General features: G+C 62.8%; 44 protein-coding genes. 33 read left to right on the forward strand and 11 right to left on the reverse strand.

The window, feature by feature from the left end:
* Positions 1-107, forward strand: a 107-nt coding sequence (locus tag Q1W68_RS10710; protein ID WP_300716640.1) for a MarC family protein, incomplete at its 5' end; no start/stop codon positions are given.
* Here Q1W68_RS10710 and Q1W68_RS10715 read toward each other — a convergent pair.
* The 10 genes from Q1W68_RS10715 to hpaR all read right to left on the reverse strand — a co-directional run bounded on the left by Q1W68_RS10715 (position 96) and on the right by hpaR (position 8,711).
* The gene (locus tag Q1W68_RS10715; protein ID WP_300662644.1) at positions 96-1,100 is read right to left on the reverse strand and encodes a 2-dehydropantoate 2-reductase; all 1,005 of its coding nucleotides are present in this window, start codon (positions 1,098-1,100) and stop codon (positions 96-98) included. The genes Q1W68_RS10710 and Q1W68_RS10715 overlap by 12 nt on opposite strands.
* A gap of 4 nt (positions 1,101-1,104) precedes the next feature.
* The gene (locus tag Q1W68_RS10720; protein ID WP_300654450.1) at positions 1,105-1,899 is read right to left on the reverse strand and encodes a class II aldolase/adducin family protein; all 795 of its coding nucleotides are present in this window, start codon (positions 1,897-1,899) and stop codon (positions 1,105-1,107) included.
* A gap of 12 nt (positions 1,900-1,911) precedes the next feature.
* Positions 1,912-2,739, reverse strand: a complete 828-nt coding sequence (locus Q1W68_RS10725; RefSeq protein WP_300716598.1) for an HpcH/HpaI aldolase/citrate lyase family protein — start codon at positions 2,737-2,739, stop codon at positions 1,912-1,914.
* 7 nt (positions 2,740-2,746) lie between these two features.
* Positions 2,747-3,574: a 2-oxo-hept-4-ene-1,7-dioate hydratase gene (gene hpaH / locus Q1W68_RS10730; protein WP_300716600.1), complete on the reverse strand. Its 828-nt coding sequence runs from the start codon at positions 3,572-3,574 to the stop codon at positions 2,747-2,749.
* 60 nt (positions 3,575-3,634) lie between these two features.
* Positions 3,635-4,081: a 5-carboxymethyl-2-hydroxymuconate isomerase gene (locus Q1W68_RS10735; RefSeq protein WP_300716602.1), complete on the reverse strand. Its 447-nt coding sequence runs from the start codon at positions 4,079-4,081 to the stop codon at positions 3,635-3,637.
* Between the two features lie 5 nt (positions 4,082-4,086).
* Positions 4,087-5,010 (reverse strand): 3,4-dihydroxyphenylacetate 2,3-dioxygenase, encoded by a 924-nt coding sequence (gene hpaD / locus Q1W68_RS10740; RefSeq protein WP_300716604.1) that lies wholly within the window; start codon positions 5,008-5,010, stop codon positions 4,087-4,089.
* Between the two features lie 312 nt (positions 5,011-5,322).
* Positions 5,323-6,792 (reverse strand): 5-carboxymethyl-2-hydroxymuconate semialdehyde dehydrogenase, encoded by a 1,470-nt coding sequence (gene hpaE, locus Q1W68_RS10745; protein WP_300716607.1) that lies wholly within the window; start codon positions 6,790-6,792, stop codon positions 5,323-5,325.
* Positions 6,789-7,580, reverse strand: a complete 792-nt coding sequence (locus Q1W68_RS10750; protein ID WP_300716608.1) for a fumarylacetoacetate hydrolase family protein — start codon at positions 7,578-7,580, stop codon at positions 6,789-6,791. The genes hpaE and Q1W68_RS10750 overlap by 4 nt, the downstream gene beginning before the upstream one ends.
* Positions 7,581-7,590: 10 nt before the next feature.
* Entirely contained in the window at positions 7,591-8,238 is a 648-nt protein-coding gene (locus tag Q1W68_RS10755; protein WP_300716610.1) for a fumarylacetoacetate hydrolase family protein, read from the reverse strand.
* Positions 8,235-8,711 carry a homoprotocatechuate degradation operon regulator HpaR gene (gene hpaR / locus Q1W68_RS10760; protein WP_300716613.1) on the reverse strand — a complete coding sequence of 159 codons (477 nt, stop codon included), beginning with the start codon at positions 8,709-8,711 and terminating at the stop codon, positions 8,235-8,237. Before hpaR ends, Q1W68_RS10755 begins: the two co-directional genes overlap by 4 nt.
* A gap of 78 nt (positions 8,712-8,789) precedes the next feature.
* On the opposite strand from hpaR, the gene Q1W68_RS10765 reads away from it, so the two are divergent.
* On the forward strand, positions 8,790-9,842 hold the full coding sequence (locus tag Q1W68_RS10765) for a nitronate monooxygenase (protein WP_300716615.1): 1,053 nt from the start codon (positions 8,790-8,792) through the stop codon (positions 9,840-9,842).
* On the opposite strand, the gene Q1W68_RS10770 is transcribed toward Q1W68_RS10765, so the two are convergent.
* Positions 9,826-10,923 (reverse strand): hypothetical protein, encoded by a 1,098-nt coding sequence (locus Q1W68_RS10770; protein WP_300716618.1) that lies wholly within the window; start codon positions 10,921-10,923, stop codon positions 9,826-9,828. The two genes, Q1W68_RS10765 and Q1W68_RS10770, sit on opposite strands and share 17 nt — an antisense overlap.
* 294 nt (positions 10,924-11,217) lie before the next feature.
* Here Q1W68_RS10770 and radA point away from each other — a divergent pair, with 294 nt between their 5' ends.
* The 31 genes from radA (at position 11,218) to Q1W68_RS10925 (ending at position 44,527) form a co-directional block, all read left to right on the forward strand.
* Positions 11,218-12,594, forward strand: coding sequence for a DNA repair protein RadA (gene radA / locus Q1W68_RS10775; protein WP_300655676.1), 1,377 nt, complete (start codon positions 11,218-11,220; stop codon positions 12,592-12,594).
* Positions 12,595-12,619: 25 nt separating this feature from the next.
* A complete protein-coding gene (locus Q1W68_RS10780) occupies positions 12,620-13,042 on the forward strand; it encodes a glycerate kinase (protein ID WP_300716620.1) in 423 nt (140 codons plus the stop codon).
* Between the two features lie 66 nt (positions 13,043-13,108).
* Positions 13,109-14,059: a branched-chain amino acid transaminase gene (locus Q1W68_RS10785; protein WP_300716623.1), complete on the forward strand. Its 951-nt coding sequence runs from the start codon at positions 13,109-13,111 to the stop codon at positions 14,057-14,059.
* 5 nt (positions 14,060-14,064) lie between these two features.
* Positions 14,065-14,271: a zinc-finger domain-containing protein gene (locus Q1W68_RS10790; RefSeq protein WP_300651517.1), complete on the forward strand. Its 207-nt coding sequence runs from the start codon at positions 14,065-14,067 to the stop codon at positions 14,269-14,271.
* Between the two features lie 101 nt (positions 14,272-14,372).
* Complete coding sequence (rfbB, locus tag Q1W68_RS10795; RefSeq protein WP_300716625.1) at positions 14,373-15,443, forward strand: dTDP-glucose 4,6-dehydratase; 1,071 nt, start codon at positions 14,373-14,375, stop codon at positions 15,441-15,443.
* Positions 15,440-16,339, forward strand: a complete 900-nt coding sequence (gene rfbD / locus Q1W68_RS10800; RefSeq protein ID WP_300716627.1) for a dTDP-4-dehydrorhamnose reductase — start codon at positions 15,440-15,442, stop codon at positions 16,337-16,339. Before rfbB ends, rfbD begins: the two co-directional genes overlap by 4 nt.
* 10 nt (positions 16,340-16,349) lie before the next feature.
* Entirely contained in the window at positions 16,350-17,237 is an 888-nt protein-coding gene (gene rfbA, locus Q1W68_RS10805; protein ID WP_300648394.1) for a glucose-1-phosphate thymidylyltransferase RfbA, read from the forward strand.
* Positions 17,234-17,800, forward strand: a complete 567-nt coding sequence (gene rfbC / locus Q1W68_RS10810) for a dTDP-4-dehydrorhamnose 3,5-epimerase (protein WP_300648396.1) — start codon at positions 17,234-17,236, stop codon at positions 17,798-17,800. The genes rfbA and rfbC overlap by 4 nt, the downstream gene beginning before the upstream one ends.
* The gene (locus Q1W68_RS10815) at positions 17,797-19,962 is read left to right on the forward strand and encodes a bi-domain-containing oxidoreductase (protein WP_300648398.1); all 2,166 of its coding nucleotides are present in this window, start codon (positions 17,797-17,799) and stop codon (positions 19,960-19,962) included. Before rfbC ends, Q1W68_RS10815 begins: the two co-directional genes overlap by 4 nt.
* Positions 19,946-20,239, forward strand: coding sequence for a hypothetical protein (locus Q1W68_RS10820; RefSeq protein WP_300648400.1), 294 nt, complete (start codon positions 19,946-19,948; stop codon positions 20,237-20,239). Before Q1W68_RS10815 ends, Q1W68_RS10820 begins: the two co-directional genes overlap by 17 nt.
* Positions 20,240-20,331: 92 nt before the next feature.
* Positions 20,332-21,546, forward strand: coding sequence for a hypothetical protein (locus tag Q1W68_RS10825; protein WP_300648402.1), 1,215 nt, complete (start codon positions 20,332-20,334; stop codon positions 21,544-21,546).
* Between the two features lie 4 nt (positions 21,547-21,550).
* On the forward strand, positions 21,551-22,678 hold the full coding sequence (locus tag Q1W68_RS10830) for a DegT/DnrJ/EryC1/StrS family aminotransferase (RefSeq protein WP_300648404.1): 1,128 nt from the start codon (positions 21,551-21,553) through the stop codon (positions 22,676-22,678).
* Between the two features lie 8 nt (positions 22,679-22,686).
* Entirely contained in the window at positions 22,687-23,208 is a 522-nt protein-coding gene (locus tag Q1W68_RS10835; RefSeq protein WP_300648406.1) for an acyltransferase, read from the forward strand.
* Positions 23,198-24,157 carry a Gfo/Idh/MocA family oxidoreductase gene (locus Q1W68_RS10840; protein ID WP_300648408.1) on the forward strand — a complete coding sequence of 320 codons (960 nt, stop codon included), beginning with the start codon at positions 23,198-23,200 and terminating at the stop codon, positions 24,155-24,157. The genes Q1W68_RS10835 and Q1W68_RS10840 overlap by 11 nt, the downstream gene beginning before the upstream one ends.
* A complete protein-coding gene (locus tag Q1W68_RS10845; protein WP_300648409.1) occupies positions 24,154-25,128 on the forward strand; it encodes a GDP-mannose 4,6-dehydratase in 975 nt (324 codons plus the stop codon). Before Q1W68_RS10840 ends, Q1W68_RS10845 begins: the two co-directional genes overlap by 4 nt.
* A gap of 14 nt (positions 25,129-25,142) precedes the next feature.
* On the forward strand, positions 25,143-26,222 hold the full coding sequence (locus Q1W68_RS10850) for a DegT/DnrJ/EryC1/StrS family aminotransferase (protein ID WP_300648411.1): 1,080 nt from the start codon (positions 25,143-25,145) through the stop codon (positions 26,220-26,222).
* 31 nt (positions 26,223-26,253) lie between these two features.
* A complete protein-coding gene (locus Q1W68_RS10855) occupies positions 26,254-26,787 on the forward strand; it encodes an acyltransferase (RefSeq protein WP_300648412.1) in 534 nt (177 codons plus the stop codon).
* Positions 26,784-27,395: an imidazole glycerol phosphate synthase subunit HisH gene (gene hisH / locus Q1W68_RS10860; RefSeq protein WP_300648414.1), complete on the forward strand. Its 612-nt coding sequence runs from the start codon at positions 26,784-26,786 to the stop codon at positions 27,393-27,395. The genes Q1W68_RS10855 and hisH overlap by 4 nt, the downstream gene beginning before the upstream one ends.
* A gap of 1 nt (position 27,396) precedes the next feature.
* The gene (locus tag Q1W68_RS10865) at positions 27,397-28,158 is read left to right on the forward strand and encodes an AglZ/HisF2 family acetamidino modification protein (RefSeq protein WP_300648416.1); all 762 of its coding nucleotides are present in this window, start codon (positions 27,397-27,399) and stop codon (positions 28,156-28,158) included.
* A gap of 7 nt (positions 28,159-28,165) precedes the next feature.
* Complete coding sequence (locus tag Q1W68_RS10870) at positions 28,166-29,302, forward strand: N-acetyl sugar amidotransferase (RefSeq protein WP_300648418.1); 1,137 nt, start codon at positions 28,166-28,168, stop codon at positions 29,300-29,302.
* Between the two features lie 2 nt (positions 29,303-29,304).
* Positions 29,305-30,357 (forward strand): glycosyltransferase, encoded by a 1,053-nt coding sequence (locus Q1W68_RS10875; RefSeq protein WP_300648420.1) that lies wholly within the window; start codon positions 29,305-29,307, stop codon positions 30,355-30,357.
* Positions 30,358-30,365: 8 nt separating this feature from the next.
* The gene (locus Q1W68_RS10880) at positions 30,366-31,724 is read left to right on the forward strand and encodes a hypothetical protein (RefSeq protein WP_300648422.1); all 1,359 of its coding nucleotides are present in this window, start codon (positions 30,366-30,368) and stop codon (positions 31,722-31,724) included.
* A gap of 6 nt (positions 31,725-31,730) precedes the next feature.
* Positions 31,731-33,017: an oligosaccharide flippase family protein gene (locus Q1W68_RS10885; protein WP_300648424.1), complete on the forward strand. Its 1,287-nt coding sequence runs from the start codon at positions 31,731-31,733 to the stop codon at positions 33,015-33,017.
* Positions 32,995-35,211 (forward strand): heparinase II/III family protein, encoded by a 2,217-nt coding sequence (locus Q1W68_RS10890; protein ID WP_300659391.1) that lies wholly within the window; start codon positions 32,995-32,997, stop codon positions 35,209-35,211. Before Q1W68_RS10885 ends, Q1W68_RS10890 begins: the two co-directional genes overlap by 23 nt.
* Before the next feature lie 15 nt (positions 35,212-35,226).
* Entirely contained in the window at positions 35,227-36,534 is a 1,308-nt protein-coding gene (locus Q1W68_RS10895) for a glycosyltransferase (protein WP_300648428.1), read from the forward strand.
* Positions 36,524-37,246, forward strand: coding sequence for a class I SAM-dependent methyltransferase (locus Q1W68_RS10900; RefSeq protein ID WP_300648430.1), 723 nt, complete (start codon positions 36,524-36,526; stop codon positions 37,244-37,246). The genes Q1W68_RS10895 and Q1W68_RS10900 overlap by 11 nt, the downstream gene beginning before the upstream one ends.
* Complete coding sequence (locus Q1W68_RS10905) at positions 37,243-38,292, forward strand: glycosyltransferase (RefSeq protein ID WP_300648432.1); 1,050 nt, start codon at positions 37,243-37,245, stop codon at positions 38,290-38,292. The genes Q1W68_RS10900 and Q1W68_RS10905 overlap by 4 nt, the downstream gene beginning before the upstream one ends.
* Positions 38,293-38,486: 194 nt before the next feature.
* The gene (locus Q1W68_RS10910) at positions 38,487-39,941 is read left to right on the forward strand and encodes a hypothetical protein (protein ID WP_300648434.1); all 1,455 of its coding nucleotides are present in this window, start codon (positions 38,487-38,489) and stop codon (positions 39,939-39,941) included.
* Between the two features lie 10 nt (positions 39,942-39,951).
* Positions 39,952-42,423 (forward strand): hypothetical protein, encoded by a 2,472-nt coding sequence (locus Q1W68_RS10915; RefSeq protein ID WP_300648435.1) that lies wholly within the window; start codon positions 39,952-39,954, stop codon positions 42,421-42,423.
* Positions 42,420-43,676: a glycosyltransferase family 4 protein gene (locus Q1W68_RS10920; protein WP_300648437.1), complete on the forward strand. Its 1,257-nt coding sequence runs from the start codon at positions 42,420-42,422 to the stop codon at positions 43,674-43,676. Before Q1W68_RS10915 ends, Q1W68_RS10920 begins: the two co-directional genes overlap by 4 nt.
* The gene (locus tag Q1W68_RS10925; RefSeq protein WP_300648439.1) at positions 43,673-44,527 is read left to right on the forward strand and encodes an SDR family oxidoreductase; all 855 of its coding nucleotides are present in this window, start codon (positions 43,673-43,675) and stop codon (positions 44,525-44,527) included. Before Q1W68_RS10920 ends, Q1W68_RS10925 begins: the two co-directional genes overlap by 4 nt.
* Positions 44,528-44,549 lie beyond the last annotated feature (22 nt).

Below are 44,549 nucleotides of genomic sequence, written 5' to 3' on the forward strand. Positions count from 1 at the left end.
CCGGCATCAACGTGATGACGCGGTTGATGGGGCTGATCCTCGCGGCCCTGTCGGTGGAGGTGATGGCCACCGGCCTGGTGAAGCTGTTCCCGGCGCTACTGGGCTGAGGGGTACAGCCCCAGCGTCTGCGCCTGCAGGCGCGACAGGCCCAGCAGCGCGTCGGTGAACGGCGTGGGCACACCCGTGAACTGGCCGAGTTCACGCACCACCGTCACCAGTGCGTCGAGCTCCACCGGTTTCTTCGCCTGCACGTCCTGCAGCATCGAGGTTTTGAAAGCGCCGAGTTTGAGCGTGACCGCGTGGCGGTCTTCGGGCTGCTGGTCGATCGGGATACCGATCTTCGCGCCGATGGCTTTCGCTTCGAGCATGACGCTGCTGATGAAGCCGCGCACGAGTTCGTCACCCAGGATGCGGTCGGTGGTGGCGCCCGTGAGGGCACTCACCGGGTTCACCGTCATGTTGCCCCACAGCTTGTACCAGACGTCTTTCTGGATCTGTGGCGACACGCTGGCGTTGAGCCCGGCTCGGCGCAAAAGTTCGGCCAGGGCGGCCACGCGCTCGGTGGCTTCGCCCGAGGGCTCGCCGATGATCAGGCCGCTGCCGAAGTGGTGGCGGATCACCCCCGGCGAATCGACCGAGCAACTGGCGTGGACCACACCGCCGATCACGTTGCGCGCCGGAATGGCGCGCTCGATCGCGCCGGTGGGGTCCACCGATTGCAGCCGGGTGCCGGCCCGCTCGCTGCCGAAGCCGTTGAAGAACCACCAGGGCACGCCGTTCATGGCGGTGAGCACCACCGTGTGGCGACCGATCAGCGGGGCGATGCTGCGCGCCACCTCGGCGAGCGCCGGGGCCTTCACCGCCACGATGACGAGATCCTGAACACCCAGCGCCGCTGCGCTGCTGGAAGCCTCCACCGGCGCGCCGATGAGGCGGCCGTTCTCAAAGAGTTGCAGACCTTCGCGCTGGATGGCTGCGAGCGTGTCGCCCCGGGCCAGGGCACTCACGATGCAGCCGGTGTGCGAGAGCAGCACCCCCAGCCAGCCGCCGATGGCACCGGCGCCGACGATGGCCACGCGTTGAAAATCCGGATGGCTCACACGTTCACTCCAGGTAGCTGCTGTCCAGGCGGTTCACCTGCCTCACCAGCGCATCGAACACGTCACGGCCTGCACCGTGGTCGGGGCTGAACTGTAGCGCGTCGCGCGTGCATTTCGCTGCAATGGCTTCGGGCACCGGGATCGCGGCAGCGGCCCCGCCCATGCTGAAGGTGGCCAGCTGGATTTCGCAGGCGCGCTGCAGCGTCCAGAGGATGGCAAAGGTCTGCGGCACCGTGGCGCCCCAGGCCAGGAGGCCGTGATTGCGCAGGATCACCGCCGGCTGGTCGCCGATGCTCTGAAGCAAGCGCGGCGCCTCTTCAGCGTGGATGGTGATGCCCTCGAAGTCGTGGTAGGCGAGCATGCCGTGCAGCTGCGCGGTGTAGAAGTTGGTCTGCTGCAGACCGTCTTTGAGGCAGGCCACGGCCACGCCGGCGGTGGTGTGGGTGTGCATCACGCAGTGCGCGCCCGGCAAGCCGTCGTGAATGGCAGCGTGCACCGTGAAGCCGGCCGGGTTGACGCGGTGGGCCGAACCGCCGAGCACCTCGCCTTTGAGGTTGATCTTCACGAGGTTGCTCGCGGTGACCTCGCTGTAATGCAGACCAAACGGGTTGATCAAAAACAGCTTCTCGCCACCCGCCACCGAGTCGGGGAGGCGCAAGGTGATGTGGTTGTAGATCATCTCCGTCCACCCGAGCATGGCGAACACGCGGTAGCAGGCGGCCAGTTCCAGCCGCGCGGCCCATTCGTCGGGGTGCATGCCGGCCGGCAGCACGGTGGTGGCCTTGAGCGTGGCGTTCATGGGGGGTCTCCGTCAGTAGGTGTTGGGGCCCGTGGCAGCCGGTCCCTTGAACTGCGCGAGCAGTTGCGAAGCGCCCGACGCCAGCAGCATGGTGTCGGCGCCCACGGCCACGAACAAGGCGCCTGCGGCCAGCCACTGTTGTGCACCCGCTTCGGTGGTGGCCAGGATGCCGGGCGCCTTGCCGGCGGCGCGGATGCGCTTCACACCCTCGGCAATGACCGCCTGCACCTCGGGGTGCCCCGCGTTGCCCGGGTGGCCCATGGACGCGCTCAGATCGGCCGGGCCGATGAACACACCGTCCACCCCCGGTGTGGCGGCGATCGCGTCGAGGTTCTTCATGGCCTCCACGGTTTCGGCCTGCACCAGCACACAGACCTGGTCGTTGGCCTCGTGAACGTAGCGCGCGTGGGCCTGCCAGCGCGAGGCCCGCGCCAGCGCGCTGCCCATGCCGCGGATGCCGGCGGGTGCGTAGCGCGTGGCCTTCACCACCAGTGCGGCCTGCTCGGCGGTGTCGATCATGGGCACCAGCAGGGTCTGCGCGCCGATGTCGAGGTACTGCTTGATGAGCGCCACGCCCACGTCGCCCGTGCCCACCGGAACGCGCACGACCGGATGCGAACGCGCGTCGCCAAACGCCTGCTGTGCACTGGCCACGGCCTGCAGCTGCGACAGCGTGTTGCGCACGTCGTTGGGCGCGTGTTCACCGTCGATCAGCAACCAGTCGTATCCGATGCCGGCAAGCAGCTCGGTGCTGTAAGCGCTGGCGAGTGCGGCCCACAGGCCGATCCGGGGTGTGCCGGCGGCGAGCGCCTGCTTGAAGGTGTTGATGGGGGTGTGCATGGTGGACTCAGACGAACGTGAACTTCAGGCAACCGAGCGGGCCGTAGTCGGCCTCGAACTGGTCACCCGCCTTGGCGGCCACCGGCCGCGTGAACGAACCGGCCAGCACGATCTGGCCCGCGCGCAGCGACTCGCCCCAGGGCGCGAGCTTGTGCGCCAGCCAGGCGATGCCCACCGCCGGGTGACCTTGCACACCGGCGGCCAGACCCGTTTCTTCCACCACTCCGTTCTGTTTCAGCACGGCGCCGCACCAGGGCAGGTCGGTGGTGAGCGGGTCGGCCTGGTAACGCTCGTCGCCCGCGCCGAGCACGATGCCGGCGTTGGCCGCGTTGTCGCTGATGGTGTCGAACACCTGGCGCATGACTTTGGTGTGGCGGTCGAACTGCTCGATGCGTGCGTCGATGATCTCGATGGCGGGCGTCACGTACTCGGTGGCGTTGAGCACATCGGCCACCGTCACGCCGGCTCCCTTGAGCGGGGCCTTGAGCACGAAGGCGAGTTCGACCTCCACGCGCGGCGCGATGAAGCGGCTGGCGGGGATCTCCAGCACCTGATCCGCCTGTGCGGTGAACAACATGCTCTGCAGCAAGGTGCCGAAGTCGGGTTCGTCGATCTGGCTGGCCATCTGCATGGCGCGGCTGGTGAGGCCGATCTTGTGGCCGATGACCTGGTTCCCGCCGGCCACCTGCAACGCCACCCAGGCACGGCCGACGCGGTAACCGTCTTCGATGGTCATGCCGGGGAACCGTTTGGAGAAATGTTCCAACGGCGAGCGGGTTTTCTCGGCGAGGTCGAGCTCGGCGGCGAGTTGCTGGATGAGGGTGTCTTCAAACATACATGTGTGCGAGGGCTTCGACAGGCTCAGCCCGAACGGAATGGTTGATTGGGAGGGCGGTCACGGCCGGGTGAACAGCGGGTGGATGGAACTGTTCTTGGCGTCGAACACCTCGTGGCCTTCGTCCACCTGCACGGTGATGCCGATGGGGCGCGCGGCGAGCTGCGCGGCGAAGTGGGTTTTCACGCAGGCCTGCAATGCATCGCCCACGCGCTGGTGCGTGAGGGCGCTGCGGCCCTTGGCCATGCGCACGTTCATGTAAACAAAGGCGTAGTCGCTGCCCAGCCCCGCGGCCTCGCCCGCCGCACCACCGTCGGCGATGGCGCTGTGGGCGGCGGGGTAGGCCAGCACCCGCGTGCCGCCGGTGGGAAAGACCTGTTGGTCGGCTTCGTCGCGCACGGCGAGCATGGCGTCGCACAGGGCACGGCAGAGGCGGCTCATGTCGATGCCGCCTTGGGCTTCGGGCTGGTCGAGGTTGGAGGTGTAGAGGACAACGAGGTGGGGCATGGTGGTCAGAGTCGGGAGACGGTTTGATAACCCTGCGCGGCCGAGGCCTGCGCTGCGGGAATGGCGGCGCCGGATTGCGGCGTGACGGGGAAGATGGCGTTGATCTGGCCGGTGCCGGAGGCGCCGAAGTAGGGCGTGATGACCTCGGCCTGGCCGTCGTAGTCGCTCCAGCCGAGCGCGCCGAGCATCATGGCGGTGTCGTGCATGAAGCCTTCGCCGTGGCCTTTGGCGGCGTACTCGGGCAGCATCTCGCAGAAGGCTTTCCATTCGCCCTGTTCCCACATCTGCACCACGCGGCGGTCCAGCGTCTCCAGGAAGGGGCTCCAGATCTTGAAGGCGTAGTCGGGCGCCAGGCCGTTCTGCGCGAAGCGGTGGCTGAGGCTGCCGCTGGCGAGAAACGCCACGGTGCCGTCGTAATGGTCTTCCACCGCCTTGCGCATGGCCCAGCCCAGGCGCGCGCTGTCGTTGAGGTAATGCGCCTGGCACAGCGCGGAGACCGAGATGGCCTTGAAGTGCTGGTCGGCGTTCATGTAGCGCATGGGCACCAGCGTCCCGTACTCGGGGCCGAGGGTGGTGGCGTCGTGGGCGAGGGTTTCCACGCCGTGTTCGTTGCAGACCCGGGCCAGGATCTTCCCGAGCGCGGGGTTGCCGGGGATCTCGAACGGCAGGTTGCTGATGAAGTGCGGCAGTTCGTTGCTGGTGTAGCGGCCTTCAAAGTGCGGTGCGCAGTTGAGGTGGTAGCTGGCGTTGACGAGCCAGTGGGTGTCGAAGACGACGATGGTGTCCACGCCGAGCTCTCTGCAGCGGCGACTGATTTCCTGGTGGCCGTCGATGGCGTCCTGTCTTGTGCCCTTGCGCGGTCCGTCGAGTTCGCTGAGGTACATCGAGGGGACGTGGGTGACTTTGGCGACGAGTGCTAACTTGCCCATGGCCGGTCCTGTGGGTGTTTGGTTGATGCTCCGTGGGCCAGGCCTTGGGGGTACCCGCCTCCGCTCATGTCCCCCGCCAAGGGCTTCGCCCTTGGCTCCTCCTTTACTTCGCTGCGGCGGGTACCCCCAAGGCCTGGCCCACTGCGGACCTCGCTGACAAGGGCAAGAGCAGCCCAAGCTTCTTCGGATCGAACGGGCAGGGCGTTCTGCGCAGCGGGGTAAAGGAGGAGACGGCACCAGCCGTCGGGGGACACCCGCGGAGCAGAGCGCCGTGCCCGTTCGATCCCGCCAACCCAGCAGAACGAAGGCATTTCAACCCCCCCAATGCGGAATGTGGTGTGAACCGAGAGACACCGCCACGTTCTTCGGTTCGAGGAACACCTCATAACTCCAGGTGCCACCCTCACGCCCCGTGCCACTCGCCTTGGTGCCGCCAAACGGCTGGCGCAGATCGCGCACGTTCTGCGAATTCACGAAACACATGCCCGCCTCCACCGCCGCCGCCACCCGGTGCGCCCGGCCCAGGTTCTCCGTCCACACATAGCTGGAGAGGCCGTACTGGATGTCGTTCGCCAGTTCGATGGCATGCGCTTCATCGCGAAACGGAATGAGACAAGCGACAGGGCCGAAGATTTCTTCCTGCGCGATGCGCATGCGGTTGTCCACATCGGCGAACACGGTGGGCCACACGTAGTTGCCCCGGGCCACACGCGCCGGCAACTCGGCCGCGTACGACGGCCGGTCCAGACCGCCGCAAAGCAGCGTGGCGCCCTCTTTCGGGCCCAGCTCGATGTAGCTGCGCACCTTCGCCAGATGCGCCCGGCTGATCATCGGACCGACGATGGTTGTATCAATCAGCGGATCACCCACGGTGATGCGCTTGGCCCGCTCGGCGAACTTGGCCGCGAAGTCGGCGTAGATGCTCTGTTGCACCAGGATGCGGCTGCCCGCGGTGCAGCGCTCGCCGTTGTTGCTGAAGATCATGAACACGGCAGCGTCCAGCGCGCGGTCCAGGTCGGCGTCGTCAAAGATCACGAACGGGCTCTTGCCGCCCAGCTCCATGCTGAACTTCTTCAGGCCCGCGCTCTGCACGATGCGGTTGCCGGTGGCGGTGGACCCGGTGAAGGAAATCGCGCGCACGTCGGGGTGTGCGCACAAAGGTTCGCCCGCTTCCTTGCCCATGCCGTGCACCACGTTGAGCACACCCGCCGGAATGCCGGCTTCCAGCGCCAGTTCGCCCAGGCGCGCGGCGGTGAGCGGGCTGAGCTCGCTCATCTTCAACACCGCCGTGTTGCCGAACGCCAGACACGGCGCGACCTTCCAGGTGGCCGTCATGAAGGGCACGTTCCACGGGCTGATGAGCGCGCACACGCCCACCGGGTGGAACAGCGTGTAGTTCAGGTGGGTGGGCGTGGGGTAGGTGTGCCCGTCCACACGGGTGCACATCTCGGCGAAGTAGGAGAAGTTGTCGGCAGCGCGCGGGATGAGTTGTTTGCCGGTCTGCGCGATCACCTGGCCGCTGTCGTTGGTCTCCAGCTGTGCGATCTCGGGCACGTGCGCTGCGATCAACTCACCCAGCTTGCGCATGAGCTTCGCGCGCTCGGTGGCGGGCAGGCCGGCCCACTTCGGGAACGCGTCTTTGGCCGCCTGAACCGCCGCGTTGATCTCGTCCACACCACCCGCGCTGACCTCGGCCAGCACTTCCTGCGTGGCGGGGTTGATGGTCTCGAAAGTGGTGGCGCTGGCCACGGACTGGCCGTTGATGAGGTGCGGGAGGGTCATGCGGGTTCGGATGAAGTGATGGTGTTGACCAGGTCGCCGATGCCTTCGATGGACGTGACGATCACGTCGCCGGGCTGGCAGTCGACCACGCCGTCGGGCGTGCCGGTGAGGATGAGGTCGCCGGGTTGCAGCGTCATGAAGGCGCTGAAGTATTCGATGAGTGTGGGCACGTCGAAGATCATGTCGCGCGTGCTGCCCTGCTGCGTGACCTGGCCGTTCACCGTGGTCTGCAAAGCGAGGTTCATCGGCCCGCCGTGACCTTCATGCACATCCACCGCGTCCACCAGCCAGGGGCCGATGGGTGTGCAGGTGTCGCGGTTCTTCACGCGCAGGTTGGGGCGGTACCAGTTCTCCAGGTAGTCGCGGATCGCGTAGTCGTTGGCCACGGTGTAGCCGGCCACGAAGTCGAGTGCATCGGACTTTTTCACGCGCCTGGCCGTGCGACCGATCACCACCGCGAGTTCGCATTCGTAGTGCATGTGCTGCACGCCGGCCGGGCGCAGCGTGAAGCCCCGGTGACCGGTGAGGCTGGCTTCGCCTTTGAGGAAAGCGAGCGGTTCGTCGGGCGCCTTGAAGGCCAGCTCTTTGGCATGGTCGGCGTAGTTCAGGCCCAGCGCGAGGATGGTGCGCGGGCGGGTGGGCGGGTTGGGTGCGAGCGGCGGCAACCACACCACCTCGTCAAAGCCCACACGCCGGCCTTGGAGCCCGGGGGTGAGCAGTTCGAGCTGGCCGCCGGCTTCCACGGCGTCGTGGACCGCGCCGGCCCAGGCGATGCGGGCGTGTTTCATGGCATGTCCTTCATGGCTTGTGCTCGGCGTTGAAGCTGTGCACGGCCGGCTTGAAGCCGGTGGCGCTGATCTCCACCGTGTCGCCCGCGTGCACCAGCGGGCGCGTGCCGTCGGGCAGGCAGTCGCTGCCCAGCATCAGCACATCACCGGGACGCAGCGTCATGAATGCGTTCACGTCGGCCAGCAGGGTGCCGGCGTCGCGCACCAGCTCGGCCAGCGCCGTGGTCTGGCGGTGCACGCCGTTGATGCGCAGCTCCAGCACCAAGCCCGACAGACCGTCGAGTCCGCCCAGGCGCTGCAGCGGCACACACTCGGGACCGACGCCGAGGAAACCGTCCACACACTGGAACTTCACCGGCGGGCGGTAATAACTCTCGTGCACGATGGCCACGTCGTTGAACAGCACGGCGCCGGTCACACCACGGGCGCCCATCACCAGGCCGAGCGTGGCGGCGACCGACACCGGCTGGCCCGCGGGCAAGGCAATGCTGTGACCCGCAGCGGTGAAGGTGTTGGCGGTCTTGATGTAGAGCACCGGTGCGGTTGGCGGCGCCTTGTACGGCGCTTCGTTCATGCGCGGCGCCCACAGCGCGTGTTCGCGCTGGAAGTTGAGCAGCGTGCCGTAAACCGTGCCTTCGGGCATCCAGTGGGTGTTCATTCGGCGTCCTCCTCGACGACGTCAACCGGCTGCTCCAGCGCGATCACTTCGTCGAGCAGCGCATACAGCTGCGCCAGCCGCGCCTTGCCCAGGCGCTCTTCCATCCACGCGTAGTGCGATTCGATGGTGCTGGACAGGCGCTTGACCAGCTTGAGCCCGGCGGGCGTGGCACGCACCACGGTGCGGCGCGCGTCCTGCGGGCAACGGCCGCGCGCGATCAGCCCGTCGCGCTCCATGCGGGTGAGCACGCCGGTGAGGCTGGGGCCCAGCAGGAACGCCTCGCGCGCCACGCGCCCGGTTTCCACGCCGCCGGGCAGGCGGGCGTGCTCGCCGAGCACGCGCAGCACGCGCCACTGCTGGTCGCTCAGGCCGTGCTCGCGCAGGCTGGGCCGGGTGTGCAGCATCACGGCCTCGCGCGCTTCGAGCAGCAGGCGCGGCAGGTTGCGGTGGATGAAGGGGGTGGTGTCGTTCATTTAGTTAACATGTTAAATGAATGCGCTGTTACACGTTTGAGGGTTTACCCGTCCGGGGCCCGCGCGGAGAATGCGCGCATGAACGCACTCACCTCCTTGATCGGTACCGACTTCCCGTTGATCCAGGCGCCCATGGCAGGCGTGCAGGGCGCCGCGCTCGCGGTGGCCGTGAGCAACGCGGGCGCGCTCGGGTCGCTGCCCTGCGCCATGCTCGCGCCCGACGCACTGGAGCGCGAGCTGACCGCGTTGGCCGCCGGCACCACACGCCCCTACAACGTCAACTTCTTCTGCCACACCCCACCGGTGCCCGACGAGGCGCGCGAAGCCGCCTGGCGCGCCTGGCTGGCCACCTACTACCGCGAAGCTGGGCTGGACATCGACGCGGTGCCCGCCGGCCCGGGCCGTGTGCCATTCAACAGCGCAGCGGCCGACCTGCTGGAGCGGTTCAAACCCAAGGTGGTGAGCTTTCACTTCGGCCTGCCCGACCTGGACCTGCTGGACCGCGTGAAAAGCTGGGGCAGTGTGGTGCTGGCGTCGGCCACCACGGTGGAAGAGGCGCACTGGCTGGAGGCGTTTGGCGCCGACGTGATCATTGCGCAAGGCGTGGAAGCCGGCGGCCACCGCGGCATGTTCCTCACCGACGACCTCACCACGCAGGTGGGCACCTTTGCTCTGCTGCCGCAGATCGTGGCGGCCGTGAGCCTGCCGGTGATCGCGGCGGGCGGCATTGCCGACGCGGCGGGTGTGGCCGCGGCCATGGCGCTGGGTGCGTCGGGCGTGCAGGTGGGCACGGCCTACCTGTGCAGCACCGAGGCGACCACCAGTGCCCTGCACCGCGCCGCGCTGCAAAGCGAGGCCGCGCACCACACGGCACTGACCCACCTGTTCACCGGCCGTCCGGCGCGCGGCATCGTCAACCGCGTGATGCGCGAACTCGGCTCCATGAACCCGGTGGCGCCCGCCTTCCCGCTGGCCGGTGCGGCCATGGCGCCGCTGCGCGCGCACTGGGAGGCCAAGGGCAGCGGGGATTTTTCGCCGCTGTGGTCGGGACAGAACGCCAGTGGTTGCCGCGACCTGCCGGCGGCCGAGATCACCCGCTTGCTGATCGAAGGCTTCAGCGCCCGCGCATGACGGCGTCGCGCTGCGCGTTGAGCCAGCGCTTGACCCGCACGCCGTTGCTCACCTGTTCCAGGTCGTGTTCGATGCCGGCGATCGCGGCTTCCAGCTCCCGCGCCTGGTCGATCCGGTTCTGCAGCAGCGTGTTGGCGTTGGGTGACAGGCCTTCGGGCAGATCGAACTCGTCGGCCAGCGCGTTCTGGCGCCCGGCGCGCTCGCGCTCCAGCTCGGCCACCTGGGCCTTGAGCAGCAGGGTCAGCGAAGCCAGACGCTCGTCCGACAGCTTGTGCACGGCCTCGGGGTCGGCCAGTTCGGCGCGGCTCTGGATCTGCAGCAGCGTGACGAGGTCTCGCTTTTCATAGGCCGCGTTGGCCTCGCTCATCAGCGCGGTCTTCCGCAGGCGCGCCTGGGGATCGGTTTCACGGTCGGGGTGCAGGGCGCTGGCGAGCTGGCGAAAGAGGCGGCGCAACAGCGTGTCGGCGTCCATCTGCTCGGTCTGGCGCAACGCAGCGCCGGGCTTCTTGCGCTCGCGTTTGGCCTGCGCGGCTTCGCGTTTCTTGTCCTGTTCTTCGGCCTGCGCCCGGCGCAGGCGCGCCATGCCCGCGCGCAGGAGTTGCTCGGCACTCAGCTCCTGACCCTCGTCGTCCAGCGGTTCGCCCAGCACCGACTCCAGCCGAGCGCGCAGCGCATCGGCCGCGTCCTGCTTCAACTGCGCGAGCGTGCGGGCGCTGTGGCGGTCGTGCAATTCGCGCATGGCCTCGCTGCCCGGGCCGCCGGCTTCAACCAGCTGGCGTGCGATCTGGCAAAGCACGGCTCGGGCCGTGTCGCACTGGCCCCGGCTGAGTTCTTTGCCCTGCAGGAAACCGTCCAGCGCCAGCGCCAGTTCGCGCTGGCCTTGCGCCAGCTGGCGGCGCAGCGGGTCGATGGCGCCATGCAGCTCCTGGCGGTGCAGCTGGCCCAGGGAGTCGAGCTCGGCGAGCTGGCTCTTGAGCTTGTCGATGCGGGTGAGCTGCAGGTTGTAGGCGCGGGCCGCGGCGGACAGGGGTTGTGCGCTGGGCGGCAGCACGAGCAGGGAGGCGGCGGGAGTCTTGGTCATGGGGTTAGGGCCTGTTCACACCATTTTTCCAAGTGCGAACGGGGTGAAAACAGCGCCAATCAAGGCGCGCGACAACGGCCAGACCGGGTGTCTGGCCTAGGAGCGCAACGCCGAGTGGCGCTGTTTTCACCCCGTTCCCTTCGGCTTGTGGCCAAAAAGGCCATGCGCCGCGTTGCGAAGCCTCGCCGGGCCACCGGCCCGTCTGCGTTTCGCGCCTTGCGCATGGCCTTTTTGATCCACAACGCATCTTGGAAAAATGGTGTGAGCAGGCCCTGAACTATATTGCCCAGCACCATGGCCAAAGACAAAACCCAATACACCTGCAACGAGTGCGGCGGCTCCAGCCCCAAGTGGCTGGGCAAATGCCCGCACTGCAACGCCTGGAACACGCTGGTGGAATCGGTGGCCGAATCCGCCGCGCCGTCGAAGAACCGCTTTGCCTCGCTGGCCAAGACCGCCGAGGTCACCACGCTGGCCGAGATCGACGCCACCGACGTGCAGCGCACGCCCACCGGCCACGACGAACTCGACCGCGTGCTGGGCGGCGGCATCGTGGAGGGCGGCGTGGTGCTGATCGGCGGCGACCCGGGCATCGGCAAGTCGACCCTGCTGCTGCAGGCGCTGGATTCGTTGCAGCGCGCAGGCGTGAAAACGCTCTATGTCACTGGCGAAGAAAGTGGCGCCCAGGTGGCGCTGCGCTCGCGCCGGCTCGGACTGGACGGCTCGCAGGTCAGCGTGCTGGCCGAAATCCAGCTGGAAAAAATCCTGGCCACGCTGGACCATGTGAAGCCCGGCATCGCGGTGATCGACTCGATCCAGACCGTGTATTCGGAACAGCTCACGTCGGCGCCGGGCTCGGTGGCGCAGGTGCGCGAATGCGCGGCCCACCTGACCCGCGCGGCCAAGGCCAGCGGCACGGCGATCGTGCTGGTGGGCCACGTGACCAAGGAAGGCGCGCTGGCCGGCCCGCGCGTGCTGGAGCACATGGTGGACACGGTGCTGTATTTCGAGGGCGACACGCACAGCAGCTTCCGTCTGATCCGCGCGATCAAGAACCGCTTCGGCGCGGTCAACGAGATCGGCGTGTTCGCCATGACGGAAAAAGGCCTGAAGGGCGTGAGCAACCCGAGCGCGATCTTCTTGAGCCAGCACAGCGAGCCGGTGCCCGGCAGCTGCGTGATGGTGACGCTGGAGGGCACGCGGCCCATGCTGGTGGAGATCCAGGCGCTGGTGGACAGCGGCGGCCCTTCGCCCCGGCGACTCTCCGTGGGCCTGGACCGCGACCGCCTGGCCATGCTGCTGGCGGTGCTGCACCGCCACGCCGGCGTGGCCTGCATGGACCAGGACGTGTTCGTCAACGCCGTGGGCGGCGTGCGCATCAGCGAGCCGGCGGCTGATCTGGCGGTGATGTTGGCGATCACTTCCAGCCTGCGCGGGCGGCCGCTGCCCAAGGGATTCATCGCCTTTGGCGAAGTGGGCCTGGCCGGCGAGGTGCGCCCCGCGCCGCGCGGCCAGGAGCGGTTGAAGGAAGCCGCCAAACTGGGTTTCAGCGTGGCGGTGGTGCCCAAAGCCAACCTGCCGAAAAAGAACGACAAGAGCTTTGAAGGCCTCACGGTGCACGGCGTGGACCGCATCGAAGAGGCCATGGAGCTGGCGCGCAGCCTGGCCTGATTCGCATCCACGGACAATCCCATCCATGCAACTCAAGAAATTCCTCATTCCCCTGGGCTGCGCCGCCTTGCTGGTGGTGGCGCACAGGGCTTCCGGCTGGCCCGGCGTGGCCGCCGTCGGTGGCGGCCTGTTGTTCTGGCTGCTGCTGCACTTCACCCGCCTCATGACCGTGCTCAAGCGCGCCGCCCACCGGCCCATCGGCCACGTGGACAGCGCGGTGATGCTCAACGCCAAGCTCAAACCGGGTGTGACGCTCATGCACGTGATCGCCATGACGCGCGCGCTGGGCCAGCGCGTCTCGGCCGAGGGGGTCGAGCCCGAGGTGTACCGCTGGAGCGACAACGGCCTGTCCACGGTGGAAGCCGAGTTCGCCGGCGGCAAGCTGGTGCGCTGGCAACTGGCGCGGCCGGAGCCGCAGGCGTCAGTCCCGGACAGTCCGGCGCCGTAAAATCGCCGGTTTGGCGGCCAGTCCTGTCGGTTGGGCGCCCCTCACGAAACAACCCAAAGGACCCCCATGAGCCCCATCGTTCCCTCGATGTCCGACCGCGACGGCAAGATCTGGATGGACGGCCAGATGGTGGACTGGCGCGACGCCAAGATCCACGTGCTGACCCACACGCTGCACTACGGCTGCGGCGCTTTCGAGGGGGTGCGGGCCTACAACGCGGTCGGCGGCACGGCGATCTTTCGCCTGGAAGAGCACACCGAGCGCCTGTTCAACAGCGCCAAGATCCTGCGCATGAAGCTGCCCTTCACCATGGAAGAAGCCATGGAAGCGCAAAAAGCCGTGGTGCGCGAGAACAAGCTGGAGAGCTGCTACATCCGCCCGCTGACCTGGATCGGCGACAAAAAGCTGGGCGTGTCACCCAAGGGCAACACCATCCACCTGATGGTGGCGGCCTGGGCCTGGGGTGCGTACCTGGGTGAAGAAGGCCTCAAGCGCGGCATCCGCGTGAAGACCAGCAGCTACACCCGCCACCACGTCAACATCACCATGACGCAGGCCAAGGCGGTGAGCAACTACACCAACAGCATCCTGGCCAACATGGAAGTGACCGACGAGGGTTACGACGAAGCGCTGTTGCTCGATGCCTCGGGCTTTGTGTCCGAAGGCGCTGGCGAAAACATCTTCGTGGTGAAAAACGGTGTGATCTACACGCCCGACCTCTCGGCCGGCGCGCTCAACGGCATCACGCGCAACACCGTGTTCCACATCGCCAAGGACCTGGGTATCGAGATCATCCAGAAGCGCATCACGCGCGACGAGGTCTACATCGCCGACGAGGCCTTCTTCACCGGCACCGCCGCCGAAGTGACCCCCATCCGCGAACTCGACCGCATCGAGATGGGCAAGGGCGACTATGTGGGCACGCGCGGCCCCATCACCGAGAAGATCCAGAGCGCGTTCTTCGACATCGTCAACGGCCGCAATCCCAAGTACGCCCACTGGCTCACGAAGGTCTGAACACCATGACCACCCCAGCCATCGAACTCCAGGCCAGCGACCTCAACGCCCAGGGCGGCGTGTTCTGCCCGAACAAGCTGGCCGACATGAAGCTCTGGAACAGCCACCCCAAGGTGTACCTGGACGTGGGTCACAGCGGTGAGGCCAAATGTCCTTATTGCGGCACGGTTTACCGCCTGAAGGCTGGCGAATCGGTTTCACACGGACACTGATCCGTCGGGTGTGTCCGCTGGCAACAGCGGTTTGGTGAAGATAATGCGTGGTCCATGGCAGCGTGCTGCTGCCCCAAGACAGCCACCTTTAGGGACGTTTCATGATTCTGATCACCGGCGGCGCTGGCTTCATCGGCGGTAACTTCGTGCTCGACTGGCTGGCCCAGTCGGAAGAACCCGTCATCAACCTCGACAAGCTCACCTACGCGGGCAACCTGGAGAATCTCGCCAGCCTGCAGGGCGACGCGCGCCATGTGTTCGTGCAAGGCGACATCGGCGATGGCGCGCTGGTGGCCCGCCTGCTGGCCGAACACCGGCCGCGCGCGGTCATCAACTTCGCCGCCGAGAGCCACGTGGACCGCTCCATTCACGGCGCGGAGGATTTCATCCAGACCAACATCGTCGGCACCTTCCGCCTGCTGGAAGCGGTGCGCGCGCATTGGTCCGGTCTTGCCGCCGACGAGAAGTCTGCGTTCCGCTTCCTGCACGTGAGCACCGACGAGGTCTACGGCAGCCTGGCACCCGACGCGCCCGCGTTCACCGAAACCCACGGCTTCGAGCCCAACAGCCCCTACTCGGCCAGCAAGGCCGCCAGCGACCACCTGGTGCGCGCCTGGCACCACACCCACGGCCTGCCGGTGCTCACCACCAACTGCAGCAACAACTACGGGCCCTTCCACTTTCCCGAGAAGCTGATCCCGTTGATGATCGTCAACGCACTCGCCGGCAAGCCCCTGCCGGTGTACGGCGACGGCATGCAGGTGCGCGACTGGCTGTATGTGAAGGACCACTGCAGCGCCATCCGCCGCGTGCTCGAGGGCGGCCGGCTGGGCGAAACCTACAACGTGGGTGGCTGGAACGAAAAGCCCAACCTGGAGATCGTGCGCACCGTCTGTGCGCTGCTGGATGAGTTGCGCCCACGCAGCGACGGCCAGCCCTACGCCAGCCAGATCAGCTACGTCAAAGACCGCCCCGGCCACGACCGCCGCTACGCCATCGACGCGCGCAAGATCGAACAAGAACTCGGCTGGAAGCCCGCCGAAACCTTCGAGAGCGGCATCCGCAAAACCGTGCAGTGGTACCTGGATCACCCCGCCTGGGTGGCCAACGTGCAGAGCGGCTCGTACCGGCAGTGGGTGCAGGCGCAATACGAAGCGCCGGTGTCTGCATGAAGGTCTTGCTGCTGGGCAGGAACGGCCAGGTCGGCTGGGAACTGCAGCGCAGCCTGGCGCCGCTGGGCGAACTGGTGGCGCTGGACCGGCACAGCAGGCTGGAGGACGGTGGCTGCGGTGACCTGAACGACCTGGACGGCCTGCGCGAAACCGTGAGGCGGCTGCGTCCCGACGTGATCGTGAACGCCGCGGCGCACACCGCCGTGGACAAGGCAGAAAGCGAGCCCGAACTGGCGCATGCGTTGAACGCCACGGCACCTGGCGCGCTGGCCGAGGCCGCCCACGCTGTGGGCGCTCTGCTGGTTCACTATTCCACCGACTACGTGTTCGACGGCAGTGGCACCGCACCGTGGACCGAAGACGCCGCCACCGGCCCGCTGAGCGTGTACGGGCAAACGAAGCTGGAAGGCGAGCAGCTGATCGAAGCGTCCGGCGCGCGCCACCTGATCTTTCGCACCAGCTGGGTGTATGCCGCGCGCGGCGCCAACTTTGCCAAGACCATGCTGCGCCTGGCGATGGAACGCGAGCGGCTCACCGTGATCGACGACCAGTTCGGTGCGCCCACCGGCGCCGAGTTGATTGCCGACGTGACGGCGCACGCCATCCGCCAGACATTGCGCAGCGACGCTGGTGGCGGTGTTCACCACCTGGCTGCCGCGGGTGAAACGACCTGGAACGGCTACGCCCGCTTTGTGCTGGAGACCGCCCGCGCCCTCCAACCCGATCGGTCGCTGAAGGCGCAGGACGTGGCGCCCGTGCCCACCAGCGCATTCCCAACCCCCGCCCAACGGCCTTTGAATTCGCGACTGGACACCGCCCGGCTGCGCAGCACCTTCGGGCTGAACCTGCCGCACTGGCAACGCGGTGTGCGGCGTATGCTCGCCGAAATTCTTTGAGACACCACGCATGACACAACGCAAAGGCATCATCCTGGCCGGCGGCTCCGGCACCCGCCTGCACCCGGCCACCTTGGCCATCAGCAAACAGCTGCTGCCGGTGTACGACAAGCCGATGATCTACTACCCGCTGACCACGCTGATGCTGGCCGGCATCCGCGACGTGCTCATCATCAGCACCCCACAGGACACGCCCCGCTTCCAGCAACTGCTGGGCGACGGCAGTGCCTGGGGCATGAACCTGCAATACGCCGTGCAACCCAGCCCCGACGGCCTGGCGCAGGCCTTCATCATCGGTGCGGACTTCGTGGGCAACAGCCCCAGCGCCCTGGTGCTCGGCGACAACATCTACTACGGCCACGACTTCACCACCCTGCTGGCGGACGCCGACCAACAGGCCAGCGGTGCCACCGTGTTCGCCTACCACGTGAACGACCCCGAGCGCTACGGCGTGGTGGCCTTCGACGCTCAGGGCAAAGCCCGCAGCATCGAGGAAAAACCCGCCCAGCCGCAAAGCAACTACGCCGTGACCGGCCTGTACTTCTACGACCAGCAGGTGGTGGACATCGCCAAAGCCGTGAAGCCCAGCGCGCGCGGCGAACTCGAGATCACCGCCGTGAACCAGGCCTACCTGGACCTGGGCCAGCTCAACGTGCAGATCATGCAGCGCGGCTACGCGTGGCTGGACACCGGCACGCACGACAGCCTGCTGGAGGCCAGCCAGTTCATCGCCACGTTGGAACACCGCCAGGGCCTCAAGATCGCCTGCCCGGAAGAAATTTCATGGCGGCACGGCTGGATCGACAGCGCCAAGCTCGAAGCCCTGGCCCAACCCATGCTCAAGAACGGCTACGGCCAGTACCTCGTGCGCTTGCTCAAGGACCCGGTGATCCGATGAAAGTCACCCCCACCGCCATCCCCGACGTGCTCATCATCGAACCGAAGGTGTTCGGTGACGAGCGCGGTTTCTTTTACGAGAGCTTCAACCAGAAAGCCTTCAATGAGGCGACTGGTCTGGATGTGACCTTCGTGCAGGACAACCACAGCCGCAGTGCGAGGGGGGTGTTGCGGGGGTTGCACTACCAAGTGCAGCAGCCACAGGGGAAGCTGGTGCGGGTGGTGCGCGGGGCTGTGTTTGATGTGGCGGTGGACATTCGCCAAGGGTCAGCGACTTTCGGGAAGTGGGTGGGTTTGGAGCTTTCGGAAGAAAACCACAAACAACTGTGGGTGCCTGCGGGTCTCGCTCACGGCTTTCTGGTGCTGAGCGATTCGGCCGACTTTCTGTACAAGACCACCGACTACTACGCACCACAGCATGAACGTTCCATTGCCTGGAACGACGCTTCGATAGGAGTCGAGTGGCCAGATCTCGGCATTGCTCCAAGCCTGTCCGCGAAGGACCGCGATGGGCCTTTTTTCTCTCCTCACAACGCTTTCTTCGAATTGCCTATTCCCCGATGAAACAAGTGCTTGTCAGCGGCGGCAAGGTGCATCTTGAGAATGTGCCAGCGCCAGGCGTCGAACCGGGCACCGTCCTGATCCATATGGACCATTCGTGCATTTCGATCGGCACGGAAATGTCGGGTGTGAAATCCTCAGGTGTACCGCTATGGAAACGCGCCCTCCGTCAGCCGCAGCATGTCAAGAAAGTTATCGACATGCTGATGACCGATGGCATGTCGATGACCCGCAAACTCGTGCAGGAACGACTTTCGGTCGAACTACCCACCGGTTACTCTGGCGCCGGCGTCGTGCTGGCGGTCGGCGCGGGCGTCGATGAATATGCGCCCGGTGATCGCGTCGCCTGTGCGGGCGCGCAGTGCGCCTTCCATGCAGAGGTTGTGCGCGTACCGAAGAATCTTGTGGTGCCAATGCCCGACAACGTCGGCTTCGACGTGGCGTCATCCGTGGCGCTCGGTGCCATCGCCATGCAAGGCGTTCGCCGCGCCACCCCCACGCTGGGCGAAACCTTCGTCGTGATCGGGCTCGGCGTTCTAGGCCAGCTAACCATGCAAATGCTCCGCGCCAACGGATGCCGAGTGATCGGCGTGGACCTCGATCGCGAACGCCTCGCATTGGCCCAGCGCCACGGCATGAACTGGGGAGTGCATCCGGACGACGCCGACGACGTCGCTCAGGTCGCCCGCATCACCGGCGGCACCGGCGCCGACGGCGTGATCATCACCGCAGCCAGTCCCTCCGATGCGATCGTGTCGGCCGCGTTCCGCATGTGCCGCAAAAAAGCACGCGTGGTGCTGGTGGGCGACGTCGGCCTCGACTTGCAACGCGCCGACTTTTACGTCAAGGAACTGGACTTCCTCATTTCGAGCTCCTACGGCCCCGGTCGCTACGACGCCCAATACGAGGAAGGTGGTCTCGACTACCCATTGGGCTATGTGCGCTGGACCGAAGGCCGCAACATGGCGGAGTACCTGCGGCTGATCGCCGATGGCACACTGGACGTGCAATCCATGATTGCTGCCGTGCACCCCATTGACCAGGTTGCCGAGGCATACCAATCCTTGCAATCGGGTGCCGAAAAGCCTTTGATGGTGTTGCTTTCTTACGCGCGCCGCGAAGACGCACTGGCACGGCGCACGCCGCTGCCGCCATCAAGGACCACCATTGCCCACACCGGTGCGGTGCGCATTGCGCTCATCGGCGCCGGCGGTTTCGCCAAAGGCATGCACCTGCCCAACCTGCAAGAGCTCAAAGACGACTTCGTGTTGCGCGCTGTCGCGAGCCGAACGGGACACAACGCCGCTTCAACAGGCAAACGGTTCGCGGCCAGCTACACCAGCACCGACCACCACGAAGTCCTGAACGACCCCGAAGTGGACGCCGTGATCATCGCGACACGGCACGACACTCACGCCGCACTGGCCCTGGACGCATTGCGTGCCGGCAAGCATGTACTGCTCGAAAAGCCTTTGGCACTGACCGAAGAAGAACTGCTGGGCATCGAGACCTTTTACCAAGATGCTATCGGCCCAACGCCCGTGCTCCTGACCGGCTTCAACCGGCGTTTTTCCCCATATGCGCGGCACATTGCCGCCGCGGTGCAGAACCGCTCCAATCCCATGGTCATCAACTACCGGATGAACGCGGGCTACATTCCGCTGGATCATTGGGTTCATGGGCCAGAGGGTGGGGGGCGTAACCGTGGCGAAGCCTGTCATATCTACGACCTGTTCACGTTCCTGACCGGTTCACCCGTGAAATCGGTCCAGGCCACGGCACTGGCGCCGGCCACAACTTACTACTCGGGCTCGGACAATTTCGTTGCCACCATCGGCTTCGAAGACGGATCGGTGGCCACCCTCACCTACACGGCTTTGGGCAATGCCGAGTTTCCGAAAGAGTCGATGGAAGTCTTCGCCGACGGCGTGGTGTTCTCACTGAACGACTACCGCGCGCTGAGCGTGACAGGAAGCCGCAGCAAGCCGCTGGAAACCCGCACATCCAGCAAAGGCCAGAAAGAAGAGCTGCAGGCATTTGCCGCAGCCATTCGAGGGAAGTCGGACTGGCCCATTCCCCTGTGGCAGCAATTGCAAGCGACGCGTATCGCAAACCAGATTCACAGCCTTTTGGCAGGAGCACGCAGCATTGCCACGTCTCAATAACTTCGATCTGATACGCCTTCTGGCAGCACTCCAGGTGTTTGCAATGCATGTGTTTACGACGCTAGGCCTTTCAATGGTGCCTATCGCCGCCGTGACCGTGATGTATGCCTCGCTGCACATCGGCTGGACAGGCATGCAAGGCCTGACTGTCGTGACAGCCGGCGCAGCGTTGCTGGCTATCGGCTCCTGGTACTTCATTGAGCGCCCTGAACTTGGACTCAAACAAGAAACAAGGTTTTCCGCCAGCGAGGCATGCGCCCTTGGCACCCCCAGATGAATGCGAGCACACCGCCAAGGCCTCAAATCCCCAGTCCAGTACAAACCCGCTGCGAGAACCTGAGTCGATACGCACTTGCCGTTTTGTTCTGCTTGGTGTTCCTGATTTTGTTTTACCGGATGCAGGCTTACCTGACAGTCCCCTTTTCGGCACTTTCGCGGCTTGCGCTGTACGGTGGTCTGTTCGTGCTCGTGATCGTGCTCCGCAAGGGCTACCAGCAACTGCCCCCGCTGCTGTGGGCCTTGCTGGTTTCTGTGGTCCTCACGGCTTTGCACACCGCGTGGATAGCAGGGCCCGACATTGCCTTTCACGCCACGGCGCGCTTCATCAATGTGATGCTGCTCGTCCCATTTGCCGCCCTCATGTTCATGGGTGAGCGCCACATGGAACGCGTGTTCTGGATTTTCTGGGCGGTGTTTTTGTGCGCTTTTGCAAGCCTGCTTGTCCAGTTCTGGGGCTGGCCGCTCGACACCCTGGTCAATGGCTATATCGCCATCCGAGGCGATCTCATCCGCCACATGACCGTGGTGGGGGAGCCGAATGTGGGTGGCATGCTGGCCGTCATCGCTGGCGTCTCCAGCACGATGCTGGTCAAGCGCCATTCAGTGGCGGTCTTGATGGGCGCGTTGGCGGTGGCCTTCGTAACCTTGAGCATTTCGAAGGCCGCCATGTTGGGCTTGGGAGTGGCCATGATCGCTTCGGTCTGCCTGCTGCGCGGCGAAGCTCTCAAGGAAGCCCTGCTGCGGGCGTTGCTGGCCGGCCTGGCCGGCGTCTTGCTGTTGCTGCTGATCGGCGCGGGCGATTACCTTCGGGTCTCGCTGGACTCCTTGATAGGCAACATTCGCGGCGAACCTTCGGCTTACAAGGACTTCCAGTACCGACAATCCAGGTTCGGCACCATGGACGTGTTCGACGGCTCATTGCTGCCGGTACCGCTGAACTACCTGTTCGGGGCTTCGTTCGCCGAGGTCGGCAGCGCGGCGCAGGAAATCCAGGGCTCTGGCTCAGACGTCGTTCTGCCCCACAATTCGTACCTTGAGCTCCTGCTCACAGGGGGCGCCTTCATGCTGTCGGTAGTGGTGTTCCTCATGGGCCGCACCTACCGTACGCTGTGGCACTCATGTGCGCAGGGTGACAACCGTGTGGACCGTTGTGTACTGGTCTGCTTCATCGTGCTGACATGCTGGATGCTGATTTACCCAGTGATCTACGAGCCTGTCACAGGTTGTCTGTTCTGGATCATCGTGGGCTATGGCAACCGGGTTCACAACAGGCCCATGCCGATTGCGTCGGTCGCACAAAACTGAAAAGGTGAAAAAAATTCAAGTTCCATTCATCGATCTGAAGCGCTTCGAACCTGGATTTCAGGACGCGCTGAACGCCAAGTTCGGCGCGATGACAGCCGCCGCCCAGTTCATCGGCGGTGAGGAAGTCGCCCGCCTGGAAACGAGTCTGCGTGACCTGCTGCGCGTGGGCTTTGCCGTGTCGTGCGCGAACGGCACTGATGCGCTCCAGCTGGCCCTGCGTGCTCTGGGCGTGGGCCGTGGCGACACCGTGCTGGTGCCCAACGTGACCTTCTGGGCGACGTTTGAAGCAGTGGTCAACGTAGGTGCGGACCCTGCGACATTGGACGCAGACATCGCAGACGGCGGCATTTCACTTCCGGCGCTGGAAGAAGCTATCGACCGCTTGAAGCCGAAGGCGGCCATCATCGCGCACCTGTACGGGTGGGGCACGGCGCATCTGGCCGAGATCCGAGCGCTGTGCAAGGCACGAGGTGTTCTGTTGCTCGAAGACGGAGCGCAATGCTTTGGCGCGTTCTACAAGGGCGCTCCCATCTATGAAGGTGCTCTCATTTCCACTGCCTCGTTCTATCCAGCGAAGGTACTGGGCGCAGCCGGCGATGGCGGTGCAGTGTTCACCGATGATCCCGATCTGGCGGACAAGGTGCGCCGCCTGAGCAACCATGGTCGCACCACACACTACGGTTATGGGCTACTTGGCTGGAACTCGCGTCTGGACTCTTTGCAGGCTGCATTTCTCAATCTCAGCATTGGCCACCTCGAGCAGCGCATTGCATCGCGTCGAGCCTCCGCAGCTTTCTACCAGGCACACCTGCCTGAGCTGGGCATCGACACCATGCGACCGCCCAAGGAATATGAAGAAAACGGTTACTGCAACGTATGCCTGGTGCGCGACCCCAGCCTCAAGGCTGAACTGGAAACCAGGCTCAAGGCAGAGGGCATTGGCTTCGGCAACATCTACCCCGGCGTGATGTCTCGCCAACCGGGCGCAGATGGCGTCAGCCAAGGACATTTCGGCGGCAAGGAGGGCGAAGTGCTCTGTGCGTCCGTCCTCAATCTGCCGTTGTTCCCGTACATGAAACCCGAAGAACTGGAGCGCGTGCTCGAGGTTGTTCGTTCGGTCACAGCAAAGTAATTCCGCCCATGGAACAACAAACCTACATTCATCCCAGTGCCAACGTGTCCGACAAGGCGCACCTCGGCGCCGGCACCAAGGTCTGGATCAATGTCCAGATTCGAGAGAACGCACACATTGGCCAAGGCTGCATCTTGTCCAAAGACGTTTACATCGACCACGCCGTGCGCATCGGTGATCGCTGCAAGGTGCAAAACAGCGTGTCGGTATATCACGGGGTGACCATCGGCGATGACGTGTTCGTCGGCCCCAATGTGGCGTTCACCAACGACCGTGTGCCGCGCGCGTTCAACCCGGAATGGCGCATCACGGAAACACTGGTGGGCAACGGCGCAAGCATTGGCGCCAATGCCACCATCGTGTGCGGCATCACCATCGGCGAATACGCCATGGTGGCGGCCGGCAGCGTGGTCACCAAGAATGTTGCCCCCTACACCCTGGTGATGGGCAATCCCGCGCGCGCGGTGGGCAAGATCGACAAGATGGGTAACCGCGTTGCAGAGGGAGAGGGAGATGGCCATGAGCAATAAGCCAGTGCGTGTCGGTCTGATCGGTCTGGGCCGGATGGGACAAAACCACCTGCGCGTGCTCTCGCTGCTCAAGAGCGTCGAGTTGGTGTTCATTGCCGATGCGGACGAGGCCACAGCCCAACGCCTCGGCAAGCAGTTCGACGTCAATGGGGTGGCTGATGTAGGCAGCGTGCTGGACACCGCCGATGCGGTGGTGATCTGCACGCCCACCGTGACGCACGCCGAATACATCCGGTTGGTCGCCGGGAAAGTCCGCAACATCTTTGTCGAGAAGCCGCTGGCCGACACGCTGGAAGAGGCTGCGCTGGTGGCCCGGTTTGCGACTGAGCAAGGTTTGAATTTGCAAGTGGGCTTCATCGAGCGCTTCAACCCCGCGGTGCAGAGCCTCAAGCAGGTGCTCGACAAATCCGAACGCGTGATCAGCATCGACTTCACCCGCACCAACAAGCTCAGTGCCCGGATCACCGACGTGGACGTGGTTACCGACTTGATGATTCATGACATCGATCTGGCCTTGTACCTGAACGGACCTGCGCGTTCGGTTGCAGCACACGGCTTTGCCCATGGGGCGATGACCGACTTTGCGTCCGCCCTCATCACCCACGAGAACGGCCGCTTTTCGCGCATCCAGGCCAGCCGGATCACCGAAAAAAAGATGCGTCTGATTGAAGCCACTTGCGTCGACATGTTTGTGGACTGCGAGCTACTGCGCAAAGAAATCATCATCAGCCGCCAGTCCGAAATCCGGCAGGCTGAAGGCCAGCCTTACACCATCTCTGCGGTGCAGGAAGCCATTGAAGTGCGTCCACAGGAGGCGCTTCTCTCAGAACTGCAGGCCTTTGTCGCCAGTTGCCAAGGCCAACTCAGCGAGGATGTGCCGGGTGTTCAGGACGGCCTCGTGGCCATGCAGATTTGCGAAGACATTCAGAAAGCTGTTGCCTCATCATGAACCCACGCGACATCGCCGGAAAAACCGTGCTCGTGACTGGGGGCGCCGGTTTCATTGGAAGCCATCTGGTGGACCGTCTCATTGCCGAGGGCGCGTCCCACGTGGCCGTGATCGACAACATGTTCCTCGGCTCCGAAGATAACCTCGCCGATGCGCAGGCCACAGGCAAGCTCACGCTCTACAAGGACGACGCGGAATTCGCTACCAGCCTGGACTTCATCTTCCAGCGGCATACGATCGACATCGTCTTCAACTGCGCGACCAAGGCCTTGAACTATTCGTTCATGAACCCCGCAAACGCCTTCGGCACCAACGTCACCGTGGCGTTGAATCTGCTGGAGCTGCTGCGCCGGGGCGCCTACAAGACGTTGTGCCATTTCTCCACCTCCGAGGTGTATGGCTCGGCGGTGTACGAACCGATGGACGAGCAGCACCCACGCAACCCGACCACGACCTATGCCGCCGGCAAAGCAGCGGCAGACCTGGCAGTGGAGAGCTATGTGCACATGTTCGGTCTTGACGCGATCATCGTGCGTCCATTCAACAACTACGGTCCACGACAGAACCACAAGGGCCTGCTTGCTGGCGTGATTCCGCTCACGGCGTGGCGCATCTTCAACGGAATCGCCCCGGAAATTCATGGCGACGGTCTGCAAACCCGCGACTACATCCATGTGCGGGACACCGTCGACGCGGTGGCCAAGCTGTTCCGCGTTCTGCCCCCCGGGGAGTCGGTGAACATCTCCACCGACAATCAGATTTCGATCGGTGAACTGGTCACCCGCATCGCTCAGGAGCTCGGCTTCCAGGGCGAAATCGTGCGCAAGCCGGCGCGTGCAGCCGATGTGTTAAGCCACAACGCGAGCAACCAGAAGGTGCACGCACTGATCGACTATTCCTTGACCGACTTCGACACCGGCCTACGCACGACGCTGGACTGGTACGCACAACGCCTGAGGCACGCGCGATGACATCAGTTCGTTTGATGAAGCCCTACATCAGCTTTGACGAAGTTGAAGCCGATTTTCGCGAGGTGTTCGCCTCCGGCATGTTTACACGTGGTGACCATGTTGAGGCATTTCGCAAAGAGTTGGCAGTGTTCACTGGTGCCAAACACGTACACATGGCCACTTCAGCCACCACGGCCCTGTGGGTCTGTCTCAAGATGCTGCAGATTGGCCCCGGCGACGAAGTGATCGTGTCGGACTTTTCTTTCCCCGCCACGGCCAATGTGGTGGAAGACGTGGGAGCCACGCCCATTTTTGCAGACGTGTCGCGTGAAACTTTCAACATGCTTCCCGAAACACTGGAAGCCCTGCTCACCCCGAAAACCAAGGCTGTGATTTTTGTGGACGCTCTGGGCAATCCATCCGGTCTGCACGCGATCAGTGCGCTGTGCCGCAGCAAAGGCATTCCGCTCATTGAAGACGCAGCCTGCGCGATTGGGAGTTCTGAGGCGGGTCGGCATTGCGGCTCCATCGCGGATCTGACATGTCTCAGTTTTCACCCGCGAAAATTGATCAGCACCGGGGAAGGCGGCGCCATCACCACCGACAACGACGACTGGGCGAAGTGGCTGGATACCAAACTCGCGCACGGAGCTCACGGTATGAAGGGAGTCGCGCTCGATTTCGTGGACTTCGGATACAACTTCCGCCTCCCCGAGCTCCAGGCTGTGATGGGACGAAAGCAGTTGGCAAAGATTGAGGCCATCGTGAACGAGCGCAACGAGGTCCGGGATGCGTACAGGACACTGTTGGAACCCATGGGCTTTGTCGTCCAGAAGGTTTCTGCCGATGTGCGTCACAACGTCCAGTCGATGGTATTCACAGTTCCCATGGGTTGCAATCGAAATGACCTGATCGCTGCACTGAAAGTGCGCGGCGTCGAGTCGACCATCGGGACCTACGCCATGAGTGCCACCACATACTACGCGTCTAAGTACAAAGTTAAAAACCCCAATTCACATTGGCTCGAAGCGAACACCATCACCTTGCCTTGTTACGCGGGCGTGGATACGAAACTTGTCAGCGACTCAGTTCGAGACGCGCTTGCCATCCTGTGATGAATGCGCTGGAGAATCACCCTACTGACCTATGCCACCCCTTCTACATGACCTGAAGACTTTCTGGCTCGCCCGCCGGCGCGACCTTCACACCCAGTTCAACCGGACGCTTCCATTTGGCGACTACGTCGTGGATCGATGGGAGAAGGCGAGAGAACTGGGGTTTGGTGAAGGCGCTTCGGTCTACGACAGCAGTGTAATTTTGGGCGACGTGAAGGTAGGGAACCACACATGGATCGGCCCGTTCACGCTTCTAGATGGCTCCGGTGGCTTGGAGATAGGCTCCCATTGCTCAATTTCTGCGGGAGTGCAGATCTATTCGCACGACACGGTTCGCAGATCCATCAGCGGAGGTGTTGAGCCGATCCAACAAGCGCGCACAAGTATTGGTTCGAACTGTTACCTGGGTCCCAATGTCGTGGTAGCCAAAGGCGTCACCATTGGTGACAGTGTCGTAGTTGGCGCTAACAGCCTCGTGCTTACGGACATTCCTTCGGGTTCCAAAGCTTTCGGTACTCCTTGTCGAGTTGTGGGCCCGTCGGACAGAAATGCGAGGAAAACTTGATCACTGTCATCGACTACGGAGCGGGCAATATTGGATCCGTGCTCAACATGATCAAGCATGTGGGTGGCAAGGCGGAGGTTGCACGGGACGCGGAAGGCGTTCTCGCAGCCCAAAAGATTCTTCTGCCCGGAGTGGGCAGTTTCGACAATGCAATGACACGATTGGCTGCCTTGGGCCTCGTAGAGCCACTGAAGCAGCGCGCAAGGGAAGGCTTTCCTTTTCTGGGTATTTGCCTGGGCATGCAACTGCTGGCCAACGGGAGCGAGGAAGGCACGATGGCGGGACTCGGGCTGATTGCAGGCAAGGTTCGACGGTTCCGTTTTGAAGGTCAAACAGCTGCTCTCAAAATTCCACACATGGGCTGGAACCGGGTCACACCGGTGATACCTCACGCGCTGACCCAAGGCCTTGAGCACGATGCACGCTTCTATTTCGTGCACTCCTACTACTTCGACTGTGAGAACCCTGAAGACGTCCTGCTCCAGTCTGAGTACGGACTGTCGTTCACATCCGGCGTCCAGCGAGGCAACGTCATGGGGCTTCAGTTCCATCCGGAAAAGAGCCACCGCTACGGCATGCAGCTGATCAAGAATTTTGTCGGGATCTGAGATGCTGTCCACCCGATTGATGCCCTGCCTGCTCATGAGCAACGGCGCTCTGGTCAAAACCGTCCGCTTCAAGGAGGGTCCGTACGTAGGCGACCCCGTGAATGCGGTCCGCATCTTCAACCAGAAGGAAGTCGACGAACTGATCCTGCTGGACATTCACGCCACCACGCAAAGCCGTGGAATCGACTTCGACACGTTGGAAAAGGTCGTCAGCGAGTGCTTCATGCCCATTTGCTACGGAGGCGGTGTGCGTACCATCGAGGAGATGAGGCGTCTGTACGCACTGGGTATTGAAAAGATCGCGCTGGGGGCTGCCGCGTTCGAGGTGCCCAATCTCGTTCAAGAGGCAGCACGCGAGTTTGGCTCGCAGGCGGTGGTGGTGACGCTCGACGTGAAAAAGGCCTTGCTGGGGAAGCTTACGGTGCGCACGCGCAACGGTACCCGCGACACCAAGGTGTCGCCACTCGATGCGGCCCGTGAATTCGAAGCAAAGGGCGCTGGAGAGATCCTGCTGTATTCAATTGACCGCGACGGAACATGGTCCGGCTTCGATCTCAAAGTGATCGATTCGGTCAGCCGCGGCGTGGGCGTGCCGGTGGTGGCCACGGGTGGTGCGGGTTCTCTGCAGGACATCAAGGCCGCCGTGAAAGAAGCGGGTGCATCAGCCGTTGCGATTGGCAGCATGGCCGTGTTCCAGGGCAAGGACCTGGGTGTCCTGATCAAGTTTCCGGCCCGCAAAGACCAAGACGCATTGTTTGAATAAATACTCCATGGCAAAACACATCTGCTCCCGCTGCATCTACGACGAGAAGGTCCCCAACATCAGCTTTGACGGCGAAGGAGTGTGCAACTACTGCCGGCAGATCGATGGCCTGGAGCAGGAGTACCCGACCGGCGTGGACGGCGCGGCCCGCCTTCAGCAGCTCGTCGACGACATGAAGGCTGCCGGCCGAGGAAAGAAATACGACGCCATCATCGGCGTCAGTGGTGGCTGCGATTCCTCGTACCTGGTGCACCAGATGAAGGAGGTCCACGGGTTGCGCCTGCTCGCCGCCCACTTTGACAACACCTGGAACTCGACGATCGCCACAGAGAATATCCACAACGTGCTGGAAAAATTGGGCGTGGATCTCTTCACCATCGTGGTGGACAACAAGGAGTACGACGATCTTTATCGCTCCTTCTTCAAGGCGGGCGTCAAAGACCTAGAAACCCCAACCGACATCGGACTTGCGACGACCTTGTACAAGGCCGCAGAGAAATTCGGTATCAAGTACATGATCGAGGGACATTCGTTTCGCACAGAGGGTGTGGCGCCACTGGGCTGGATCTACATGGACGGGAAATACATTCAGTCCGTTCATCAACAGTTCGGCAAGGTGCCCATGAAGACATTCCCCAACCTATGGTTGCGGGACCAATTGAAATGGATGCTTTTCGGCGGCATCAAGAAGATCCGCCCTTTGTACTTCATGGACTATGACAAGGAAGCTGCCAAGTCACTGTTGACCGAAAAGTACGGCTGGCAATGGTACGGCGGACACCATCTCGAGAATCGGTTCACCGCCTTCTATCACAGTCATTTTCTACCCACCCGCTGGGACATCGATTTCCGGATCGCTGGATATTCCGCCTACTGCCGCAATGGCTGGATGACACGCGAAGAGGCACTTCGTCTGATGGACGAGCCGCCGCACATCGAGGCCGGACTGGTGGACTTCGTCAAGAAGCGTCTGGGCTTTTCGGACGACGAGTTCCGGCAATTGATGACGATGCCCAAGAAAACGTACCGGGACTACCGCACGTACAAGAAGACGTTCGAGCGGATGCGCCCCTTCTTCTGGCTCATGTACAAAATGGACCTCATCCCGAAAAGCTTCTATATGAAGTACACGGCCAAGAGCTGAGCATGCCACCCGACAACCGCAAGCCCATACTGCAATATGGCAGTCTGGCAGCATGGCCATATTGGCTCGCCGAAGCGCTCAACGTGCTAGGTCATCCGTCTATCAATGTCATCCCCGAGGAAACGGATGTGCATGACCTCGACCGGCGCCTGCCTTTTCACGAGGCTATTTGCATCGCCGCCGCCCCTCGCGCGGTGAAATTCGCACTGCGTGCGGCATTTCTCGCGCGCATCCCGTCCCGGTTTTCCCTGGTGCATTACCACGGGAGCCACCTTCTGCGCGGCAGTCTGCACCACATGCTGGAAGGTCGCTATCTGGCCGCTTGCCGCGTGCCGATGCTGATCAGTTTCGGGGGCGGTGATGCGCGCATCGTGGAGTTGGCCAGGGCCCGCAATCCCTACTTTTACCGGGAGCCTGACCCTGCCAGAGACGACGGAATTCGTGCCTATCTGAAGTCTGTTTCCCGCTACGTGCGATTCGCGGCCACTGACTGTGAAATGGCTGAATATGTAGCGCCTTATTTTGAAAAGGTGTTTGTGTTCCGGCAGCCTGTCGATCTCAAACGCTTCGATTTCAAACCACCGAACACCAGCCGGCCACCTGTTTTCCTTCACGTTCCCACAGAGCCCAAAGTCAAGGGCACGGAGGAAATCGAGGCCGCCTTCGAACAACTCCGGGCAGAAGGCCATCAATTCGAATTCAGAAAACTCCGGCAGCTCAAGCAGTCCGAGTTCTATCGGGAGCTGTCTGCTTGCGATGTGTACGTGGATGAACTGCGTTGTGGATCGCATGGCGTCACCGCGGTAGAGGCTATGGCGGCGGGCAAGCCCACCATCACCTACATTCGCTCAGACCTGGTCGAAAAGTACCCGGCAGAAATGCCCCTGGTGAATGCAAATCCAGACACGATCACTTCCGTCTTGAGAGGGCTCATCGAAAACCCTCAGCGGCGCGCCAGCCTTGCCTACAAGAGCCGGCAGTATGTCGAGAAGTACCACGACTCGCTCGTGGTTGCGCGCGACATGATGGACATCTATCGGCAGATCGGCTCCTGAACGTCGCCATGCCATCCATGCGCCAAACAATTGCAGCAGGTCTGAAAGGGATTCCCCAACTCGAGTCTGCTGCGCGGCATTTGAAGGCCACGGTGCCCTACCGGTACAGGCTCGGGCGCCACTTCTTCGAGTGGTACCAGCGTTTCAAAGAGGCCGAAACATGGTCGCCGGAACAGACGGATGCGTATCAGCAGCAGCAGCTGGTGCGGTTGCTGCAGAAACTCAAGCTGCGCCACCCCACCTACCGAGAGATGCTGAAAGGGCACGATGCTGCCCATGCGGCGGCCCATCTCGACTCCGTGTTCCCGGTCCAGACGCGCAGCGGTTTTCGCAATATCCCCAGTCGGCCGGAACTGGCTTCGAGCCTCTCTCCGGCGAGCACGTCGGGCACCACGGGAAACGCGCTGCAGTTCTTCCATGACGCAGATGACAACCAGCGTGAGTGGGCGGCCATCTGCCACCAGTGGCGACGGATCGGCTACGACCCGATCACCAGCTGGCGGGCGGAGTTTCGTGGACTCGTGCCCGACGGGCGCATTGTCCAGAAGTTTCCCGAATACAACATGCTGCGTTGCTCCATCCTCGATCTGGGGCCCGAAAGCGTTCGGCACTACGCAGACGCGTGCCGCCACAACCGCGTCGCCTTCCTGCATGGTTACCCGAGCGCGCTGGATCTGCTGGCCCGCACCTGTGTCAGGGAAGGCATTCGGTTTGAGGGCATACGGGGCATCATGCTGGCGTCCGAAATGGTCTACCCGCACCAGACCGAGATGATCGAGCAGGCCTTTCCCGGTGCCAGGCTGATCGCTCACTACGGCAATGCAGAGCGGGTCGCGCTAGGCGCCTGGTGCGAGACCGAGCGCACTTACCACATGCTGCCGCTGTATTCCAGAATCGAGGTGGAAGAAGATGGCTCGCTGATCGGCACCAATCTGTTCAACGCGGTCAACCCTTTCATCCGGTACCAGATGTCTGACCGGATCCGCGTAGCGGACCGCAAGGTGTGCCCGGCTTGCGGCAGGTATGCGGACCCGCTTGTGCTTACCGTGGATGGCCGTGCGGAAGACTACCTGTACAGCCCGGTGCGGGGTTGGATTCCGCCCGCAATCATCACGTATCCCTTGAAGCATCTGCGCGTGGTGCGTGAGATCCAGCTGGTGCAGCGCGAGAAAAACGCTGTCGAGTTGCGCTACTGCACCGGCGACAACGCCGATGGCGCGGCCGAAATCGCCGACATTGCAGCCGGCCTCCAAAGCATCCTGGCAGGCGTGTCCATCGTGCCCGTTCAACACGAATCGCTTAGTCGGGGTGGCACGGGAAAATTCCGCTGGATCCAGAGCGAACTGGACCAGCGACTTGATGCCTGATTGCCCATGAAGGCGCGCTTTCAAAACGGCATCGCCGCGATGATGGCCCGCGGACTCCCGCACGTCATGGTCGCCAACATCGCGCAGCAAGGCGTGGCCTTCATTGGGGTTCTGCTGATTGCAAAACTGCTGCCTCCGGACGAATTCGCCTTGGTGCGCATCGCGCTGGCGTATGCGGCGATCGGGACGGTGCTGGCCGCGGGTGGCATCACAGCCCCCGTGTTGCGGTATTGCGCGGACATTACCATGTCGCTGAGCGAGCGGCGTGCGCTGCTGGCCGTTGGCATCCGGCGCGTGCTGGTCATCTCTGCAGGGGTCTCTGTCGGCGCACTCGGCCTTTTGCTGGCGTGGCCGATGGACAAGCTGCAGGCCGGCGTTTTTGCTTCCTATGTCTTGCAACTGCCTGGGTTGGCACTCGCCAGCCTGCTGCTGGTCTATCTTCAGGCCAATCAACAGTTCAAGGCCTTGGCTTTCTATCAGGTTGCGATCCGCGTCGTCACCTTGGTACTGACCGTCGGGGCGGTGTACTGGTTCGGGCTGGCGGGATTGCTGGTGGCCGCGTTTGTTACCGCTTACCTGATCTGTGTGCCTTTGCTGACCCTGTCCCGCCCGCTGTTCCGTCCGGCAACTGCCGTGGCAGTGCCCGCCGACTTTTCAAGTCTGGCCTTCTACAGTGTCTTCGGCACCGCCGTGACCGCACTCGGTCAATACGCCGACGTGATCATGCTGGACTTCGTGGGCACGCAGAAGGAGATGATCGCCGTGTACTCGCTGGCCACGGTGTTCTTTTTTGCTGCCGTGGCGCTCGGCGGCGCCGTTCAAAGTGTGGCGACCCCCATGTTCACCGCCCTTATTCACGACCCGGCGCTATTCAAGAAACGCCTGGTGCGCTGGTCCACGCTTCTGTCGGTCGCGGCCGTTCCGGTGGCGGTGGGCCTGGTCCTGCTGGCCAAGGCGATTGAAACCTGGTTTCTGGGCGACAGCTATGCCGGCCTCAGCAACATCCTGGCGATCCTCATGCTCAAGTTCTTTCTGTGGAGCACCTTTGCCGTAGGCGGGGCTGCCTTGGTTGGCGTGGGTGCCATCAAGCAAGGCGCCTGGATCGCGGTGTTCGCCACCATCCTCACCGTCACCATCGGTCTTCCCCTTTGCGAGCGGTACGGCATCTATGGCGCGGCCTGGACACAGGTGTTGGTCACCGTCGTGTCTGCCGTTTTGATCTGGTGGGTGCTGGTTGTCGAAACCCGTGCATTGCACAGCCAGGCCTCTCGTGCCTCTGGCGAAAATGGGTAACAGCGCGCGCTATCTCCAGGGGATGTTGACCCTGGCGCAGAGAATTCGCGGCCGCATGCGGCGCGAAATGTCCCACCGGGTGGAGCAGCTGACTTACCGTCTTGGCGCCAGCTTCGACCTGGCCGAGAACGCCCGTGAGGCCTGTTTTTCTGGCCGTTTCTCTTTCATGGACGGCCGCTTCATGGCGCTGTTCCCGACCTGCGACCCCCGTCTGGAGTTCCTCGTGCTGCAGCAGGCCGATGCCGCCGTTCGGCATGCTTTTGATCTGCTCGGGTCCGGTCCGACGGTGGTCGCACACGGTATCGACTGCCAGGGGTTCGAGGGTGTTCGCTACCCTGCACCGTTGCCGCTTCAAGCGGACGGGCTCGGGCACTGGCTGTCGGGCCGAATCAACCGAACCAACTTGAAGGAATCACAACGCATCTGGCGACTGGTCGGGGAAGGGTACTCCCCGATCGACTGGCAGCGCGACTTCATCTCTGGCTATCGGTGGGACGAAAGAACATGGCACCGCGACATTCCGCTGGGTCACTTGCCCGGTGTCGACATCAAGGTTCCGTGGGAGCTGGCCCGCCTGCAGCACCTGCCCGCCCTGGCACTGGCCTGCCACTTCGCACGTCAGCACATGCCGGGATTCAAAGAGGCTTTGATCTACGAACAGGAACTGCGAAACCAGATTCTCGATTTCATAGCCAACAACCCTCCTGGCTTCGGCGTCAACTGGAGCTGTGCGATGGACGTGGCGATCCGCTGCGCCAATCTACTGGTGGCGCGAGACATTCTCATCGCCTCAGGCGCATCGCTGGACGAAGGGTTCGAAAGCTGCTTCGCCGCCAGCATTTACGCACACGCCAGGCATGTCATCAAGAATCTGGAGTGGTCGCCGATGTACCGTGGCAACCACTATCTGGCCAACATCGTGGGGCTGCTCTTCGCAGCGGCCTACCTGCCCGGCGATGAAGAGGTGAACAGTTGGCTCGTATTTGCGACGCAGGAACTGCTGGCCGAAGTCCAGTATCAGTTCCACGAGGATGGCAGCAACTTCGAGGCCTCTGTCTGCTACCACCGTCTGTCTGCCGAAATGGTGTTGTGGGGATGCGCCGTTCTGACGGGCCTTTCGCAATCGCAGCGCGCCGTGCTGGCGCAGCCCGAGCACTCGCGTCTGCGGCCATTGCCCCGGCTGCGGCCCACGGCGTTTGAGATGCACCCTGTGCCCGGCAGCGGCGACCGCACCTCGCCCGTGCCGCCCTGGTGCTGGGCGCGCCTGGGCCGAATGGCGGATTTCACCGAGGCACTAACGCGTCCAGACGGTGCAGTGGTCCAGTTCGGCGATAACGACAGCGGCCGTTTCATCACGTTGTTGAGCGGCGAGCAAGTCCGTGCTGGCAACGATCCGTCGAACCCTTTGTGGTCGCTGGATCACGCGGCCTTGGTGGCGGACATCCGCACGCTTCTCGGGGCGAGGACGAACCTCCAGGGTGTCGACAACGTCAGGGCTTTTACGGTGCGGCGATTTGCCGGCCTGGATGACTGCGGCACAGCGCACTCACGCACGCACAAGGACGAAGCCCAGCGCCTGGTGGGTGATGATGGCGTCTGGCAGAAACACCTGCGCAATTTCGAACAGACACCGCCGCAGAGTCGTTGGACAACTCGCTTCGCCGCCGCATCCTCCGGCCTGCGCAACGACGTTCAATGCGCCGCATTCTCCGGCATGGGTTGCTACGTGTGGCGCAGCGACCGCCTGTTCCTCGCGGTGCGGTGCGGCGAGATTGGCGTGGCGGGTCTGGGGGCACACGCACACGGCGACCAGCTGGCAATCGAACTCGTCATCGATGGCATCAACCACGTGCGCGACCCAGGCACCTATGTCTACACGCCTTCGCCTCAACAGCGTAACGCCTACCGGAGTGCGCACGCTCACCATGTGCCCCACGTCAAGGGGCGCGAGCCGGTCGATCTCACACTGGGTCTGTTCGATCTGCGTGGCAGCGCGACCGGCGAATGCCTCTACGTCGGACCCCGCGGCTTCATCGGTCGGCACAAGGGATATGGCGCCTGGGTCGTCCGCATGGTTGCGCTCGAAGATGACCACATCAACCTCCACGACATGGCCGAAGGCGGCCTGACACTGTCCTCTTCAGACCCCGCCCCATTGCCCTTTTCGCAAGGGTATGGCCGGGTGCTGGGTTAAGCCGCAAGTCTGCCCGTGAAAATACTGCTGATCACCCATTCCTATACACCGGACCTGACGCCTCGCGCCTTTCGCTGGGCCGCGCTGGCGCAACAGTTCGCCAGCGCCGGCCACGAAGTCCACATCTTGTGCGCGGCTGCCGTGGGCACAAAGCCGAACGAAGAAGTGGCGGGCATTATGGTGCACCGGGTAGGCGATGCCTTGCTCGATGCATCCGCGCGCGTCACGCCCGGCGCTACCACTGCTGGGTTGACAAGAACGGGGGGCGGCTGGCGCCAAGCCTTGCGCGCCAAGCTGCGCAAAACCGCGCGGTGGATCTGGCGCATCACCTATTGGCCGGACTACGCCTGCGGCTGGATTCTCCCGGCCACCAAGAAGGCCCGCGCGGCGTGCAAGACGCACCGCTATGACTGGATCGTGTCCGTGTCTCACCCCTTCAGCGGGCACGTGGTGGGCTGGCTCACGCACAAGCATGCACACGGCGCACGATGGTTCGTCGACATCGGCGATCCGTTCTGCCTCATGGAAGAGCCCGCCCCCAACAACCGGCGCCTGTTCGCCAGGCTCAACCGATGGGCCGAGGACCGCATCCTTTCGCTGGCCGACGCCATCAGTGTCACGACCGAGTCGACGCAGCGGCTGTACGAATCGCACTTCCCGCAATCACGCGGCAAACTGCACCTGATGCCGCCATTGTTGTCGCTGCCAGCCTTGCCTGTGGACCTCCCGCGCCAAGCGCGGGAGGTCGTGCGTTTGGTCTTCGTCGGCACGTTGTACCGCCAGCTGCGCAGCCCGGTGTTTTTGCTGCAGACATTCGCCGCCTTGGCCGCTGCCATGCCGAACAGCACCCTGGAACTTCACTTCTACGGTGCGGTCAACGACTGCGGCAATGAACTGGCAGCCGCGCCTGACAGCGTGCGCTCACGGGTCTTTGTGCATGGTGTCGTCGATCGGGCGGCGGTTCATGTCGCCATGCTGGACGCGGACATCTTGGTCAATATCGGAAACGACTCCGCTTCTCAACTGGCGAGCAAAGTCATCGAATACATGGCGGTAGGGCGGCCCATCCTGAACATCATCAGTTCGCCGGCCGACACTTCGTTGACCGCACTCTCGGACTATCCCGCCACGCTGACACTGGTGCGCAGCATTGCACCCACAGGCACCGATCTGGCGTCCCTGCGCACGTTCATCGAATCGCTCCCGCAGGTTCATCCCGATACCGTGGCTCGCGTTAGGGACCGATACTCGGCGGCACACATCGCTGGGCTCTACCGTGCAGCACTGGAACAACCCCACGTGGGAAAAGAACATGGCCGATGACATCGTTTCCCGCCGCTACCTGAGCGGCGAATACGCAGACAAGAACCCGGACTGGGATTCCGGCGACGCGCCCTGGAAGGCCGCCTTGGTCGCGGACATCCTGCTGCGCAACAAGATACGGCCGCAAACCTTGGTCGAGGTCGGATGCGGTGCTGGCGGCGTGCTGGCTGCGCTGCGCTCGTCCTACCCCGGAACGCAGTTGTCGGGCTACGACATAGCGCCTGGCGCCGCAGGCTTCTGGGCGCGGCACGAAACCGCTCGCATCCATTTCGAAGTGGGCGACTTTCTTGAAATCAACCACGGGGCCCAAGACGTGGTGTTGCTACTGGACGTACTCGAACACCTGGGCGACCCCTTCAGTTTCCTGGAACGGCTCCGTCCCCACGGCCGGTACGCGGTGTTTCACATCCCGCTGGATCTCTCCGCGATCAGCGTGTTACGAGAGTCGCCACTTTTACATGTGCGCGAGCAGGTCGGACACATCCACTACTACACGCGCAAGCTCGCCCTGGCGATGCTGGAAGAATGCGGCTACGAAATCATCGAAGCACGCTACACGGGTGCCGCTCTGAACGCGCCGCGGCGCTCGCTCAAGACCCGGCTCGCGGGCCTCGCGCGCAAAGCCGTATTTGCCATCAACCACGATATGGGTGCGCGCCTGATGGGTGGCGAGACCTTGCTCGTCCTCGCCGCTCCCAAGGTACCATCGTGACCCTGATTGTTCACGCGCCCAACATCCACCAAGGTGGCGGACGCACGCTGCTGCTGTCGTTACTTAATGCCATTGCGCTGGACGACAGCCTTGCATTGTTGGACAGCCGCCTCGACAAATCGTCCGTGCCTTCGTCGCTCGCCTTCGAGCGCTTCTCGCCCACCCTGCTCGGGCGTTGGTACGCGGAACGCCGTGTGCAGCAGTTGACCAGGCCCGGCGACACTGTTCTGTGCTTTGGCAACCTGCCGCCCTTGTTGCGCAACCAAGGCAAAGTGGTGGTGTTCCTGCAAAACCGCTATCTGTTCGGTCAGCGCGATTTGAGCGCGTTTTCGCTGCGGGAGCGCTTGCGCATTCGGCTGGAACGGCTGTGGTTCGCGCGGCGCGTGGACGCAAGCGCCATGGCCGTCTACGTTCAAACCGCCTCGATGGCCGAAGAACTCCACCGCGCGGCGGGCATCGAGCCCAAGGTCTTTCCGTTTGCCCCCGCAGAAACCGAACCCCAGGCAACGAGGGACGATCCGTCTTTCGACTTCATTTACGTGGCCTCGGGCGAGCCACACAAACACCACCGCGAGCTGATCGAAGCTTGGCGAATTCTGGGACAGCAGGGCCTGCTCCCTTCGCTCTGCCTGACTCTCGATCCGGAGAGACACGCCCCACTGGTGCAGCACCTAAGGCGTGCCGTTCAAGACCATGGGTTGCGGATTACAAATCTGGGCACGGTCGCAGCGCAGGAGATGACACAACGTTACCAGCAGGCCCGGGCGCTCATCTATCCTTCCACCCTGGAGTCGTTCGGTCTTCCTCTGATCGAAGCATCCCGGCTGGGTCTGCCGATACTTGCGTCAGAGTTGGACTATGTGCGCGACGTGGTTTGCCCGAACGTGACCTTCGACCCCCACTCGCCACTGTCGATCGCCCGTGCCGTCGGCCGATTTCTCAACGGCGTCGAAGTACCGCCGCGCGTGCTGTCGAGTGTGGAGTTCGTACAAGAGGTGCTTCGCGACTGCAATAGGGACAGGGGTGTGAGAAGCAATGCCGCTTAAAATCTTTTCGCCGTCAGTACGAACGAAACACCCATAAGAAAAGCACACCGACCCAACCATCCTCGGTTGGGATGCGCTGCAGTAATCTGAGTACACGCCCAAGACGCTGCACTTCCTCCAGCAAAGTGGTGGGAATGTGAACATCTTCCATCCTTCCCGGCATTCCCCACAACGCACTGGGATTCTGAATTCAGATGATTCGCTTTTTCGCTCTGCTCTTCACGATCGCATGTCTCGCACTCGCCCTATTGGCGGGTTCCCGCTACCAAGGGCACTGGCTGACCTATGCAGTATTCACGCTCACCGCGAACGCTTTGTTGTTCAACGGTTTCCGAAAGAATGCGCTCTACTTCGACACCTTCATTGGCATCTTTCTGTGGCTGGGGTTCTGGCTGAAGTTGTCCGTGCGAGTGGCTTTCATGGCAGGACGATTCAGCGAGCCCGTCGGGGCGTTTGACGGCTCGGCGGCCGCTTTCGATCACGCATTGACCATCGCTTCATGTGGCTTTGTCGGTTTGCTGGCGGCCAGCTTTATGCGACAAAGATTCTTTAGCTACACAGCCACTCCACCCTCTTGCGCGGGTCAAGGCTTGTTCGAGGTTTACCGGGTGTACCGCAAAACCCTTGTTGCGCTTTTCGTGCTGCTGGTCATCGCAGTGGCAGCGAGCAACATCGGGCTGGGCATCTACCAAAGAGGCATGGTGGTGCAAACCGTGCTGCCATTCGGCCTCAACGGCATCTACAAATGGTTGCTGCAATTCGGCTTGGCGTCGATTGCGGCCTTGATCATCCGCTTTGAGATCGAGTTGCAACGCAAGATCTCCATGCTGGCTATCTTTCCGCCTTTGCTGGAATGCTTTTTCTCCAACGTTTCGCTGTTGAGCCGCGGCATGATTCTCAACGCGGCAGCCCTTGGATTGGGTGGTCTGCGCACCTTGCTCGCCGCGAAGATTCGCCTGGACATCAGGACGATGGTGGTCGCTACCGTCGCATTCTCTATCCTGTTCGTAGCATCGGTGCTCGCCGTCAACTACCTGCGGGCCAACAGTGTTCTGCGTGACATTGAGGCACCGCGCACGTCGGCGACTGCGGCTCCCACCCTTGCGTACAGCTCGGCCGACATTGCAGCGAATGCAAGAGACATGACCGGCCCTCTCTTCATCGACCGTTGGGTGGGCATCGAAGGGGTGATGGCCGTGTCCTCTTCCAATCGCCTCGGCTGGAATTTGTGGAATGAGGCGTGGCTGGAGAAATTCCAAGAAGGCCAGCTGAGCTTGTATGACCGCTACTTTATCGACTCACCCTACGCGATACCTACCATTGACAAAGCCAAGCACCATTTCGTTTCACTCCCTGGCGTCATCGCATTCTTCTACTACCCAGGTTCCCTAGCGTTCGTGTTCGTCGGCCTTCTGCTGATCGGGTTGACAGGAGCCATGTACGAATATTTGGCTTACCGACTAGGCGGCCAGAACTGGGTTCTGTGCTCCCTTCTCGCCCAGGTGGTTGCGTTTCGGTATGCAAGCTTTGGTTACGTGCCGAAGCAGTCTTACTTGTTGTTCGGCACATTGGTCTTGAACGTATTGCTCATCGCTGCCGCCGGCTGGGTACTGCAACGCTGGATGGCCAGATTCCGTGCATCGGACTGAAACTGCTGACATGGAATCCGTTCACTTGAATCGCCCTGTGCTGACGTCCCGGCGCGCGTTGCTCGTGTTCCCGCTCGCGGCCCTGCTGAACTCGTTTTCAATGACGGCACTGCTGCTGGTCTTCGGCCTTGCGGGTCAGTCCGAGATCGCAGCCAACATCGGCCTTGTACAGGGTGCGACGTTGGCGCTCTTCTATGCGTTTTCGGCAAATGCCCGAAACCTTATTCTTGCGGACCCCACGGGCTCTGCAGCTGCACGCCTGTTGCAGACCCGCTTCTGGCTGTTGCTGCCACTCTCGGCCGCGGCGTATCTGCTCAGCGTGAGCGTGGGCGATGCCAGCGCTGCGCTCGCGCTGGTGTTGATCCTGCGGCGGGCGTCGGAATGGCTGGGCGAGATCGGACTTGCGCGGCACGAACAGAAATACCAGCTCACCATTCCGACGCAAGCCATGTTCGCCGAGACTTTCTCGTTTTTGCTCTGCTTACTGCCATTGCTTGTGGACTGGGATCTGGCCGCCTGCGCCGTTCCGTGGGCGCTGGCGCCGCTCCTGGCTGCGCGCCAGGCACGTCTCACGTTGCGCGCGGGCACAAGAGACTTTTCGTTGAAGACGCTGCTCCCGCATTTCGGGTCGACCGCCATCATCGGCACCGGCGTCTATGTGTTTCGCATATCCATCGTATTGTTGGCGGGGAAGGTGGTGGCCGGCGATCTCTTCACCGCTTTTGCCATCGGCGGCCTCATTCCGACGATCTATGGACAGGCACTGGCGCCAACGCTGGCGCACCGCTATGGCTCGAGAGGCCTGCCCAAATGGCTGCTGATCGTTCCATTGGGCATGTTGTTGATAGCAGCTTGGGTGGTGGCTCTGGGCGTAACGCAGCCCGACTGGCTGGGTGCGCTGGATCGTGCGCCCAATTTCTGGCTCGCCACTGGGATTTCGATAGCAGGCGGCGCGCTGATGAGCGTGGCAGCCACGCTGCGCACACGCCTGATCCAGCGGGCCGGCGGGGAAGACGTATTCGGCCCGGATTTGTTGGCCAATGTGCTGATTGCCACCTGCGTGCCGTTTGTTTTCTACGTGTTGGGACCGAATGCCTTGGCCGGTCTGTACGGCTTGAGCGGGTTTCTCAGCCTGGCCTTCTTGGCAGGCGTGGGCTGGCAGCGCAAAAGCACCGCGTCCGCCCACCTGCAACCGATTCTGTTAGCCATCGGCTTCCTTTTGCTCCTTCCGTTCTTCTTTCAACTCAATGGCGGACTGTTTCGCGACGCAATTTATGTGTTCGACGCCGAAGGCAGCATCTTGAAGCTGCCCCTACCTTTGTCGATACTGGCCTTGTTTTCAGGGATTGCACTGCTGGGCAACTACGCGGCCGCCGCGCGCACTTTGGCGATCCTGTTCTTCACAGCGCTGCTGTTCGTGATGACCTCGCTCACGATCTCCCAGGGCAACAACACATACGAAGGCGCCAAACTGATTCTCCTGGCGCAGTTTCTGCTGCCCATGTTTGGCCTGGTTCTGGGCCAGATGTATGGCGCATCGACCGCTGTACCAGTTTTTGAGCGCGCCGCACTGTGGGTCCTGCTGCTAATCTTGCCAGCCCAACTGCTAGCAACATGGCTTCAGGGCTACACGCTGCTGCATCCCAAGGTATTCTTCTTCAGCATCTACCAGCATTTGCAGTACGTACCTATGGTCGTTGTGGCATTGCTGATGATGGTCAGCCAGGCGCTATGGGACCGCGGCGTAGCCTGCCGCGTTACGCTGGGCATTCTCCTGCCGGTCGCCATGGTTTACATCGTGGCATCGCTTTCCTGGGGAGCTGTACTGGGTGCGGGGGTCTGCCTCGCCTGCTTTGCTCTGAGTCATCTACGCAAGATCCGCATTAGTCGACGCGCCATAGCGTCCGTGGCGCTTGCGGGAGTTTGCGTAGTGTCGTACGTGGTTCTTTCAGAAACCGGTGTCTTGGCCCAGTCTTTGAGCAAGGCCGGCGGACCCCGCACCACCTTGCAATGGCGCGACAAACTGGCCCCGTACCTGGACCAGACTGAAACTTCTGCGCCTGCAACCGGCGCGACCCGCATGACGCACTGGCGCTTCTACGCCGACGGGATCATGGAATCGCCCGCGGCTTTCTTTCTTGGCCATGCAACCCCCCCAGATCGGAACCATCACCCCAGCGCGCACAATTACTGGCTCGACGGTCTGTATAACTTTGGCGCGATCTCGATGCTGCCCTTGATCATCCTCCTGGTCACAACAGTCCAGTGGATTTGGCAGCGGCGTAGTGACGTGATATCAAAGCCAGTTCTTCTCGGAACGACAATGGCAGCGCTTTACCTCCTTCTCTTCGAGAACATGCTCAAGGTAGGGATGCGCCAACCTTACCCGGGCATCATTACGTTCTTCATCTGGGGGCTGCTGATCGCGCGCTTGCAAATCCCTTCGGCAACCGGCGAGAAAAACGGCGCATTGATCGCATGAAGGTCCTCATCTTCACACAATACTTCTGGCCCGAAACCTTCGGTATCAACGCACTGACGAGAAAGCTGCGTGACGAGGGCGTTGAGGTCACCGTCATGACCGGCAAGCCCAACTACCCCGAAGGCAAGATGTTCGCTGGTTATTCCGCATGGGGCACTGCCCGCGAGAGCTACGACGGCATTGAGGTCCTCCGTGTGCCGCTCTTCCCGCGCGGCAAACAGTCGCCGCTGCGGCTGCTGCTGAACTACCTGTCGTTCATCATGGCCGGCGCGGTCGTCGGACCCTGGATGTTACGACGGCGCTCATTCGACGCTGTCTTCGTTTACGCCCCATCCCCGTTGCTGCAGGCCCTTCCCGCTATCTGGCTCGCCCGACTTAAGTGCGCACCTTTGGCGTTGTGGGTGCAGGACCTCTGGCCCGAGAGCCTGTCCGCCACTGGCTTCATCAAGAACCAGCGCGCGCTGGATCTGGTAGCTCACGCGGTTCGCTTCATCTATCGACACACCGACAGGGTTCTGGTGCCCTCCGCGGCGTTCCGTGCCCCCATTCTGGCGCTGACCGAGGGTGCGGCCGACATCCACTACTACCCCAACGCATGGATCGAAGAACCGGTGGCCGACACCACGGCCGATGTGGCGACATTGGCCAAAGACATCGCCTCGGGATTCTCGGTAGTCTTCGCTGGCAACCTCGGCGCCGCTCAGTCCCTGGACACCATCCTGGATGCAGCCGAGCGGCTCCAATCGGTCGGGTCGCAAGCCCGGTTCTTTTTGATCGGCAGTGGAAGCCTCTCTTTGTGGCTGAGCGACGAGATCCAGCGCCGCAAGCTTCGTAACGTATTACTGCCCGGTCGGTTTGCACCTGACACGATGCATCGACTGTACGAGGCGGCGTCTGCATTGCTGGTGTCGCTGCGCGACGAACCGATCTTCGCCCTCACCATTCCGAGCAAGATCCAAGGCTATTTGGCCGCGGGGCGGCCGATCATTGCCTCGCTCAACGGCGAAGGTGCCCGGGTGGTCAAGGAGGCCAAAGCGGGTGTGGCATGTGCCGCCGGAGATGCGCGGGCGCTCGCTGAAGCGGTGCAGGCTCTGGTGGGGATGAACGACCGTTCACGCGCCAAAATGGGCGAAAATGCGCGCCGGTATGCGCTTGCTCATTTCTCTCTGGACCGGTTGGCCAGTGATTTGGTGGGACAGTTCGAAGAACTCGTGGCCACACACGCCATTCAAAAACAGGAGAAATCACGGTGACAGTTTTGGTGTTGGGTGCCTCGGGCATGCTGGGTAACGCCATGCTGCGCAGCCTGGCGCAGTCAGACGAATACGAGGCATGGGGAACAGCCCGGTCGAACGGTGTGTTGAAAAACTTCGATGCCGTCTTGGCGAAGCGCATCATCACGGGCATTGATGTCGAGAACATCGACTCACTGGCCGCTCTGCTGGCCGACGTGCGGCCTTCGGTCGTGATCAACTGCATCGGGCTGGTAAAACAACTGGCGCAAGCGGACGATCCGCTTTCCGCATTGCCCATCAACGCACTGCTTCCACATCGACTGGCCCGTCTGTGTAGTTTGGTGGGTTCGCGCTTCGTGCATATCAGCACAGACTGCGTCTTCAATGGCAAAAAGGGCGATTACCGCGAGTCCGATCCGTCAGATGCGGAAGACCTGTACGGCCGCTCCAAATACTTGGGCGAAGTGGCGTATCCGCATGCCATCACGCTGCGCACTTCAATCATCGGCCACGAACTGAGCAGCGCACACGGACTGGTTGGCTGGTTTCTCGCCCAAGAGGGTACGGTCAAGGGCTATCGGAAGGCCATCTTCTCTGGCCTGCCCACGGTGGAGCTCTCGCGAGTCGTGCGCGATGTCGTAATGCCCAACCCTGAGCTGTCGGGCCTTTACCATGTAGCGGCACAGCCCATCGCCAAATACGATCTATTGAAGCTGGTGCGCGACGCCTACGGCAAGACGATCGATATCGAGCCCGACGATCGCGTCGCCATCGATCGGTCATTGAACGCCGAGCGCTTCCGAGAGGCCACCGGATACGTTGCCGCGCCTTGGCCTGAACTCATCGCGCGGATGCGCGACTTTCACTAAAGGACATTGGGATGTTTGCAGG

This window comes from Hydrogenophaga sp. (assembly GCF_030158645.1).
In the GTDB taxonomy this organism is placed as follows: Bacteria; Pseudomonadota; Gammaproteobacteria; order Burkholderiales; family Burkholderiaceae_C; genus Hydrogenophaga.

What these genes read in the sequence shown, in the direction of transcription:
- Q1W68_RS10720 (WP_300654450.1), bottom strand. Translation starts at nt 1,899, where the DNA reads ATGAACGCCACGCTCAAGGCCACCACCGTGCTGCCGGCCGGCATGCAC.
- Q1W68_RS10725 (WP_300716598.1), bottom strand. Translation starts at nt 2,739, where the DNA reads ATGCACACCCCCATCAACACCTTCAAGCAGGCGCTCGCCGCCGGCACA.
- hpaH (WP_300716600.1), bottom strand. Translation starts at nt 3,574, where the DNA reads ATGTTTGAAGACACCCTCATCCAGCAACTCGCCGCCGAGCTCGACCTC.
- Q1W68_RS10735 (WP_300716602.1), bottom strand. Translation starts at nt 4,081, where the DNA reads ATGCCCCACCTCGTTGTCCTCTACACCTCCAACCTCGACCAGCCCGAA.
- hpaD (WP_300716604.1), bottom strand. Translation starts at nt 5,010, where the DNA reads ATGGGCAAGTTAGCACTCGTCGCCAAAGTCACCCACGTCCCCTCGATG.
- hpaE (WP_300716607.1), bottom strand. Translation starts at nt 6,792, where the DNA reads ATGACCCTCCCGCACCTCATCAACGGCCAGTCCGTGGCCAGCGCCACC.
- Q1W68_RS10750 (WP_300716608.1), bottom strand. Translation starts at nt 7,580, where the DNA reads ATGAAACACGCCCGCATCGCCTGGGCCGGCGCGGTCCACGACGCCGTG.
- Q1W68_RS10755 (WP_300716610.1), bottom strand. Translation starts at nt 8,238, where the DNA reads ATGAACACCCACTGGATGCCCGAAGGCACGGTTTACGGCACGCTGCTC.
- hpaR (WP_300716613.1), bottom strand. Translation starts at nt 8,711, where the DNA reads ATGAACGACACCACCCCCTTCATCCACCGCAACCTGCCGCGCCTGCTG.
- Q1W68_RS10765 (WP_300716615.1), top strand. Translation starts at nt 8,790, where the DNA reads ATGAACGCACTCACCTCCTTGATCGGTACCGACTTCCCGTTGATCCAG.
- Q1W68_RS10770 (WP_300716618.1), bottom strand. Translation starts at nt 10,923, where the DNA reads ATGACCAAGACTCCCGCCGCCTCCCTGCTCGTGCTGCCGCCCAGCGCA.
- radA (WP_300655676.1), top strand. Translation starts at nt 11,218, where the DNA reads ATGGCCAAAGACAAAACCCAATACACCTGCAACGAGTGCGGCGGCTCC.
- Q1W68_RS10780 (WP_300716620.1), top strand. Translation starts at nt 12,620, where the DNA reads ATGCAACTCAAGAAATTCCTCATTCCCCTGGGCTGCGCCGCCTTGCTG.
- Q1W68_RS10785 (WP_300716623.1), top strand. Translation starts at nt 13,109, where the DNA reads ATGAGCCCCATCGTTCCCTCGATGTCCGACCGCGACGGCAAGATCTGG.
- Q1W68_RS10790 (WP_300651517.1), top strand. Translation starts at nt 14,065, where the DNA reads ATGACCACCCCAGCCATCGAACTCCAGGCCAGCGACCTCAACGCCCAG.
- rfbB (WP_300716625.1), top strand. Translation starts at nt 14,373, where the DNA reads ATGATTCTGATCACCGGCGGCGCTGGCTTCATCGGCGGTAACTTCGTG.
- rfbD (WP_300716627.1), top strand. Translation starts at nt 15,440, where the DNA reads ATGAAGGTCTTGCTGCTGGGCAGGAACGGCCAGGTCGGCTGGGAACTG.
- rfbA (WP_300648394.1), top strand. Translation starts at nt 16,350, where the DNA reads ATGACACAACGCAAAGGCATCATCCTGGCCGGCGGCTCCGGCACCCGC.
- rfbC (WP_300648396.1), top strand. Translation starts at nt 17,234, where the DNA reads ATGAAAGTCACCCCCACCGCCATCCCCGACGTGCTCATCATCGAACCG.
- Q1W68_RS10815 (WP_300648398.1), top strand. Translation starts at nt 17,797, where the DNA reads ATGAAACAAGTGCTTGTCAGCGGCGGCAAGGTGCATCTTGAGAATGTG.
- Q1W68_RS10835 (WP_300648406.1), top strand. Translation starts at nt 22,687, where the DNA reads ATGGAACAACAAACCTACATTCATCCCAGTGCCAACGTGTCCGACAAG.
- Q1W68_RS10840 (WP_300648408.1), top strand. Translation starts at nt 23,198, where the DNA reads ATGAGCAATAAGCCAGTGCGTGTCGGTCTGATCGGTCTGGGCCGGATG.
- Q1W68_RS10845 (WP_300648409.1), top strand. Translation starts at nt 24,154, where the DNA reads ATGAACCCACGCGACATCGCCGGAAAAACCGTGCTCGTGACTGGGGGC.
- Q1W68_RS10850 (WP_300648411.1), top strand. Translation starts at nt 25,143, where the DNA reads ATGAAGCCCTACATCAGCTTTGACGAAGTTGAAGCCGATTTTCGCGAG.
- Q1W68_RS10855 (WP_300648412.1), top strand. Translation starts at nt 26,254, where the DNA reads ATGCCACCCCTTCTACATGACCTGAAGACTTTCTGGCTCGCCCGCCGG.
- Q1W68_RS10865 (WP_300648416.1), top strand. Translation starts at nt 27,397, where the DNA reads ATGCTGTCCACCCGATTGATGCCCTGCCTGCTCATGAGCAACGGCGCT.
- Q1W68_RS10870 (WP_300648418.1), top strand. Translation starts at nt 28,166, where the DNA reads ATGGCAAAACACATCTGCTCCCGCTGCATCTACGACGAGAAGGTCCCC.
- Q1W68_RS10875 (WP_300648420.1), top strand. Translation starts at nt 29,305, where the DNA reads ATGCCACCCGACAACCGCAAGCCCATACTGCAATATGGCAGTCTGGCA.
- Q1W68_RS10880 (WP_300648422.1), top strand. Translation starts at nt 30,366, where the DNA reads ATGCCATCCATGCGCCAAACAATTGCAGCAGGTCTGAAAGGGATTCCC.
- Q1W68_RS10885 (WP_300648424.1), top strand. Translation starts at nt 31,731, where the DNA reads ATGAAGGCGCGCTTTCAAAACGGCATCGCCGCGATGATGGCCCGCGGA.
- Q1W68_RS10900 (WP_300648430.1), top strand. Translation starts at nt 36,524, where the DNA reads ATGGCCGATGACATCGTTTCCCGCCGCTACCTGAGCGGCGAATACGCA.
- Q1W68_RS10910 (WP_300648434.1), top strand. Translation starts at nt 38,487, where the DNA reads ATGATTCGCTTTTTCGCTCTGCTCTTCACGATCGCATGTCTCGCACTC.
- Q1W68_RS10915 (WP_300648435.1), top strand. Translation starts at nt 39,952, where the DNA reads ATGGAATCCGTTCACTTGAATCGCCCTGTGCTGACGTCCCGGCGCGCG.
- Q1W68_RS10920 (WP_300648437.1), top strand. Translation starts at nt 42,420, where the DNA reads ATGAAGGTCCTCATCTTCACACAATACTTCTGGCCCGAAACCTTCGGT.